The 57671-nt window shown below is 71.4% G+C and carries 44 protein-coding genes and 1 pseudogene (1 of these 45 only partly in view); 17 read left to right on the forward strand and 28 right to left on the reverse strand.

The annotated features are described in order from the left end of the window. The 3 genes from ACIRQ9_RS17985 to ACIRQ9_RS17995 all read left to right on the forward strand — a co-directional run. A partial coding sequence (locus ACIRQ9_RS17985; protein WP_404173877.1) for an RICIN domain-containing protein occupies positions 1 to 123 on the forward strand: 123 nt, incomplete at its 5' end. Between the two features lie 71 nt (positions 124 to 194). Beyond that, a complete protein-coding gene (locus ACIRQ9_RS17990) occupies positions 195 to 1925 on the forward strand; it encodes a ricin-type beta-trefoil lectin domain protein (RefSeq protein WP_404173670.1) in 1731 nt (576 codons plus the stop codon). A 583-nt stretch (positions 1926 to 2508) separates the two neighbouring features. Continuing rightward, entirely contained in the window at positions 2509 to 4581 is a 2073-nt protein-coding gene (locus ACIRQ9_RS17995) for a glycosyl hydrolase family 28-related protein (protein WP_404173673.1), read from the forward strand. Positions 4582 to 4675: 94 nt separating this feature from the next. Here ACIRQ9_RS17995 and ACIRQ9_RS18000 read toward each other — a convergent pair whose 3' ends face one another. The 4 genes from ACIRQ9_RS18000 to ACIRQ9_RS18015 all read right to left on the reverse strand — a co-directional run bounded on the left by ACIRQ9_RS18000 (position 4676) and on the right by ACIRQ9_RS18015 (position 10180). Continuing rightward, the gene (locus ACIRQ9_RS18000; protein WP_404173676.1) at positions 4676 to 6481 is read right to left on the reverse strand and encodes a RecQ family ATP-dependent DNA helicase; all 1806 of its coding nucleotides are present in this window, start codon (positions 6479 to 6481) and stop codon (positions 4676 to 4678) included. A gap of 417 nt (positions 6482 to 6898) precedes the next feature. After that, a complete protein-coding gene (locus ACIRQ9_RS18005; protein WP_404173679.1) occupies positions 6899 to 7999 on the reverse strand; it encodes a hypothetical protein in 1101 nt (366 codons plus the stop codon). Positions 8000 to 8070: 71 nt separating this feature from the next. Then, the gene (locus ACIRQ9_RS18010; protein WP_404173682.1) at positions 8071 to 9771 is read right to left on the reverse strand and encodes an SWIM zinc finger domain-containing protein; all 1701 of its coding nucleotides are present in this window, start codon (positions 9769 to 9771) and stop codon (positions 8071 to 8073) included. Beyond that, positions 9734 to 10180, reverse strand: coding sequence for a histidine kinase dimerization/phospho-acceptor domain-containing protein (locus tag ACIRQ9_RS18015; RefSeq protein WP_404173685.1), 447 nt, complete (start codon positions 10178 to 10180; stop codon positions 9734 to 9736). The genes ACIRQ9_RS18010 and ACIRQ9_RS18015 overlap by 38 nt, the downstream gene beginning before the upstream one ends. On the opposite strand from ACIRQ9_RS18015, the gene ACIRQ9_RS18020 reads away from it, so the two are divergent. Then, positions 10145 to 10570 (forward strand): ankyrin repeat domain-containing protein, encoded by a 426-nt coding sequence (locus ACIRQ9_RS18020; protein WP_404173689.1) that lies wholly within the window; start codon positions 10145 to 10147, stop codon positions 10568 to 10570. The two genes, ACIRQ9_RS18015 and ACIRQ9_RS18020, sit on opposite strands and share 36 nt — an antisense overlap. A gap of 78 nt (positions 10571 to 10648) precedes the next feature. Here the strand turns inward: ACIRQ9_RS18020 and ACIRQ9_RS18025 are convergent, their stop codons facing one another. Next, positions 10649 to 11491 carry a hypothetical protein gene (locus ACIRQ9_RS18025; protein ID WP_404173692.1) on the reverse strand — a complete coding sequence of 281 codons (843 nt, stop codon included), beginning with the start codon at positions 11489 to 11491 and terminating at the stop codon, positions 10649 to 10651. Positions 11492 to 11608: 117 nt separating this feature from the next. Continuing rightward, on the reverse strand, positions 11609 to 12010 hold the full coding sequence (locus ACIRQ9_RS18030; protein ID WP_404173695.1) for a hypothetical protein: 402 nt from the start codon (positions 12008 to 12010) through the stop codon (positions 11609 to 11611). Positions 12011 to 12162: 152 nt separating this feature from the next. Here ACIRQ9_RS18030 and ACIRQ9_RS18035 point away from each other — a divergent pair, with 152 nt between their 5' ends. Beyond that, positions 12163 to 15096: a BTAD domain-containing putative transcriptional regulator gene (locus tag ACIRQ9_RS18035; RefSeq protein ID WP_404173698.1), complete on the forward strand. Its 2934-nt coding sequence runs from the start codon at positions 12163 to 12165 to the stop codon at positions 15094 to 15096. A 75-nt stretch (positions 15097 to 15171) separates the two neighbouring features. Here the strand turns inward: ACIRQ9_RS18035 and ACIRQ9_RS18040 are convergent, their stop codons facing one another. Both ACIRQ9_RS18040 and ACIRQ9_RS18045 read right to left on the reverse strand, forming a co-directional pair. After that, entirely contained in the window at positions 15172 to 17130 is a 1959-nt protein-coding gene (locus ACIRQ9_RS18040; RefSeq protein WP_404173701.1) for an Ig-like domain repeat protein, read from the reverse strand. A gap of 259 nt (positions 17131 to 17389) precedes the next feature. Next, positions 17390 to 19507, reverse strand: coding sequence for a SpoIIE family protein phosphatase (locus tag ACIRQ9_RS18045; RefSeq protein WP_404173704.1), 2118 nt, complete (start codon positions 19505 to 19507; stop codon positions 17390 to 17392). 170 nt (positions 19508 to 19677) lie between these two features. On the opposite strand from ACIRQ9_RS18045, the gene ACIRQ9_RS18050 reads away from it, so the two are divergent. Beyond that, positions 19678 to 19965, forward strand: a complete 288-nt coding sequence (locus ACIRQ9_RS18050; RefSeq protein WP_404173707.1) for a hypothetical protein — start codon at positions 19678 to 19680, stop codon at positions 19963 to 19965. Positions 19966 to 19972: 7 nt separating this feature from the next. Here ACIRQ9_RS18050 and ACIRQ9_RS18055 read toward each other — a convergent pair whose 3' ends face one another. The 3 genes from ACIRQ9_RS18055 to ACIRQ9_RS18065 form a co-directional block, all read right to left on the reverse strand. Continuing rightward, the gene (locus ACIRQ9_RS18055) at positions 19973 to 20752 is read right to left on the reverse strand and encodes a copper homeostasis protein CutC (RefSeq protein ID WP_404173710.1); all 780 of its coding nucleotides are present in this window, start codon (positions 20750 to 20752) and stop codon (positions 19973 to 19975) included. Further along, on the reverse strand, positions 20749 to 22272 hold the full coding sequence (locus ACIRQ9_RS18060; protein ID WP_404173713.1) for a M81 family metallopeptidase: 1524 nt from the start codon (positions 22270 to 22272) through the stop codon (positions 20749 to 20751). Before ACIRQ9_RS18060 ends, ACIRQ9_RS18055 begins: the two co-directional genes overlap by 4 nt. Positions 22273 to 22350: 78 nt before the next feature. Next, on the reverse strand, positions 22351 to 23592 hold the full coding sequence (locus tag ACIRQ9_RS18065; RefSeq protein WP_404173716.1) for an ROK family protein: 1242 nt from the start codon (positions 23590 to 23592) through the stop codon (positions 22351 to 22353). A 318-nt stretch (positions 23593 to 23910) separates the two neighbouring features. On the opposite strand from ACIRQ9_RS18065, the gene ACIRQ9_RS18070 reads away from it, so the two are divergent. The 6 genes from ACIRQ9_RS18070 (at position 23911) to ACIRQ9_RS18095 (ending at position 31134) form a co-directional block, all read left to right on the forward strand. Next, positions 23911 to 25725, forward strand: a complete 1815-nt coding sequence (locus ACIRQ9_RS18070; protein WP_404173719.1) for a peptide ABC transporter substrate-binding protein — start codon at positions 23911 to 23913, stop codon at positions 25723 to 25725. Between the two features lie 168 nt (positions 25726 to 25893). Then, on the forward strand, positions 25894 to 26853 hold the full coding sequence (locus ACIRQ9_RS18075) for an ABC transporter permease (RefSeq protein ID WP_404173722.1): 960 nt from the start codon (positions 25894 to 25896) through the stop codon (positions 26851 to 26853). Continuing rightward, a complete protein-coding gene (locus ACIRQ9_RS18080; protein WP_404173725.1) occupies positions 26850 to 27749 on the forward strand; it encodes an ABC transporter permease in 900 nt (299 codons plus the stop codon). The genes ACIRQ9_RS18075 and ACIRQ9_RS18080 overlap by 4 nt, the downstream gene beginning before the upstream one ends. Next, the gene (locus ACIRQ9_RS18085; RefSeq protein WP_404173728.1) at positions 27746 to 29512 is read left to right on the forward strand and encodes a dipeptide ABC transporter ATP-binding protein; all 1767 of its coding nucleotides are present in this window, start codon (positions 27746 to 27748) and stop codon (positions 29510 to 29512) included. The genes ACIRQ9_RS18080 and ACIRQ9_RS18085 overlap by 4 nt, the downstream gene beginning before the upstream one ends. 41 nt (positions 29513 to 29553) lie before the next feature. Further along, positions 29554 to 30492, forward strand: a complete 939-nt coding sequence (locus ACIRQ9_RS18090; protein ID WP_404173880.1) for an ROK family protein — start codon at positions 29554 to 29556, stop codon at positions 30490 to 30492. A gap of 291 nt (positions 30493 to 30783) precedes the next feature. Continuing rightward, positions 30784 to 31134 (forward strand): WhiB family transcriptional regulator, encoded by a 351-nt coding sequence (locus tag ACIRQ9_RS18095; RefSeq protein WP_404173731.1) that lies wholly within the window; start codon positions 30784 to 30786, stop codon positions 31132 to 31134. A gap of 209 nt (positions 31135 to 31343) precedes the next feature. Here the strand turns inward: ACIRQ9_RS18095 and ACIRQ9_RS18100 are convergent, their stop codons facing one another. After that, positions 31344 to 31664: a hypothetical protein gene (locus ACIRQ9_RS18100; protein ID WP_404173734.1), complete on the reverse strand. Its 321-nt coding sequence runs from the start codon at positions 31662 to 31664 to the stop codon at positions 31344 to 31346. Positions 31665 to 32367: 703 nt separating this feature from the next. Here ACIRQ9_RS18100 and ACIRQ9_RS18105 point away from each other — a divergent pair. Beyond that, entirely contained in the window at positions 32368 to 33162 is a 795-nt protein-coding gene (locus tag ACIRQ9_RS18105) for an SDR family NAD(P)-dependent oxidoreductase (protein ID WP_404173737.1), read from the forward strand. 225 nt (positions 33163 to 33387) lie between these two features. Continuing rightward, on the forward strand, positions 33388 to 34242 hold the full coding sequence (locus ACIRQ9_RS18110; protein ID WP_404173740.1) for a hypothetical protein: 855 nt from the start codon (positions 33388 to 33390) through the stop codon (positions 34240 to 34242). A 31-nt stretch (positions 34243 to 34273) separates the two neighbouring features. On the opposite strand, the gene ACIRQ9_RS18115 is transcribed toward ACIRQ9_RS18110, so the two are convergent. Then, positions 34274 to 34918, reverse strand: coding sequence for a response regulator (locus tag ACIRQ9_RS18115; RefSeq protein WP_404173883.1), 645 nt, complete (start codon positions 34916 to 34918; stop codon positions 34274 to 34276). Positions 34919 to 34995: 77 nt separating this feature from the next. Beyond that, on the reverse strand, positions 34996 to 36354 hold the full coding sequence (locus ACIRQ9_RS18120; RefSeq protein ID WP_404173743.1) for a sensor histidine kinase: 1359 nt from the start codon (positions 36352 to 36354) through the stop codon (positions 34996 to 34998). A 170-nt stretch (positions 36355 to 36524) separates the two neighbouring features. Here ACIRQ9_RS18120 and ACIRQ9_RS18125 point away from each other — a divergent pair, with 170 nt between their 5' ends. Further along, positions 36525 to 37634, forward strand: coding sequence for a PP2C family protein-serine/threonine phosphatase (locus ACIRQ9_RS18125; RefSeq protein ID WP_404173746.1), 1110 nt, complete (start codon positions 36525 to 36527; stop codon positions 37632 to 37634). Between the two features lie 190 nt (positions 37635 to 37824). Here the strand turns inward: ACIRQ9_RS18125 and ACIRQ9_RS18130 are convergent, their stop codons facing one another. The 6 genes and pseudogenes from ACIRQ9_RS18130 to ACIRQ9_RS18155 form a co-directional block, all read right to left on the reverse strand. Beyond that, positions 37825 to 39972: a SpoIIE family protein phosphatase gene (locus tag ACIRQ9_RS18130; protein WP_404173749.1), complete on the reverse strand. Its 2148-nt coding sequence runs from the start codon at positions 39970 to 39972 to the stop codon at positions 37825 to 37827. A 281-nt stretch (positions 39973 to 40253) separates the two neighbouring features. After that, positions 40254 to 40750: pseudogene (locus ACIRQ9_RS18135) on the reverse strand (helix-turn-helix domain-containing protein); the annotation flags it as partial. A gap of 185 nt (positions 40751 to 40935) precedes the next feature. Next, positions 40936 to 43305: a beta-glucosidase gene (locus ACIRQ9_RS18140; RefSeq protein ID WP_404173753.1), complete on the reverse strand. Its 2370-nt coding sequence runs from the start codon at positions 43303 to 43305 to the stop codon at positions 40936 to 40938. A gap of 7 nt (positions 43306 to 43312) precedes the next feature. Further along, positions 43313 to 44131, reverse strand: a complete 819-nt coding sequence (locus tag ACIRQ9_RS18145; RefSeq protein ID WP_404173756.1) for a carbohydrate ABC transporter permease — start codon at positions 44129 to 44131, stop codon at positions 43313 to 43315. Next, positions 44128 to 45084 (reverse strand): carbohydrate ABC transporter permease, encoded by a 957-nt coding sequence (locus ACIRQ9_RS18150; protein WP_404173759.1) that lies wholly within the window; start codon positions 45082 to 45084, stop codon positions 44128 to 44130. The genes ACIRQ9_RS18145 and ACIRQ9_RS18150 overlap by 4 nt, the downstream gene beginning before the upstream one ends. Before the next feature lie 7 nt (positions 45085 to 45091). After that, positions 45092 to 46393, reverse strand: coding sequence for an ABC transporter substrate-binding protein (locus ACIRQ9_RS18155; RefSeq protein WP_404173762.1), 1302 nt, complete (start codon positions 46391 to 46393; stop codon positions 45092 to 45094). A 141-nt stretch (positions 46394 to 46534) separates the two neighbouring features. Here ACIRQ9_RS18155 and ACIRQ9_RS18160 point away from each other — a divergent pair, with 141 nt between their 5' ends. Next, positions 46535 to 47554 carry a LacI family DNA-binding transcriptional regulator gene (locus tag ACIRQ9_RS18160; RefSeq protein ID WP_404173765.1) on the forward strand — a complete coding sequence of 340 codons (1020 nt, stop codon included), beginning with the start codon at positions 46535 to 46537 and terminating at the stop codon, positions 47552 to 47554. Between the two features lie 364 nt (positions 47555 to 47918). On the opposite strand, the gene ACIRQ9_RS18165 is transcribed toward ACIRQ9_RS18160, so the two are convergent. The 5 genes from ACIRQ9_RS18165 to ACIRQ9_RS18185 form a co-directional block, all read right to left on the reverse strand. Further along, complete coding sequence (locus ACIRQ9_RS18165; RefSeq protein ID WP_404173768.1) at positions 47919 to 49229, reverse strand: alpha-glucosidase/alpha-galactosidase; 1311 nt, start codon at positions 49227 to 49229, stop codon at positions 47919 to 47921. 165 nt (positions 49230 to 49394) lie between these two features. After that, a complete protein-coding gene (locus ACIRQ9_RS18170; RefSeq protein ID WP_404173771.1) occupies positions 49395 to 50285 on the reverse strand; it encodes a carbohydrate ABC transporter permease in 891 nt (296 codons plus the stop codon). Beyond that, entirely contained in the window at positions 50282 to 51220 is a 939-nt protein-coding gene (locus ACIRQ9_RS18175; protein WP_404173774.1) for a carbohydrate ABC transporter permease, read from the reverse strand. The genes ACIRQ9_RS18170 and ACIRQ9_RS18175 overlap by 4 nt, the downstream gene beginning before the upstream one ends. Before the next feature lie 11 nt (positions 51221 to 51231). Beyond that, on the reverse strand, positions 51232 to 52560 hold the full coding sequence (locus tag ACIRQ9_RS18180) for an ABC transporter substrate-binding protein (protein ID WP_404173777.1): 1329 nt from the start codon (positions 52558 to 52560) through the stop codon (positions 51232 to 51234). Between the two features lie 624 nt (positions 52561 to 53184). Next, positions 53185 to 53991, reverse strand: a complete 807-nt coding sequence (locus ACIRQ9_RS18185; RefSeq protein ID WP_404173780.1) for an endo alpha-1,4 polygalactosaminidase — start codon at positions 53989 to 53991, stop codon at positions 53185 to 53187. Between the two features lie 517 nt (positions 53992 to 54508). On the opposite strand from ACIRQ9_RS18185, the gene ACIRQ9_RS18190 reads away from it, so the two are divergent. Continuing rightward, positions 54509 to 55768: a Gfo/Idh/MocA family protein gene (locus ACIRQ9_RS18190; RefSeq protein WP_404173783.1), complete on the forward strand. Its 1260-nt coding sequence runs from the start codon at positions 54509 to 54511 to the stop codon at positions 55766 to 55768. Here the strand turns inward: ACIRQ9_RS18190 and ACIRQ9_RS18195 are convergent. From ACIRQ9_RS18195 to ACIRQ9_RS18205, 3 genes are all read right to left on the reverse strand, one after another. Beyond that, the gene (locus ACIRQ9_RS18195; RefSeq protein ID WP_404173786.1) at positions 55762 to 56610 is read right to left on the reverse strand and encodes a ketose-bisphosphate aldolase; all 849 of its coding nucleotides are present in this window, start codon (positions 56608 to 56610) and stop codon (positions 55762 to 55764) included. The two genes, ACIRQ9_RS18190 and ACIRQ9_RS18195, sit on opposite strands and share 7 nt — an antisense overlap. A gap of 114 nt (positions 56611 to 56724) precedes the next feature. Next, entirely contained in the window at positions 56725 to 57648 is a 924-nt protein-coding gene (locus ACIRQ9_RS18200) for a DMT family transporter (protein ID WP_404173789.1), read from the reverse strand. Continuing rightward, on the reverse strand, positions 57641 to 57671 hold the 3' portion of the coding sequence (locus ACIRQ9_RS18205; RefSeq protein WP_404173792.1) for an N-acetylglucosamine kinase. The gene runs 974 nt beyond the window's last position; only the last 31 of its 1005 coding nucleotides appear in the window; the start codon falls outside the window, past its right edge; it ends in the stop codon at positions 57641 to 57643. Before ACIRQ9_RS18205 ends, ACIRQ9_RS18200 begins: the two co-directional genes overlap by 8 nt.

Consider the following 57671-nt stretch of genomic DNA (forward strand, 5'->3'; position numbering starts at 1 on the left):
CGGATTCGCAACCAGAACTCGCAGAAGGTCCTCGGCGTCGACCTGATGTCGACGGCGAACAGTGCGCACGTCGTCCAGTACGACGACAACGGCACCGCCGACCATCTCTGGCAGTTCGTCTAGGCCCACGCAGAGCCCGGCCGGGCAGGCACCCCGCTCGCCGTCGTCATTCGTCCCACTCGGAGGTCACACACATGCGATCGAACTCGGCAAGACCCCTGCGCGACCGGTGGAGAAGAACGCTCGGACTCGTCCCCGTCGTCGCGCTCATAGCGGCGGCGGCCACCGCCACCACGACGGTCGACGCGCACGCGGCCGTGCCGCCGACACCGTCCGGCTTCTCGCTCACCTGGAGCGACGACTTCAACGGCGCGTCCGGCACGGGCATCGACCAGAGCCTGTGGAAGTACGACACCGGGCCGGGCAGCAACTTCGGCACCGGCGAGATCGAGACCATGACCAACAGCACCTCGAACGTGTACTACGACGGCCAGGGCCATCTGGTGCTCCAGGCCCTGCACTCCGGTTCAGACGCGCGCAGCGGATGGACCTCGGGGCGTGTGGAGACCCAGTCGGCGTCCTTCGGCGCCCCGGCCGGCGGAGTCGTCCGCATCGAGTCCGTCCTGCAGCAGCCGAACGTCAACACCTCCAACGGGGCCGGCTACTGGCCGGCGTTCTGGATGCTCGGCGCGCCCCTTCGCGACGGTGTGGTGTGGCCGAAGTCCGGCGAGGTCGACATCATGGAGGACATCAACGGCCGCAGCTCCGTCTTCAGCACCCTGCACTGCGGCGTGAACCCGGGCGGACCGTGCAACGAGTCGACCGGCATCGGCTCCGGTGAACGAGCCTGTTCCGGCTGCCAGACCGGCTTCCACGACTACGCGGCGGAGATCGACCGCTCCGTGTCACCGGAGCAGATCAGGTTCTACCTCGACGGGAACAACTTCTTCACCGTCAACGCCAACCAGGTGGACGCCACGACCTGGGCCGACGCGGTCGACCACCCCTTCTTCATCATCTACGACCTGGCCATCGGCGGCGGCTTCCCGGACGCCTTCGGCGGAGGCCCCAACGCGGCGACCGTCTCCGGCGGCAAGCTGGTCGTCGACTCGGTGGCCGTCTACAACAAGGGCCCGGGCTCCGGCGGCGGCGGCGGTTCGGTGAGCGGCCAGACGATCACCGGTCCCGGCGGCAAGTGTGTGGACGTGTCGGGTGACGACACCGGTGGCGACGGCACCGCGGTCCAGCTGTGGGACTGCCAGTCGGCGGCCAAGGACCAGCACTGGACGTGGAGCGGCCAGACCCTGCAGACCCTCGGCAAGTGCCTGGACATCGCGGGCGGCAACAGTGCCGCCGGGACCAAGCTGCAGCTCGCCACATGCAACAGCGGCGGGTACCAGTCGTGGGTGCGGCAGAGCGACGGCTCGCTGCGGAATCCGACCAGCGGCCGGTGCATCGACTCGCCGTCGGGCGCCACCGCGAACGGCACGCGCCTGCAGATCTGGGACTGCAACGGCTCCGGCGCCCAGAACTTCGCCATCGGAACCCCGATCTACGGTCCCGGCGGCAAGTGTGTGGACGTGGCCGGTGACGACACCGGTGGCGACGGCACCGCGGTCCAGCTCTGGGACTGCCAGCAGGCCACCTCGCTCGACCAGAAGTGGACCTGGAACGGCCAGACCCTGCGCACGCTGGGCAAATGCCTGGACATCGCGGGCGGTGTCAGCACGGCCGGAACCAAGCTGCAGCTGGCCACCTGCAACGGCGGGGGCTACCAGAACTGGGTCGTCAACTCGGACGGCTCGATGACGAACCCGACCAGCGGCCGGTGCATCGACTCGCCGTCGGGCGCCACGGCCAACGGCACACGCTTGCAGATCTGGGACTGCAACGGCTCCGGCGCCCAGAAGTTCTCCCTGGCCTGAGCGAACCACTGGCGTCGCCCCGACGCCGAGCCAGGCTGGCGGAAGGGTCTCGCCCCAACCGGCGAGACCCTTCCCCTCGCCCACGGACTGCTGCTCCGTCCGTCGAGCGTGGTTCATACAGCCCTGGACGATGTCGCCACGGCGCGGTCGCACCGCATTCGCACTGCCCAGCGCTACCGGAACGGCTCACGGCGCCGTCCTCGCCGTAGAAGCGGCCACGCTCGCACAAGGCGTCGATCTCGGCGTTGCCGTCCTCGCTCAACTGTGTGTCCAGCGCCGTACCGATCAGCTGCCCGACCCGAGCCAGTCGCCGGGTGACGTCCCAGTCCGCGACGAACGTGCGTCGTCACCGTCAACCGGCGCGATGAACCCGACGCCTGGTGTCGGCGATGTCCATCTACGCAAGAAATCAACAATCACTTGCAGGTTGCGAACGATGGGATGGAAGTTCGTGTCTGACGTCTTGTCGGGTCGTGCCGTCGGGTCCTAATGTCCCGGGTGCGCCGTGGTACGGCCCTTCCCCCGTGCCGGCGTGCACCGGGGTGCCCTCGGTGACCTCCGCTCCGAGAGAAACGGGTATCCGATGGGGCGTAATGACACTGGCCTGGCCGCGGATGGGTGGAGAGGGCGGGCGCGAAGACCGGCTCGGACCTTGACGGTGCTGACCGCGGCCGCCACCGGACTCGTGCTCGGGCTGAGCGCGCCGGCGCCGGCCGCGCCCGGTCACGGTGACCGCGCGGGCGCGCCGGCGGTGACCCGGGCCGGGCTCGATCCCGCCCTGGTCGCCGGACGAGGCGCCGCGGTGGACTTCGTCGAACAGGAGGCGGAGAACGCGCCGACGAACGGCACCGTCATCGGCCCCGACCGCACCGCCTACACGCTCCCTTCGGAGGCGTCCGGCCGCACGGCGGTGCGCCTGAAGCCGGGCCAGTACGTGGAGTTCACCCTCCCGCGCGCCGCCAACGCCCTCACCGTGCGCTACAGCATTCCCGACGCCCCGCGCGGCGGCGGCATCACCGCGCCCCTCGACGTCTCCGTGGACGGCCGGCACCGCACCACGATGACCCTCACCTCCCAGTACTCCTGGCTCTACAACCAGTACCCGTTCAGCAACGACCCCCAGGGCGACCTGCTGCACCCCGACTGGTGGATCACCGAGTGCTCCTGCGTCCCCGCCTCCACCACGCCGACGCCCGTCATCGACAAGCCGTTCCGGCCCAGCCACTTCTACGACGAGCAGCGACTGCTCCTCGGGAAGCGCTACGCGGCCGGTGACACCGTCCGTCTCACCGCGCCCAGGAACAGCACCGCGGCCTGGACCGTGATCGACCTGCTCGACACCCAACTCGTCGGCGCCCCGCACATCGAGACGCACGCGGCGAACGTCATCGCCTTCGGAGCCGATCCCACCGGGCGACGGGACGCGGGCGACGCCTTCGACCGGGCCATCGCCTACGCCAAGAAGCGGCACCTCAAGGTGTACGTGCCGCCGGGCACCTACCAGGTGAACCGCCACATCGTCGTGGACGACGTGACGATCGTCGGGGCCGGCAGCTGGTACACGATCGTCAAGGGCCACCAGGTCACCCTCGACACCCCCGCTCCCGACGGCTCCGTCCACACCGGGGTGGGTTTCTACGGCAAGGACGCGGCGGCCGGCGGGAGTCGCAACGTCCACCTCTCCGGCTTCACCGTCGAGGGCGACGTACGTGAACGCATCGACACCGACCAGGTCAACGCCGTCGGCGGAGCGCTGAGCGACTCGACGATCGACGGACTCTACCTCCACCACACCAAGGTCGGCATGTGGTTCGACGGGCCGATGAGCGGCCTGCGCGTCACCCGTACGGTGATCGCCGACCAGATCGCCGACGGCCTCAACTTCCATACCGGCGTGTCCGATTCGAGTGTCACGAACAGCTTCGTCCGCAACACGGGCGACGACGGTCTCGCCATGTGGTCGGAGAAGACGGCCGATGCCCGCAACGTCTTCGCCCACAACACCGTGCAGTCCCCGGTCCTCGCCAACGGCATCGCCCTGTACGGCGGCACCGACAACACCGTCACCGGCAACCTCGTCGCCGACCCCGTCAGGGAGGGCAGCGCCATCCAGGTCGGCTCCCGCTTCGGCGCGGAGCCCTTCGCCGGGAAGCTGACGATCTCCGACAACACCACCGTGCGCTCGGGGCCGTTCGAACTGAACTGGAAGATCGGTCTGGGAGCCATCTGGTTCTACGCCCTGGAGCGGGACATCGACGCCGACATCCAGGTCACCGGAGACCACTTCCTCGACACCACCTACAACGCGATCATGCTGGTCTCCGACTTCCCCGTGAAGGACAAGTACGCGATCCGAGGCGTCCACTTCAAGGACATCCGCGTCGACGGCACCGGCACCTCCGTGCTCAGCGCCCGTTCCGCCGGATCCGCGTCCTTCGAGAACGTGGACGCCCGCAACGTGGGAGCGGTCGGCATCAACAACTGCGGATCCTTCAACTTCCCCGCGACCGGCTCTGAGTTCGCCGTGAACGACCTAGGTGGCAATGACGGAGGTGGCACGACCGGCCCCTGGCTGGCCTCATGGGAGCTGCCGAACACCATCACCTGCGACGACCGTCCCCCGGTGGTCGTGCCTCCGGCGCCAACAGCCTGGTGAGAAACGGCGGAGGCCGTGCGCCGGAAGCCTCATGAGGGTCGAGGTCCGGCGCGCGGCCTCCGCTGAACCAGTCCCGCCGGCTACGAGAGCGTCGTCAGCCCGTGGATTCGGGCAGCGTGGCGAGCAACTGCTTGTCCGTCACCACGGCCAGCGACAGAGTGCGGTATCCGACCGTCTCGAACAGCACCGTGATCTTGCCGTCGTCCTCGCTCATCACCTCGCCCGGACCCCACTGGTCATGGTTCACGCGGACCCCCGGCAGGTAGGCGTGGTCGTCCGTCGCCGTGTGTACGGTGGCCTCCGCGGCTCGGACAGCACCCGTGGAGGAGTTCGAGCGCCTACCGGGCCGGGTCCAACGGCGCTGCCGCACGGCCGACTTGTACGGCCGTCCGGCATCCATGGCCGGCTCGCGCCTCAGCCGTTCAGCGGGCTCGGCCACCGCGCCGGTGCAGTTGTCGCAGGCCCCGCACGGGACGTGGACCGACTCGCCGAAGTATCCGAGCAGGAAACGCCGTCGGCAACCGGTGGTCTCCGCGTACCCGCGCATCATGTCGACCCGCGACTGTTCGAGCTTGCGGTGCGTGGCATGGACGGCGAGTGCGCTCTGCACCGCGGCCTCGACGTCGTCGGCCGCCGAGGCGTCACCCGACTCGGCCGCGCCGACGAAGCGGTTGCCCTCCCGTCCGCTGCGGACGGCCCCGGCCTCCTCCAGCAGGTTCAGTACGGCGGACAGAGCCGTCGGGCCGAGTTCGCAGTCGGCTCGGAGCCGCGCTGTGGCCACGGAGCCCTTCTCGCCGCGCAGGCGTTCGGCGACGCGACGGAGGGCGTCGGCGTCCGGCGCCCCGGCGGCGAAGAAGCGTTGCATGCCGAGGTCCTGCGGGCGGTACGCGAGGACCGCTCTGGCCGGTGCCCCGTCGCGGCCGGCCCGGCCGATCTCCTGGTAGTAGGCATCCAGCGAGCCGGGGACGGAGGCGTGGAGCACGAACCGTACGTTCGCCTTGTCGATTCCCATCCCGAACGCCGAGGTCGCCACGACCACGTCGAGTTCACCCGAGGTGAACCGGTCCTGAGTGTCGCCGCGTTCGGCGGCGGACCGGCCGGCGTGGTAGCTCGCGGCGCGGAGTCCGAGGCCGTTCAACCGCTCGGCGTAGTTGTCCGCGGCCCGCCGGGTCCCCGCGTACACGATGCCGGGCTTCTCCTGGGCAGCCGTCCGCTCCAGGACGAAGCGCTCCTGGGCCGTCGCGTCCTGGAAGGTCGCCACGTCCAGGTGGATGTTGGGGCGGTCGAAGCCGGCCACGATCTCCACCGGGTCGTCCATGCCGAGACGTTCGGCTATGTCCCGTCGGACCGGGGCCGCCGCGTTCGCGGTCAGGGCGAGCACCGGCGGGTTTCCGAGCCGCTCGCGCGCGTGGCGCAGCCGCAGGTAGTCCGGCCGGAAGTCGTGCCCCCACGACGACACGCAGTGGGCCTCGTCCACGACCAGCAGCCGAGGCCGTACCGCGGCGAGCCGGTCGGTGACGTCCGGCTTGGCGAGCTGCTCGGGAGCGAGGAAGACCACGTCGACGGACGAGGCGCTGATGCGGTCCCACGCCGTCTCGTTGTCACTGCGGCGCTGCGCGGAGTTGATGGCCGCGGCGCGCAGCGCTCCCGATTCGAGGAGGCCGCGCATCTGGTCCCGCTGGAGCGCGATCAGCGGCGAGACGACCACGACCGGACCACCGAGCAGAGCCGCGGGGACCTGGTAGACGGCGGACTTGCCGGATCCCGTCGGCATGACGGCGAGTACGTCACGTCCCTTCATCACGGCCTTCATCGCGTCGAGTTGGGCCGGACGCAGCTGCTGCCAGCCGAAGACCCGACGGGCCGTTGCGCGAAGACGGCGGGACGTGAGTGCGAACATGGCTCTCCTTGAAGGGTGGGCGGCCAACCGCCGTGTGCCTGCCGGTTACCCAGGTTCGCCGGGATATCGCCTCGGACGACACGGGGACCTTCGCACAAGCGAGCGAGGAGGCGTGTCGAGTCCCCTCGGGAACGAGCCAGGTGTGCGCCTGGGACGGCCTGTAGCTGGTCATCGCCCAGGCGCGACGACGACGTGCCGCACCCCGAACGCCCCCACCTCGGCGCGACCCACAAGCACGCCGGGTCGGCTCAGGAGACGGCAGGCGTTCTCGACCGGGCCGGCAGCGTGGCGGCTGGTGAACCCATCACGGCTTGCGAAACAGAACTCGAAGTGGGGCCGACCGCACCGGAGTTCACGAGCGCTGCGATCCGGGCCGCGGGGCATGCTGACGCCGTCGCCGGTTGGCTTCAGGCCCGGTCACAGGACCCGCAGACGGACCATGTCGTCAGCGAGCTGCGCGAACTGTCGGGCATCTGGGTGGTAGTGCGTGGGGGAGAAGCCGGGCACCGTGCCGAGAAGCTTTCCCTCGGTGGGATCCCATATCGACAGATCGGAACCGTCTCCACTGAACAGCTGGGTGCCATCGCTGAAGAAGAGTCCCGCGGGCCCCTCGAAGGAAAGGACCTCCGCGGCCACGGACACACGCCGGGTTCCACTCCGCCCGGTTCGGCTCGTGTCGAAGATCCGTGCCCCTGGCCGCATCGCCTCGTCGTCGTCGCCGAGTCCCTCGACGGCGACCAGGGTCGAGTCGATCCAGGTCATGCCGTGATCCCAGTAGTACTCCCGGACGCAGACGTCGATCCGGCTCGGACCGTCCTCGGACTCCCAGACGTTTCCGTCGATCCATGGGGCGAGGTCCCACACCGCCGGGATTCCCACGGGATGCCATACCCAGCCGTCGTCCAGGATCCGCCTCCCGTCCGGGCTCACGTACAGGGAGCCGTGGAAGTAGTCGAGATGGTGCTCCGGAACGGCCTCCGTGGCCGTGTGCGCGGGAAGAGACCGATCAGTCAGCAGCACACCCGTTTGCGCGTCCGACACGTCCAGCCGGTTCCAGGCCGTCCGGTGCACCACCACGCAACGTCCTCGACTGCGTGCGAACGCGAGCGAGAACGGCACCGTCTCCTCATGGTCACCCTGGTTGTCCAGCGCCAGAGTCACCTCACCGGTCCGGAGGTCGATCACCTCGCCGAAGCGGCCGTAGTCGTTGACGACCGCGGCGAACCCGCCGTCGTGAGAGGCATGCAGACGCCGCCGGAGGTGACGGTCGTTCCATGGCTCGCGATCGGGTTCCGCCTCGACGGTCGTGGTCCCGACGGTCTCGTGCGTGCCGGCGTCCATGTCCCACCGGCTGATCGTGCCGTCCTCGCTCAGCGCCAGCCACACGGGCCGACGCTGATCACGCAGCGGCGCGAGATCGACGACGGGCCCCGAACCCGGCGGCACTGAGATCCCCTGCACGGCGTCGCCGCCACCGACCATCGCTGCCCCCAGTTCCCGAACCCGGACCGACACCATATCCGGCCTGACTCCGGAGGGTGTCCGGCCGACCTGGGGGGAGTCCGGCGACGCGCCTGCCGGGGGCGGAGTCAGAGATCGTTCGAGTCGAGCAGTTGGATCAGCTTTCGCTTGCGTTTGAGTTCGGTGCGTAGTGCCGTCATGTGGCGGGAGAACTCGTCCGGAGTGCCGAGGCGTTGGTGGCATGCGCGGATGCTGCGCAGCAGCCGGACGATCTCCTGATAGGCCTCGTCCTTGGTCGACTGCTTCAGCGGCCCGAGCAGGCGCAGGTACACGCCGAGGGCGTCGGCTGGGCGGTGGTCTCTCATCCGGTCGGCCAGCGTGCGCAGTTGGCGTTCGTCGGCATGTCCCGCGGCCGCTTCCCAGGCGGCGTCGACCTCGCCCTCGTCGAGCAGGACGTCCACCAGCAGGCGGGGGGAACGGCCGAGGCCACCGCGGGTACCGTTGTCACGCAACAGCTCCAGTGCGGCAGCGCGCTCCTCCTCCCAGCGGCCGCAGGCCCGTGCCGCCGTCCGCAGTGAGCGGTAGGAGGCCAGGGAGCCGTGCGAACGGAAGCGGGTGCGGCGTACGGCGAGGGCCTCGTCGAGTCGTCCGGCCCGCACGTAGCGGACGCAGGCCCACTCCACCAGTTGCTGGTCGACGTCGCGCCGCTCCCCAGCGGTCCGCAAGCCCTGTTCGGCCCACTCCAGGGCCTCCCGGGCGCGGCCGGCCTGGTCCAGTTCCCGCGCGATCCGCAGGTGTGTGGCACCGTCCGGCGCGAGATCGTCGGCGTAGGCGGCGACCAGCGCGTCGACGTCGCCCTGCGCCTTCAGCAGCCGCTCTCTGAGATGTACCGCCTTGTCGGTGGGATCGTTCCGCCATGCTTCGGTGGCCAGGTCCAGTGCGCGGGTCAGTCCCGTCGGGCCGAGGACGCCGCGGTAGTCGACCGGGTCGACCGGCGTCACCTTGCCGACCGGTCCCAGCAGGTGCCCGACGAGCCAGCGAGCCGTCGGCTCCGGGTCCGGGTGTGCCGCCTCGCACGCGCGCAGGTGTACCGCCACGAGATCGTTCAAGGGGGTGAAGAGTTCGTCGGCGTCGTCCGCCGACTCGTAGACCTCGGCCAGGCGCCAGAGCGCCCACCGGGCCCCGTCCACTGCCTCCGCCACCCGGCCCGCGGCGATCAGGGCGCGCAGGACCGTCGCCGCCTGGGCCACGTCCTGGACGTAGAGGGCACGTTCGGCGTGCCCGTCGTCGGCGAACGTCCCCGGCGCGAGCAGTCCTTTGACCAGGTCACGGACCTCGGCGCGGTCTGCTTGCGCGACTCTGGCCCGCAGCAGCAGCCGGTCCCCCAGGGCTGAATCGGATGCCGACTCCTCGATCAGCAGTGCGAGCAGAGCGTCCCGATCCAGGGATTCGAGCCAGGGCGTCACCGGGTCCTGCGCGGGGAGGGACGGGGGCGGCGATACCGGCGTCGGATCGTCGGCCGACCGCGCCGAGAGCGGGGCGGTCTGCCGCAAGGCTGCCAGGCCCACCGCGACGCAATGCTTGCAGAAGTGACCGTCGGCTCCGTACGGGCAGTCGCAGGAGCCCGTCAGCCCTGTCCGGTGCGTGACGACGAGTTCGACCCGGTACGTTTCCCGTCCCGGCACGGTGGCGCGGATCGCGGTGCCGTCGATGTCGAGGCCGTGCACCGCGCCCGCGTAGTCCTCACCGCGGCTGAAGGATGTCTGCCCCGCCGCCCTCCGCAAGTCGGCCTCAGTGAAGTCCAGTTGGATGCTCGTTGTCCGCGCCACCCGCCCATTCAAGCCGATTCCGGCACCGCGGCGAAGCGGTCAGTGCGCGACGGCGTCTCCGGCGCCGCGGCGCAGCGAGCGACAGGGAGTGCGGCGGCACCGTGGCCGCCGCACTCCGGAGTCGGGACCGGTACAGGTCCTCCACCAGCCCGCTCGGCCGCGTGGTGCCCCCGCTGACGGACCGCAGTGCGTCGCCCGGCTCCCGGTCGTGGTGCGGCGCGTTCTCGTCGAGTACGTCGGTGAGCGCCGCCATCGCCGTGAGGGGGGTCCGCAGTTCGTGGGAGACGTCGGCCGGTCCGCACGTGCCCTGAAGCGGCGGACCGGCCGACGTGAGCGGTGACGGAGCCGTCCGGAATCGGTAGCCTCGCCGACCATGAACCGACGCCGGCGAAAGCAGCTCTCCCGTCATCTTTTCGAGGCGGCCTCGGCGGCCGATCCCGCCCGTGTGAAGGCCCTTCTGCGGGCGGGCGCGCACCCGGAGGGAGCGGACCGCGACGGCACCACTCCTCTCTATCTGGCGTCCGTCCAGGGAGCGGCGGAGATCGCGCGTCTGCTCCTGCAGGCCGGGGCCCGCGCGGACACCGAGAGCGCGGGAGTGGGCTCGGAGGGCACACCGCTCTGCGCGGCCGCGTGCTGGGGACACACCGGGACGGTGCGCGAACTGCTGGCGCACGGCGCCGACCCGAACCTGCGGGAGGACCACGGCACGGGCTGGACTCCCCTGGAGTGGGCGAACAGCGGACCCCATCCCGAGACCGCCGAACTCCTCATCGCGGCGGGAGCCAACGCCAGGGATTAGGGGGCCTTGGACCGGTCACGCCCCGGACCGGTCCGGGTCCTTGGCGGCTCGGGGGCGGTGCTTCCCGTGCGAGCGAGGTCAGTTGTCCCGGTCCAGGTAGCGCAGGAACAGGGACACGTAGGTCCGGTCGGTGGTCTGCGAGCAGGGAAACGTCGCCACGGCGGCATCGAGTTCCGATCGGTGGAACGCGCGCCACGCCGGGCTCTTGGCCGCCAGCGCCGCCAGTTCGTCCTGGGGCAGGACGTGGTCCCCGTCCTGGATGCCGGCCATGACGGCCGTGTACCGCTTGCGCAGGGCTGTGATGAGGGCCAGGCGGGACCGCGCCGGATGACCGGCCGCCGCCGCGCAGGAGCGCCACGTCCCGAGTGCCGAGCGGTACCGTCCGTCGTGTTGCACCTCGCCGTCCACCCGGGCCCACTCGGAGTTCGCCTCCGGGATTCCGTACTCCTTCTCGGTCGTGCGCTGCGAACTGTCGACGCAGCCGGGAAGCGCCGCGTCGTAGGCCTTGAGGGAAGCGGCCGAAAGGTTCTTCAGGTAGCTCTCGGCCGCCGCGGTCTCGGGCGCGAAGTGCGGGAACACCGATATGCCGAAGCCGTGCTCCCGCGCGTAGCCGAGACTCGAGAAGTCCGAGGCGTCCTCGACGTCCACCACGCTGTGCGGGTCCCTGGGCAGGTACCGGATGCCGTGCGACCTCATGCACCGGGATGTCAGGGACTCCGTGCGGGCGGCGACCTCGAGGTCGAACTTCCCGGACTCCGACGGGCCGGAGGCACCCGCGAGGATCAGCACGAAGCGGCGGGTGTTGGCCGTAGCCCGTGCCGTCGGGCCGCCGTCGGACGGGTGGAGCGCGAAGCCTGCCGCGGCCGTCGCGGCCACCACCACGGTCAGCACGACCGTGCGGATCCGGTGTCTGCCCAGCATCGTCCGGGCCTCCTCCTTCGACTGTCGTGCCCTGGGGGGCACTGATGGCACTGATGGGCCCTGGTGCTCGCCGAGGCCGGCGCGCACCAGGGTCTGCGCTGTGTGCTCAGGCACCCGTCACCAGTTGCTCAGATCGACGCCCACCTGGTCGAAGCCCTGGTTGTACGTACCGTTGTTGGTGCAGTCGTAGTGCGAGGAGTTCGTGCCGTTGCGGGCGATGATCGAGGACTCGTACCAGTTGGCGCCGCCGTTGCCGCGGAGGCAGTGAGCCATGTCCTTGCCGCCGTCCTGCCCGGACACCCAGACGAGCGACTGCTGGTAACGCTGGTAGCGGCTGTCCCAGTTGTTCGCCACGAACTGGTAGTTGCCGGTCCTGCCGGAGTCGTTGTACGAGCCGGCTTGCGTGACGTTGCCGGTCTTCACCTGCGTCTGCGCCTCGGCGGTGCCGGTGGTGAGGCCGATCGCGGCGCAGCAACCCGCGACCGCGAGTACGCCGAAGGTCTTCCAGTTACGAGCCATGGCTGACGGATGCTCCTTGTGTCGGTGGCCGAACGGGAGTGGTGCGGCGGTGCGGAAGAGACGCTATGGACACAGATCCGTCGGTCGTCCTAGATTCGTCCTAGTGCGAGGTCGGCCGGGGGACGCGTTCATCGACACGTACCAGGGGGAGCATGGAGTTCGGCTTACTGGGGCCGTTGCACGCCCAGATCGCCGGAGAGACGGTTCCGTTGAACGGGCCGCGGCAGGCCAAGATGCTGGCCGCACTGCTGGTCGACGCCAACCACGTCGTGACCACGGAACGGCTCGTCGCCGTCATGTGGGACGCGAACCCGCCCGCCACCGCGGTCCGTCAGGTCCAGGACGCCGTCTCCGGGCTGCGCCGCAACCTCGCCACCAGCGGAGCACCCGGCACCCTGATCAGCACGCGGCGCGGCGGCTACGAGATCCATCTGGCCCAAGACCAGCTGGACCTGCTGGAGTTCGACCACCGCCGACTCCTCGCCGAACAGTCCACGAGCCCGGCCGAAACTGCGGCCGCGCTGCGGCACGCGCTCGCCTGCTGGCGCGGCCGCGCCCTGCTCGACCTGCGCAGCCAGGCCCTGGAGATCGACGCGGCACGGCTCGACGAGTTACGCGCGGCCCTCCACAAACGGTGTCTGGCCGTCGAACTGGAGCTGGGCCGGCATCGGGAGGCCGTCGGTGAACTGACCGCTCTGCGCCGCGAGCATCCCTACGACGAGCAGGTCGCCGAGCACCTGATGGTCGCGCTCTACCGCTGCCGCCGACAAGGCGAGGCGCTGCGGGTGTACGAGGGGCTGCGCAGGACACTGGCCGACGAGCTCGGCGTCGACCCCTCCCCGCCGTTGCGGGCGCTGCACCAGCGCATCCTCACCGCGGATCCCGAACTGGCCGCCACGCCCGTCGCGCACAGCCCCTCGGTGACGGGGCCGGAGAGCCCCGCCCCCGCGCTCTCCGGGCTCGCGATGGCGATGCCGGTACGGCAACTCCCGCTCGACGTACCCGATTTCGTGGGCCGGGCCGACGCGCTGGCGGAGATCGCCGGACTGCTCGACATGTCGGGACCGCACCGCGCTCCGGTGGCCTCCGTCGTGGGCGGTCCGGGTGTCGGCAAGTCCTGTCTGGTGACGCACGCGGCGCGGCTGGCGAGCCGGCACTTCCCCGACGGGCAGCTCTACCTCGACCTCGCTGCGACCTCCGACGAGCCGCGGGACCCCGCGCTGATGCTGGCCGAGGCGCTGCGCGCCCTGTCGATCGTCGGCAGCGCCATCCCGAAAGGCCTGTCCGAACGGGCCGCGCTCTACCGGTCGTTGCTGGCCGACCGCCGCATGCTGGTGGTCCTGGACGACGCCGGTCACGCCGACCAGGTGCTGCCGCTGCTGCCCGCGGCCGACGGCTGCGCCGTGCTGATCACCAGCCGGACCCTGCTCACGCACCTTCCCGGCGCCCGCCACATCGACCTGGACGTGCTGAGCCCGACGGAGGCGCGCGAGCTGTTCACCGGCATCGTCGGACGGGAGCGGGTCGAACGGGAGCCGGCGGAGGCCGACGCGATCCTCGACTGCTGCGGCAACCTGCCGCTGGCGATCCGGATCGCCAGCGCCAGACTCGCCGGCCGCCCGGCCTGGTCGCTGCGAGTGCTGCGGGAGCGGATCGAGGACGAGTCCCGACGCCTCGCCGAGCTGCGGATCGGGGATCTGAGCGTGCGGGCCAGCGTCGATCTGAGCCTGCGACTGCTTCCGGCCGACGCGGTGCGGGCGCTGAGTCTGCTGGGCCTGCTCGGTGCCGCCTCCCTGCCCGGCTGGGTGGTCGGACCGTTGCTGGACCGCTCAGACGCCGAGGAGGTGCTGGACACCCTGGTCGACGCCAGCCTGGTGCGGCTGACCGCCACCGACGCCCTCGGTGAGCCGCGCTACCGGCTGCACGACCTGATCAGGACCTGCGCCGTGGAGATCGCCGCCCAGCTGCCGACGGCGGACCGGCGGGACGCGATCGTTCGAGTGCTGTCCGTCTGGCTCGATCTGGTCGGGCGCGGCACCGACCGGCTGCCGGGCGGCCTGTTGGCGGCGGCGCCCGGTTCGGCGCCGCGCCGGTCCCTTCCGGACGGGGTCGTCGACCGGCTCATGGCCGATCCCTTCGGCTGGTTCGACACGGAACGCGACAACCTGCTCGGGGCCGTGCAACTGGCCGTGGACTGGGGCCTGGACGAGACGGCCTGGGAGCTGGCGGCCGGTACGGCGACGTACTACGACCACCGGTGCCTGTACCAGGACTGGCAGCACGGGCACCGGCTCGCCCTGGACGCGGCCGAGGCCGCGGGCAACGCGCGCGGGGCGTCGGTACTGCTCCGCGGCCTCGGCCAGCTGCACATCTACCAGGACGAGTTCGACCGGGCGACCCATGCCCTGGAGTCCTCCATCGAGCTGTGCCGGGACGGCGCCGACAAGCTCGGCGAGGCGCTGTCGGTGGCGACCCTCAGTACGGTCAGCCGGGTGCAGGGCCGTGACGACGAGGCGCTCGAACGGGTCGAGCAGGCGCTGGCCATCGCGGTCGGCGAGGGCGACCGGCACATCGAGGCCCAACTGTCCTGCTCCATCGGCGTGATGCGCCTCATGCAGGGACGGCTGGAGGCGGCGGAGTCCTGGTTCACCGGAGCCCTCCGCCTGGCCGAAGAACTCGACGACGAGCACCGCGTGGCCGTCGTCCTGCGCAGGCTCAGCCGGTTGCACGACCGGCGAGGCCACCAGGACGAGGCGCTGCGCTGCCTGGGGCGGGCGCTGACCACTTTCGAGATGCTGTCCGACGAGCGGTGCGCCGCGTACACGCTGCTGGAGATCGGCCGCGTGCACGCGGGACAGGACGACCGGGGCCTGGCGGGCCCGGCGCTGGAGCGCGCGGCGGCCCTGTTCCACCGGCACGGCGACCGTCAGGACGAAGCCACCTGCTGGCAGCTGATCGGCGACCTGGAGGCCGCCGCCGGCCTGCACGACCTGGCCCGAAGGCACCGCGGCAGGGCACAGGTGCTGTGGGAGGCCATCGGCGAGATGAACCGGACGCGCGCTCCCGCACGACCCTCGTCGCCGTGAACCGCGTCCGCGTCGGGCACGCGGGAGGGCGGCGGGGTCTGCCGCCCCGTCGCCCTCACCTCGTCTCCGGGCCGGTCAGCTGCTGAAGTAGAAGTAGTTCCAGGAGCCGTAGGTGGTGGTGTTCACGTTGTCGCCCGAGGTCGGGTCGATGTACGAGGTGCGCACCCTGGCGCGTACGCCCGAGGTTCCGGGGTGTCCGAGATTGACGACGGACTTGCCGTTCGTGCCGAGGGAGAAGTAGTCCGAGTACGTCGTGTACCACCTGCCGCCGGAGTAGACCTGGAGGTCCAGGCGCTCCTTGCGGCCCTTGTAGTAGGTCATCGTGGTGGTCAGGACGGCGTCGGTGTTCTTGTGGTAGTAGCGGTAGCGGGTCGAGCCGATCGTGCCGGTCCGGTAGTACTTGGACAGTGAACTCGCGGTCTTCACGTGCGCGTAGGCGGTGGACTTGACGGTCCGGCCGGCGTAGCGGGCGTCACCCTTGAAGACGACGGTCACCGCGGTGTCGCGGGACATGGTGACGGTGGCGGACAGATTGCCGTGCGCGTCGGTTCTGCCGGTCTTCAGGAGCTTGTTCGGCTTGTCGGGGCCGTAGGGGTCGGCCCAGATCTCAGCCGTGCGGTTGCTGTAGGTGGTGCCGAGGTGGGCGGTGAAGACGACGTTCTTGCCGTAGGCGTACGTCTTCTTGTTGTTGGTGAGCGTGAGGGCGGGCGTGGCGCGGGGGACGGTGACGGTGTCCGAGGAGGAGGCCGCCGTGTGCGCGGCATCCCCGGCGTAGGTCACCGTGTACCGCACCTTGCTGCCCGCGGGAGGCGCGTCGGTGAAGGAGAACGTACCGTTCGCGCCCAGCGCCTTCACGCCGAGCGGCTTGCCCGCGGGGGAGAGCAGGTCGGTGCGCACGACGTTCAGCGGGGTGCCGGCGGGCAGCTTCAGGCCGGTGGTGAGCGTGCCCTTGACGGTGAGCGTCTTGCCGCGCGTGCCGGTGGCGGGAGCGTCGACGGTCAGTGACGTGACGTACTTGCGCGGTTCGGTGACGGTCTGCAGCTGCATGGAGCCTGTGCTGCCGGTCAGCACGAAGAGTCTGCCGCCGTCCGCCGACCAGGCCGTCGAGTGCCCGCCCCACGGCATCCACGAGCCCGACAGGTTGCGGATGCTGGCGGGCGCGTCGGCGCCGCCGGGGAAGACGTAGGTGTCGCCGGTGTTCTCGGTGTCGAGCGCGGTGGCCGCGACGGTGCCGTCGGGGGCGACGCTGACGGTCTCCGGCTCGTCCTTGACCGGGTACTGGTGGACCATCTGGAGGTCGGAGAGCCGGAATTCGGTGACCGCCCGGTTGCCGGGACCGGCCACGACGATCGACTGTGCGTCCGGGGTGAGCGCGCCGTCCCGGTAGAAGCCGCCCTCGTCCGCCGCGACGCGGATGACCGGGGTGCCGGTGGAGATGTCGTAGACGATGATCGGCCCGCTGCTGATCCCCGGGTCGAGGGCGACCAGGGTGGTGGGGTTCGCCGGGTCGGCGAACAGCCGCGGCGTGGTGGCGAAGTCGTGGTCGCCCGCGAGGTCGAGGGTCACGGCGGCGGGGTCGGTGCTCAGGTCGACCCTGCCGAGTCCGGACTCCCACTGGTCGCCGTAGCCGAACCAGATCCGGCCCTCGGTGAGGGCGATCCAGCGCGGTGCCGTCCCGGTGCCGGTCGGGTACGCGGCGGTCTGCGTGAGCGTCGCCGTGTCGAACGCGACGATCTTGTCCGCGCCGGTGACCGCGGCGTACAGGGTGCTGCCGTCCGGGCTCAGCTGGAGGTCGGACACCTGGGGCAGGCCGGTGAGCCTGCTGAGTACTTTGCCGTTGTAGCCGACGACGGAGATCGTGCTGTCGCCGCTGAGGAAGAGGTGCTGGTGAGCGCCGTCGACGACGGTGTCGTTCACGTCGCCGACGCTGATCGGCACGCTGGTGTCGGCGGTCGCCGGGCCGGCCGTCGTCAGTACGACGGAGCTGAAGAGTGCTGCCGTCGCGACGGCAGCCGGAAGTGTGCGGATACGCACGGTGATTCGCCCCCCAGGGATGTATGGCCGTGGTGTGCGGCCTGCGCCGGTCCTGTAGCCGGTGAGCGAAGGTTAGGCCAAGGCTCTGACACCCCACACGGCACCCCGGCTCAGCGTGGGGACCCGGCGGTGACCTCGGGCCACCGCGACTGCTCGGGCGTGTTCGGGCCGGGAGCGCCGTTGCCCTGCGGCGGGGTGGTGCCGGGCCCGGCCGATGCCGGGGCGTCCAGGGGCGGCCGCCGCATCGGCATCTCCCGCGTCAGCCGGTGAAGTGGACGAGCAGGACGGCGATGTCGTCGGCGCGCGCCGCGCACGACAGGTCTCCGAGGAGCCCGTCCGTGAGGGCTTCGACGTCGTCGGCGGGGGAGCGCGCGAACCGGCTCGCGAGGTCCGTGACGGCGTCGCCGATGTCGATGCCGGGCACCTCGACGAGACCGTCGGTGTACAGGGCCATCGTGGTGCCCGGCGTCAACGGCAGTTCCACGCAGGGGTAGTCGGCGTCGGGCACGATGCCGAGCAGCGGTCCCGGTGGGAGCGCGAGGGCTTCGGACCGGCCGTCCGGAAGGCGCAGCAGGGGCGGCAGATGGCCTGCGGTGGCAAGCAGGACGCGGCGCCGGGCGCGGTCGAACTGGACGCAGAGGCAGCTGGCGAACAGGCCCGGGTCGAAGTCGCACATGACCTCGTTGGTGCGCGCCAGGAGGTCGTCCGGCTCCATGCCCGCGATCGCGTGTGTGTGCACGGCGGTGCGCAGTTGGCCCATCACGGCCGCGGCCCGCACGTTGTGGCCCTGGACGTCACCGATGACCGCGGTCGCGGTGGTCGTTCCGCAGCGGATCAGATCGTAGAAGTCGCCTCCGACGTCCATGCCGTGGCGCGCGGGCAGGTAGCGGGCGGCGGCGTCCAGACCGGGGATCTCGGGCAGCCGTTGGGGCAGCAGACCGGTCTGCAGGGTGCGGGCGAGGTTGTCCTTGGCCTCGTGCAGGCAGGCCCGGTCCAGGGCCTGGGCGACCAACCCGGCCAGGGAGACCATGAGATGACGCTCCGCGGAGGGGAAGTCCCGGGTGCGGTCGAAGGACAGGACGAGGATCCCCACCGGCCGGCCGCGGATGACCAGCGGCAGGAACGCCCAGGCGTTCCTGCGGCCGTACTGCACGGCGTCCGGGTAGGTCCGCTTGAACTCGGCGAAGCTGCCGAAGAACAGCGGGGTGTGACCGGTGAGTGCCTTCGCGGGCGGGTTGTCGGATCCCAGGGAGTGGCCGTCGAAGACGGCCAGGAAGGCCGTGGTGTAGCCGCGTTGGCCGACCACCTGCAGCCGTCCCTCGGACGCCGCCATCAGGATCAGGCCCGCGGCGCCGAAGGAGGGCAGGAGCTGATTGGCGATGGTCTCCGCCACGTCCTTCACCCGCACGGTCTCGGTGAGCGCGGCCGCGAGGTGCATCAGCTGGTGGTAGGGCCTGACGTCGGTGTCCTCCTCGCGGGAGACGGGCCGGGGCCCGGCGGTCGGCGCGGGGCGGGGGAGCGGGGTCATGTGGACGCTGACACCGCTCGCGCCGGGGAAGAGCTGGAAGAACACGCGGGTGCCAGGGGTGCGCTCGGCGGTGAAGCGGACGGGCCGCTGCCCGATGACCGCGGCACGGAACCGCTCCTCGAAGGCGCTGCCGGCGAGCCACGGTACGCGTTCCCAGGGCCGTCCGGCCGTCAGTTCCCCGGTCGGCAGCCCGAGCAGTGCGGCGGCCGGGTCGCCGACGAAGGTGATCCTGCCGTCCAGGTCGAGGGAGAGGGCTCCCGGCAGCCGGGCGGCGAAGTCGTGGGCCGCGAGCGCTTCGGCCGGAACGGGTGAGCAGGCGCGGTCGGGATCCACGATGAGCGGACGCTCCGCCGGCACCAGCGGCCGGCCGCCGCGGACGGCGCGCTCCAGCAGCCGGCCCGCCTCCTGGCAGTAGGCGTCGATCGCCGTCGTCTCCCGAGGGCTGAGGTCGACGGCGTGCGAGGGCGGCCACAGCAGGCAGACCGCTCCCCGCACGGTGTCTCCGGCGATCAGCGGCGCCGCCGCCACCGTGTGCTCGGGCACCATGAGCGCGAGCCGTGGATAGTGCAGGGCCAGCGTCTCGGGGGAGCCGACCCAGACCAGCCGTCTGTCCCGGGTCGCCTCGGCCGCCGGGACGGCCTCCTCCACATGGATCCGCGCCCAGGGCGAGGCCACGGTCCAGGACGTCCCGTACAGCATCGACAGGCGCAGAACCGGTTCGCCGGGGGCGAGGAGGAAGACCATGGCGCTGGACGCCGAGGTGTCCCCGACCAGGCGCCGCAGCAGCCCGGCCAGGTCCGCCCAGTTTTGGGCGGAGCCCGAGGCGGCAGCCCACACCACGGCCCTCACCGCCCTTCCTGAACACCGGCCCGTTCAGGCGTCACACCTGGCTCACCGAGACGAAAAGATGACGTACAAGGACGATAGCCCCATACCGTCCGCTGATCGCGCGGACTCCGCGAGGTCCCCGTGCCGCCCCGCGCGGACGTCGCCGGGGCCCCGCGTGGGAGCATCGGGCCATGAGCGGCGACCTGGACGTGAGTGCCCTGGCGATCAACGTCACGATCCCGGAGGGACTCCGCTGGACGGACACCCGCCGCGGTGAGGCGTTCACGCTGACCACGCTCAACGTGCGCCTCCTCCCCGACGGCCGGCTCGCCGCGAAGGCCTACGGCCGTCCGGTCGCCGGCGGCCGGGGCGCCTACGTCTCGTTCCCCGTCCCGGACCGGCCCGAACTGGCGGCCCTGATCGCCGAGGCCGCCACCCGTGCCGGAGCGCTGTGGGCCGCCCACCGCGGTCTCGGCTGAGCGGGACTCACCGGGGCACCGGGACGGCCGTCCGGGTCGCCAGCATCCGGCTCGCCTCGGCGACCACCGCCGGGTCGGTGACGAAATGCGTGTCCTGGTCGGCGGAGGCGCCGGCCACGCCGAGCGGGACCCACGCGGCCCCGCGGCGGGGCTCCGCGCGGCGCTTCGCCGACAGGTGCACGGCCGCCACCCCGGCGGCCGTCAGCGCCGGGATGTCGGACGGCCGCACCCCGCCGCCCGCCATCACCTGCACGCCGGGCGCGGCCTCGACCATCGCGGCGAGGCGTTCCAGCCCCTGCCCCGCGGCCGGGGCACCGCCCGAGGTGAGCACGCGGGTGAGGCCGAGGGCGGGCAGCAGCGCCGCGGTGGCGACGGGATCGGCGGACAGGTCGACCGCGCGGTGCAGCGTCACCTCGACGGGCCGGTCCGCCTCCCGGGCCGCGGCGGCGAGGCGCTTGACGGCATCGGTGTCGAGGGTGCCGTCGGCCGCCAGCGCGCCCACGACCACACCGGAGGCACCGGAGGCGATCACGGACCGCACCTCGGCAGCCATCAGGGCGATCTCGTCGGCGTCGTGCACGAAGTCGCCCGGACGGCAGCGGACCAGGACCTGGACCGGCAGGCCCACGGCGGCGACCGCACCGACCAGGGCGGCCGACGGGGTCAGACCGCCCAGTTCCAGACCGGTGCACAGCTCGACGCGGTCGGCCCCGTGGTCCCGGGCGACACGGGCGCCGGCCGGTGAGGTGACGGCGATCTCCAGTGCGGGCACGGCGGGCCCGCTCACTCGTCGTCCCCGGTGAGCGGCTGGTCGGAGGCCGGGATGATCCGGGCCGTCAGGTCGGGGGCGGCCATGTCGCGGTCGAAGGGGAACATCGGGCGGCGGATGCGGCGGTGGCCGAGGCGCACCAGGTCCTGGTCGACACCGCCGGGGGTGAGGGCCATCTTCCAGCCGACCGACATGTCGAACAGCTCCGGCTCCAGATAGCCGATCTTCACGATCACGAGGTCGGCGGAGCGCGGATCCAGATCGAGGTCGGTGAAGTCGTGCTCGTGGTGGTACGGCTTGCGGAGCCTGGTGAGGATCGCGTGCACGCTGCCGACACGGACGACGACCTCGGTCTCGGCGTCCCGGTCGCCGTGCCGTATCGCGTGCACCACGCCGGTCAGGGTCACGGGTCCCGCGTGCCGGTCGTCGACGTCCGCGCCGGCCGTGACGGTGACCGTGGCGCCGACGCCGGCCGCGACGGCGGTCTCGATCGCGGCGGGACCGGGCACCGAGGCGTAGATGACGGTCGGCCCGTCCTCCTTCTGGAACTCGGGCCGCTCCAGCAGCCGGGTCAGCCCCCAGGTGACGTCACCGGCGCCGCCCGCGGTCGGGTTGTCGCCGGTGTCGCTGATGAAGTACGGCCGCCGGTCGGAGGCCAGGGCCTCGTCGAGCAGTTCGTCGTACGGGCCGGTCGGGGCGACGAAGTCGAAGTCGTCGCGGGCGTCCCAGAAACCGCGGGCGAGGCGTTCCGCGCCGGCCGAGACCGCGGCCGTGTCGTCGCCGGTGACGACCACCACCGCGCGGTTGCGGGGCTCGTCCGCCCACGCGTAGCCCACCCAGATCGCCGCGTCCGTCACGCCCGCGGTGGCCTCGACCTCGTCGACCGCCGCGTACACGCTCTTGGCGGGCTCGATCCGGGTGGAGGTCTGCTCGCCGGCCAGCAGCACGGGGACCGGCACCCAGGCCTTGACCGGCCGGGGGCCGCCGGAGACCAGGAGGTCGACCAGGTTGCGCACGGCGCGCTCCTTGGTCTCCATGTGGTCCTCGTGCGGGGCCGTCCGGTAGCAGGTGATCAGGTCGCTGCGGTGGGCGAGTTCGCGCGAGACGTTGCCGTGCAGGTCCATCGAGGTGGAGACGATCACGTCCGGGCCGACGGTGGCGCGGATGCGCTCCAGCAGCACGGCCTCGGCGTCGTCGACCCCTTCCACGGTCATGGCGCCGTGGATGTCGTACCAGAGGCCGTCCGGCCGGGGCAGCGCGGCGAGGCGTTCGATCAGTTCGTCGGTGAGCGCGGCCCAGGCCGCCGCGGTGACGGTGCCGCCCGGCAGTGACTTGCCGACCAGCGCGCCGTGCCAGTCGGCGGCCTCGTGCAGTTCCTCGCCCGGGGCGAGGAACGGGTAGCGGTCCAACACCTCGGTGCCGCGCGAGGGATGGAAGGCGGGTGCCTCGGTGCGGGCGGGGGAGAAGGTGGAGGACTCGATGCCGAGGCCGGCTATGGCGATGACGGGGCGGGCGACGGCGGTGCGGGTGTGCGTCATGGCTCCTCGTGCGGGGTGGTGCGGAGTGGGTGGTGCTGCGGGGCGTACGTCTCCGGACACGGCGGTCTCCGCGGGGGGTCAGCCCCTCCTCGGGGCCGCGACGGTGTGGAACCGGTCCGGGCCGTCGCCGGCGGTGTCCCCCAGGGCGCGGGCCAGGGCGCGCTGGAGGGCGAAGAGCCCGGCGCCGGCGAGTCCCGCGTCGGCGCCCAGGATGGCGCGCTCGATGGTCAGGTGCTCGGTGGCCAGCGGGTGGCAGCTCTCGTAGAGCTGGCTGCGGACCGCGGCGACGAACGGCTCCAGGGTGGAGAGGATGCCGCCGAGGTAGACGGCGTCCGGGTTGAAGAAGTTGACGTTGGCGGCGAGCACCCGGCCGAGGTGGTCGCCGGCCCGGCGGACGGCGCGGGTGGCCTCCGGGTCCGCGTCGGTGGCGAGCTGGACCACGTCCTCGGTGCTGGCCACGTCCACCCCGCGTTCGTGCAGGATCCGGACGAGCGCGGCGCCGGACGCCACGGTCTCCAGGCAGCCGGTGTTGCCGCAGGAGCAGGGGATGTCCGCGCCGCTCTCGATGCGGATGTGGGTGATGTCGCCGGCCGCTCCGGTCGCGCCCCGGTAGAGGTTCCCGTCGATGATGACACCGGCGCCGATCGCCGTACCGATCTTGACCGTGATCGTGCGGCGGTGCTCGGCGGGCCGGACGCTCTGCTCGCCGACGGCCATGCAGTTGGCGTCGTTGTCGACGACGGCCGGTACGCCGAAGCGCTCATCCAGCCAGGCGGCCACCGGGAAGCGGTTCCAGCCGGGCATCCGGGACGGCAGGACGACGGCGCCGGCGGCCACGTCCACCGGTCCGGGCAGCGAGAGCCCGACGCCCCGGAGCCGGTCGCGCCCGCGCTGCTGGGCGAGGGACTCCAGGTGCTCGGCGAGTCTCGGCAGCGCCGCCTCGGGGCCGTCCGCGACCTCGAAGGGCACGTTGGCGACGTCGCGGACTCCGCTGCCCGGCAGCACCACACCGATCCGGGCGTGCCGGCCGCCGAGGTCCGCGGCCACGGCGTACTCGTCGGTGCTGCCGGCCCTGAGCACCCTGCGGGGGCGCCCCCCGGTCGAGGACTGCGTGCCCTCCTCGGCGAGGAGCCCGCGCTCGACCAACTCGGCCACCGTGAGCGAGATGGTGGAAGGGGCCGTGCCGAGGAGCTGGGCGAGTTCGGCGCGGGACGACGCCTGTCCCGACGCGACGAGTTCGAGGACGCGCGTGGCGAGGGCCGCGCCCTTCGGGTTCACGCCCTTGGTGCTCTTGCGGTCCCGTGCACTTATTTCAGTCATGTACGAAGTAACTTCCGCGGTGATGGGTGTGCCGGAGACAGTACGCCCGATCCGGCACGTGGGGAACGGTTCCGTGGAGAGATCCGCGAACGCTGACGCACAGCCAACTGGCGCAAATTGTCATAAAGGCGGCGTCGTATGCGCTCTCTATCGGCGCTTCTGGCTTTTTTCGAAATCGCAGTAACTTATTTGTTATTCGTTCTTGTTTGTTTGTTCGGTGCGTCCGTCGTTGACTGTCGCCATACGCAGCGCCGACCCCGCGGCGCCGGTTTGGGTCCTCCCATGACGTTTGCGGGTCCTTTCACTCTGAGGAGAGTCATGTTCCTTGCTCCCACGGCCGCCGGCCGCCGCTGGGCCCTCGTCGCGGGTGCCGCCGTCATCACCGGCGCGCTGGTCACCGGTTGCTCCGGCGGCGGCACCTCGTCCTCCGGCCCGGCGTCGTCGGACACGATCAACTACGCGCTCCCGGCGAACTTCACGCCGAACTGGATCCTCCCGATCGGCACCGCCGCGCACCTCAACACCAACAACGCCTCCATCTCCCAGGCCGTCTGGGAGCCGCTGATCGCGTACGACGGCTCCACCGGCAAGGTCGGCTGGAACAAGGACAACTCGCTGGCCAGCGACGCCAAGTTCGCCGCGGACGGCAAGAGCGTGAGGATCACCCTCGCTCAGCGCCACTGGAGCGACGGCAAGCCGATCACCTCCCGCGACGTCGAGTTCTGGTTCAACCTCGTCAAGGCCAACAGGGCCGACTGGGCCAGCTACAGCCCGGGCAAGGCGCCGGACAACTGGACGTCCTTCAAGACGGTCGACGACACGCACTTCACGATCACCTTCGACAAGGCCTACAACCAGCAGTGGATGCTCGCCAACGAGCTGAGCATGATCCGCACCATCCCGCAGCACGCCTGGGACAAGACCGGCGACTCGGGTGCCGTCTCCGACCTGGACCGCACCGCCGCCGGCGCCAAGCAGGTCTGGACGTACCTCAACAACGCCGCCAAGAAGATATCCGGCTACGCGACCGACCCGCTCTGGAAGACGGTCAGCGGCCCCTACACCATCAAGTCGTTCTCCACCGCGGGCCGGGTCGAACTCACCGCCAACGCCAAGTACGACGGTGGCGGCAGGGCCAACATCAAGAACGTCAACCTGCTGCCGTTCACGACCACCGAGGCCGAGGAGAACGCCCTCCGCGCCGGCACCGTCGACTACGGCTACATCAACGCCTCCGACCTGGGCCAGGAGGCGTCCTTCAAGGCCAAGGGCTACTCGGTGAGACCGTGGAGCGGCTGGGCCATCACCTACATGCCGTACAACTTCAACAACCCGTCCATGGGACCGGTGTTCAAGCAGCTGTACGCCCGTCAGGCCATCCAGATGTCGGTGGACCAGGCCACCCTCTCCAAGGTGGTCTTCAACGGCAGCGCCGTCTCCACCTACGGGCCGATCCCGCAGGGCCAGGAGTCGTCGTTCGTCTCGGCCGACCAGAAGAACAACCCGTACCCGTTCGACACCGCCAAGGCGAAGAAGCTGCTCACCGACCACGGCTGGACCGAGCAGGGCGGCACCATGGTGTGCAACGCGCCCGGCACCGGCGCGAACCAGTGCGGCGCGGGCGTCGACAAGGGCACCAAGTTCGAGATGCAGGTGCTGTCCCAGTCCGGCTCCACCGTGACCGACAACATGATGAGCGCGCTCCAGTCGTCGTTCGCGAAGACCGGCATCAAGTTCGGCATCAAGACCGCCCCGGTCAACTCCGTGCTCTCGCAGGCCGGTCAGTGCAAGTCCGGCGAGTCGGGCTGCTCCTGGCAGCTGTCCTTCTTCGGCACCGCGGGCAGCTGGTACTTCCCCGCCTACCCGAGCGGTGACTCGCTCTTCGCCACCGGCGGCGGCTCCAACTTCGGCAGCTACTCCAACCCCGCCGTCGACAAGCTGATCACCGAGACCACCACGTCCGGCTCGGACGAGGTGGTGCAGAACTACAGCGCCGCACTCGCCAAGGACCTCCCCGTGATCTGGCTGCCGGAGCCCGACTACCAGATCTCCGTGGTCCGCAACGGCCTCGGCGGCTTCGCCCAGGACTCGCTCGCCAACTTCCACCCCGCCATGTGGAAGTGGACCAAGTAGGCCCGGTCGGTGCCCGCGTGGGCCGACGGCGCCCGGCCCCGCGGCCGGCCGTCCGCGGCCCGCGCACGCCCCTCGCGCACCCGCGCCGCACCGACGTCCGCGTCGTGGTGACGCCCCTGTCCAGGTGACGCCCGAGCGCGTCACGGAGACGAAGCGACCGGAAAACACATGAGCACTCCCTCGTACCTGATCAGACGCGTCCTCCAGGCCGTCGCGGTGATCGTCATCGTGACCGTCGTCGTCTTCGGCCTGCTGCACGCGCTCCCCGGAGGCCCCGCCCGCGGGATCCTCGGCCCCCAGGCCACCGCGCAGCAGATCGCGAGCTTCAACCACGAACAGGGCCTCGACAAGTCCCTGCCCGTGCAGTACTTCCACTACCTCGGCCGGCTCCTGCACGGCGACCTCGGGACCTCGTACACCCTCAACGAGCCGGTCTCCCAGCTCATCGGCGAGCGGCTGCCGAAGACCCTGGTCCTCACCCTGCTGTCGGCCGTCGTCGGCCTCGTGCTCGCGATCCCGCTGGGCATGTGGCAGGCCGTGCGCCGCAACAAGGCCACGGACTACGTCATCACCACGCTCAGCTTCATCGCCTACTCCACGCCCGTGTACTTCCTCGGACTGATCCTGGTGCTGGTCTTCAGCCAGGAACTGGCGTGGTTCCCCTCGCAGGCACCGCAGGGGGAGACCGTGGGGCAGGTGTTCTCCGACCCGCAGGGCCTGGTGCTGCCGGTGTTCGCGGGCGCGGCCTCCATGATCGCCGTGTTCAGCCGGTACATGCGCGCCGCCACCCTGGAGAACCTCTCCGAGGACTACGTCCGCACGGCCAGGGCGGGCGGCTCCCGCTCCCGCGCCATCCTCGCGCGGCATGTGTTCCGCAACTCGCTGACCCCCGTGGTGGCCATGCTCGGCTACTACATCCCCGTCCTCTTCGGCGGCGCGCTCGTCGTCGAGCAGCTCTTCAACTACCCCGGCATGGGGCTGCTGTTCTGGACGGCGGCACAGTCCTCCGACTACCCGGTCCTGCTGGGCTGCGTCCTGGTGATCGCCGTCGCCACCGTCACCGGCACGCTGCTCGCCGACATCGTCCAGCGGATCATCGACCCCCGAGTGAAGGCAGGCCGGGCATGAGCGCCGTCATCCAGCCGGACGCGGTCCCGACGAAGACCGCCGAACCGCGCGAGGCCACCGGCACCCGCCTGGCCGTCCGCCGCTTCCTGCGCAACAGGCTCGCCGTCGTCGGCCTCGCCGTCGTGGTCCTCTTCTTCCTGTTCTGCTTCGTGGGTCCGCTGGTGTACTCCACCGACCAGACCCACACCCTGCTCGAACAGGTCAACCTCGCGCCGAGCGGCGCCCACTGGCTCGGCACCGACGCCGTCGGCCACGACGAGCTGGGCCGGCTCATGTACGGCGGCAAGGTCTCGCTGATCGTCGGCCTCGCCGCGGGCGTCCTCGCCACCTGCATCGGCACGCTGTGGGGCGCCGCCGCCGGTTACGCGGGCGGCTGGATCGACGCCCTGATGATGCGCGTCGTCGACGCCGGCATCGCGATCCCCGCCCTGTTCATCCTGCTGGTGGTCTCCGCCATCACCACACCGGGCCTCGGCGGCCTCGTCCTCATCCTCGGCCTGGTGTCCTGGCTGGTGCCGTCCCGGCTGGTCCGCGCCGAGACCCTGACGCTGAAGAACCGGGACTACGTGCTGACCCTGCGCGCCATCGGCGGCACGCACGCCCGCGCGATCCTGCGGCACATCCTGCCGAACTCGGTCTCCACCGTCATCGTCGCCGCCACCTTCCAGGTCGCCGACGCCATCCTGCTGGTCGCCTACGTCTCCTACCTGGGCATGGGAGTACGGCCGCCGCAGACCGACTGGGGCGGCATGCTCTCCGCCGGTCTCACCGCCGCCTACTCCGGCTACTGGTGGCTGATCCTGCCGCCCGGCCTGGCCATCATCCTGGTGGTGTGGGCGTTCAACGCGATCGGGGACGGACTCCGCGACGCATTCGATGTGAGGGGACGCGGATGACCGCCACCACCGACGGCTCCGCCGCCCGCACCACGGCGGCCGAACCGATCCTCGAACTCGACGGCCTCGGCGTCGTCTTCACCACCGAGACCGGCGAAGTGCCCGCGGTCAAGGGCGTGTCCCTCCAGGTCCGGCCCGGCGAGACGCTCGCCCTCGTCGGCGAGTCCGGCTCCGGCAAGTCGACCATCGCGCTCGCCGCGATGGGCCTGCTCACCGGGAACGCCCGCGCCACCGGCAGCGCCGTCATCGCCGGCACCCAGATCGTCGGCGCCTCCGAGAACGGCCTGGCGGCACTGCGCGGCAGGACCGCCTCCATGGTGTTCCAGGAGCCGGCCACCGCGCTCGACCCGCTCACCCGCGTCGGGAAGCAGATCGCCGAGGTGATCCGCAACCACCGCGAGGTGAACGCCAAGGACGCGGCCGCCGAGGCCGTCGACCTGCTGCGCCGGGTCGGCATCCCCGAGCCCGAGCGGCGGGCCCGCGCCTACCCGTTCCAGCTCTCCGGCGGACAGCGCCAGCGCGTCGTCATCGCCATGGCCATCGCCAACGAGCCCCGACTGCTCATCGCCGACGAGCCCACCACCGCCCTCGACGTGACCGTGCAGGCGGAGATCCTCGACCTGCTGCGCCGGCTCGCCGCCGAGACCGGCACCGGCGTGCTCCTCGTCACCCACAACATGGGCGTCGTCGCGGACTTCGCGGACCGCGTCGCCGTCATGTACCAGGGCGAGATCGTGGAGACCGGGGCGGTCGAGGACGTCCTGCTGCGGCCCACCCACGACTACACCCGGCGCCTGCTGGCCGCCGTACCGCGCCTGTCGGTCGCGGAACCGGCCACCGACGCGGACTCCACGGCGAAGACCGGGCCGGCCGCCGTGCGCGACACGGCGGCCGAACCGGCCGACGCCTCCGCCGAGTCAGGCGAACCCGTCGTCGAACTGCGCGACATCAGCGTGGTGTTCGGCCGCGGAAAGACCGCCGTGCACGCCCTCGACGGAGTCTCCTTCCAGGTCGGTCCGGGACAGACCCTCGGCCTGGTCGGCGAGTCCGGCTCCGGCAAGTCGACCGCCGCCCGGGTCGCGCTCGGCCTGGTCCAGCCCACCTCCGGCACCGTCTCCCTGTTCGGCGCCGACCTCGGCCGCACCCGTGCCCGGGCCCGCCGGGCGCTGCGGGCCGGCATCGGTGTCGTCCTCCAGGACCCCGTGGCCTCCCTCGACGCCCGCATGACCGTCGGCGAGTGCATCGCCGAACCGCTGCGGATCCACCGCCGCGACCTCACCGCCAAGGACCGCCACGCCAGGATCGCCGACGTCCTCGACCGGGTACGGCTGCCCCGCGAGGTCGCCCGCCGAGCACCCCGCGAACTCTCCGGCGGACAGCGCCAGCGGGTCAGCCTGGCCCGCGCCCTCGTGCTCGACCCCCGGCTGCTGGTCGCGGACGAACCCACCAGCGCGCTCGACGTGAGCGTGCAGGAAGCGGTCCTCGAGGTGATCACCGAACTCCAGGGCGACCTGGGCTTCGCCTGCCTCTTCGTCTCCCACGACCTCGCCGTCGTACAGCACTTCGCCCAGCACGTCGTCGTGATGCGCGCCGGCCGGATCGAGGAGCAGGGCTCCACCGGGACGACCCTGCTCCATCCCGAGACCGACTACACCCGCCGGCTGCTGGCCGCCGTACCGGTGCCCGACCCGGTCGTGCAGCGGGGCCGCAGAGCCGAGCGCCTTGCCGCCCTCGCGGCCGGCCGTACGGAGGCCCAGGCGTGACCCGACCCCACCTCTCCCCCCACACCCCGCAGGACCACGCGATGCACACCTCCCTCCGGCCGCTGTTCACCGGTATCGACATCGGCGGCACCACCACCCAGGTGGTGGTCTGCTCGGAAGACCTGACGGTCCTCGACCGGGCGGAGACGGCCACCCCGGCACGCGAGGGCGGTGAGGCCATGATCGGCGCCGCGCTCGACGCCCTCGCCCCGCTGCTGGCCCGCACACCGGGCCACCTGGTCGGCGCCGGGATCGGCGCCGCCGGGGTGGTCGACTCCGCGAGCGGCCGCATCCTGGTCGCCAGCGACTCCTTCCACGGCTGGGCCGGCTTCGCCGTCACCGCCGCCGTCCAGGACGCCCTCGGTGTCCCCGCCTACCTGGACAACGACGTCAACGCCTTCCTCTACGGGGAGGTGAACGGCGGCGCGGTGCGCGACGAGACCGACGTCCTCGGCATGACCCTGGGTACCGGCGTCGGCGGCGCGCTGTGGACCAACGGCGCCCTGTACGCGGGCCCGCACGGCGCGGCCGGCGAGATCGGGCACATTCCCGGCTTCGGCGACCTGCCCTGCTCCTGCGGCGGCCGAGGCCACCTGGAGACACTGGCCTCCGGCCGCTCCATCGCCGCGCGTTACACCGAGCGCACCGGCCTGGAGCGCACCGCCCGCGAGGTCGCCGCCGCGGCGGCCGACGGCGACGAGAACGCCCGCGCGGTCTACCGCGCCGCGGGAGCGGGCATCGCCCGCGCGATCGTGATCACGGCCGGCGTCGCCGACATCACGACGGTCGTCGTCGGCGGCGGGGTCTCGGGGGCCTGGCCCCTGCTGGAACCGTTCATCCAGTCCGCCCTGGCCGCGGACCCGCCGGTCAGCGGCCACCCCGTACGGCTGGTACGCGCCGCGCTCTCCGCCGACGCCGTACCGGTCGGCGCCGTCGCCCGCGTACGGGGTGAACTGGGCACGATGTCAGGAACGAGGTGACGAACAGGCCGCCGTCCGGAGCCACGCGTCCCGGCCGCGCCGGCGCCCGGACGGTGGCCTCGTCCACCCGCCGTCGACTGGCCCAGCCGCGACCGCGCTGTTCCGGGTCGCGACCACTTCGGTGCGTTCCGATACCAGACCCGGTCGGGTCGTCGTCAAGTCCGCGTTCCCCCGTAGGGGTTGCTGCCGGGCCGGGATGTGCCGTGATCCCTCGGCCTGCCGTAGCGTTCACGGCACTGCGCCTGCCCTGGGGAGTGCGGCGGGCCGTGACGGGGAGAGGACGGCGTCGAGGTGGTCGGGGATCATGAGGAGTGGGCCGCGCGGGCGGCCTGCCGGACGGCTGATCCGGACGAACTGTTCGTCGAGGGAGCAGCCCAGAACGCGGCGAAGGCCGTGTGCAACGGCTGTCCTGTACGCACCGAGTGTCTGGCGTTCGCTCTCGACCGCCGTATCGAGTACGGCATTTGGGGCGGCGCGACCGAGCGGGAACGGCGCGCACTCCTGCGCCGCCGCCCGACCGTGACCTCGTGGCGCCTGCTGCTGGAGACCGCGCGAGCAGAGCACGGCCGACAGGGTGCGGAGCACCGGGAGCCGGCGCACCGGGAGCCGGAGCCGGGGGAGAGCTCGCTGCGGACAGGTTGAAAGGCCGTTGCACAGGTGCCGTCGCCGAACGTGATGCCGAGCGCCACCGGGGAACCGACACCGCCTACGACCGTGTCCTGCCCGCGAGTTCGGTCAGAGTGATCGGCGCAGGGCCCGTCCGGGATCTGTCGTGCGTCGGCCGCGGGCCGCTGCACGCGCCCGTGCCAGTCCGGAGGGCCCCGGGTCTGTGTGTTCGCCTCGGCGGGGCGTCAGTTGAAGTGCACGTGCAGTTGGCGCATGAGTTCGGCCACGACCGCGAAGGCGATCAGCGGAGGCGCCGCTGCGAAGAGCATCTGCACCATCGCGTCGTCGCGTGTCGCCCACAGGCACCACGCCACCGCCGCGGCGGTGCCGATCGCGATCAGGATCCAGGAAGCCGCTGTGCTCCGGCGGTCGACGATGGCCGCGGCCACGCCCAGACCACCGCCCACCATCAGCCCCATGACGAGTACGGCGTGGGCCCATTCCGGGGCCGACACGACGTTCGCCAGGGGTGTTTCGACCCTCAGCTGCCGATAGGTCACCGCCATGCCCCCCAGATACACCGCGATCAGTGTGGCAAGGCTGAGGACTCTTACGACCTGCCCCAGAGTGCCCCGTTCTCCAGCCATGAATCCCCCGATGTCGTACCGTCCTATATTTCGGTGCCTGTGGTGTGCCCGTGTCTACAGCGGGGCAAACTACGCACCGGCCCGGCCTTCCCGGCGGCGGATTCCAGCCACGGGAGCGACGCAGGACGAGGCTCGTGCACCCGTTCCGGTGGCGAGTCCGAGAGCGGCCGTCAGCCAGGTCGGGGCGGCTCGCGGGGCATGATGGGTGACCGCCGGAGCGGTGGCGGAGTTCAGCCATCCGGTGCCCGCTCCGGCGCCGGCGAGCGCCACGGCGTCGGCCCGTCCGCCCGTCCGCCCGTCCGCCGAACGAGCCGAGCAGGGCCGCTTCGGAGCGGGGAGGCGCCAGGGCGGGCAGCACGCGCGCGAAGCAGGCGAGAGAGATACGCGAAAGGCTCGCCGCCCAGGGCGCGTCCTCGGTCGACCCGGGCCTGCTTTCCCGGGCGCCGTACATCCACCTCGGCCCCTGAGCCCGCGCCGCACGAAGAGTGACCGGGCGATGCGTTGCCGTAGCCGGTCAGGTCCGTCCCGCGTGGACGTCGCGCGGTGCCGCACATCCTCGCGGAGACTGAAGGCGACGACATGGACTGCCGCCGCCGATCCAGCCGGGTGTGGAGGAGTGGACATGCGTATCGACCTTGCAGGACGCACCGCCCTGGTCACGGGCTCGACCCAGGGCATCGGAGCCGCGATCGCCGCGGGGCTCGCCGAGGCCGGAGCCGCGGTGGCGGTGAACGGCCGGGACTCCGATCGGGTGGAGCAGGCCGTCGAGGAACTGCGGCGCAAGGTGCCGGCCGGTGACGTCAGCGCGGTGCCCGCGGACGTCGCGACCGAAGAAGGCGCGCTCCAGGCCTTCGAGCAGGTCCCGGACGTCGACATCCTCGTCAACAACGTGGGCATCTTCGGTTCGAAGGACGTGCTGGAGATCGATGACGCGGAGTGGCGGCACTACTTCGACGTGAACGTCTTCAGCGCGGTCCGCCTCACCCGGCTGTACATGCCGCGGATGCTCAAGCAGAACTGGGGCCGAGTCCTGTGCATAGCCAGCGAGTCCAGCGTGGCTATCCCCGCGGAGATGGTGCACTACGGCACCACCAAGACGGCGATGCTCGCTCTGGGCCGGGGCTTCGCCAAGAGAGCGGCCGGAACACGCGTGACGGTGAACTCGGTTCTCGCCGGGCCGACTCACACCGAGGGCGTCGAGGACTTCGTGTACAACCTCGTCGGCAGAGAGCTGCCGTGGCACGAGGCCGAGGCCGCCTTCATGCGGCAGTTCCGTCCGCAGTCCCTGCTGCAGCGGCTCATCGAGCCCGCGGAGATCGCGAACATGGTCGTGTACCTCAGCTCGGACAAGGCGTCGGCGACGACCGGCGGAGCCATCCGCGTCGAGGGAGGGATCGTCGACTCGATCGTGCCGTGAACGACGGACGACGGGACGCGGTGGTTCGGAGTACCGGAGGCACCCCGGGCGCGGGGCGCGCCGCCCGTCGCGAGGCCCGGGGGTGTGGCGGGCCATACCCGGGTCGGGTGGCGTACCGCAGTGATCGGTGTGCCGCTGTTCGGCATCGTGATCGGCATGACCATGGGCGGGCTCACCGGTTGGGTCGGGCGGCGCTCCCACGCTGATCGGGTTGAGGGATTCTCCATGCGTACTGAACATGTTCCGTCGCGACGGGCCGTGGTGTCCGGCCGGGCGTCGGGCGTCCTCGTCGTCCTCGCCGTGGTGCTGGGCGCCGCGTTCGTGCTCGCGCCGGCCAGGCTGGCCGGGATCGGGACGCGGAGCGGGCCGTATGCGCGGCGCGCTCTCGTCGACGGTCTGATTCCGGCGTTCGTCTCCTACTGGGAGTCCGGGGACCGGCGGGTGCCCGCGGATCTGCAACGCCTGGTCGACTACTGGTGCCGCTTCCACGTGGTCAAAGGCGTGCTCTCCGCCGCTCTGCTGATCGTCCTCGTCGCGCTGGCCGTCCGGTGGTGGAGGGCGTTCCTGAGGCCGGGCCGCCGGGCAGGCGGGGGAGTGGCGGTGGCCGCGGCGTTCGTCAGCGTGCTCGCCCTCGTGTCGCTGGCGGCTCTGATGGCCAATGTCCAGGGCGCGACGGCCCCTTTCTCGTCGCTGACGTCGGTGCTTCCGCTCGGTGAGCCTCATGGCCGGCTGGCGGACGCGGTCGGGCAGATCGAGCAGGGCCTCGCGCACCATCCGGGTGCGGGCGGCCGGAACGCGGTCGTACTGGACGCGATGGTGGACGACTTCGGTCGGTACCACGCGGTGCTCGCCGTGCTCGCGTCGGTCGTGGCGGTCGCCCTGGCGGTCCTGGGCGTGGCGGCGTGGCGGAGGTTCGCCGCGGCGGACCGGTCCGAGGTCCGGATGCGGCGCACGATGGGGTGGTTCGGTGTCCTGTCCGTGCTGCTCGCGCTGATGGTGGCGGTCGTCGCGGTGGCCAACGCGGGCACCGCGGCGGACCCGGCGCCCGCTCTCCTGGGCTTCTACCAGGGCGGCATGTGACGCCTCGTCAGGCCGGGCGGGGAGGGCCCGGTCAGGAGCGGAGGTAGGCGAGGACGGCGAGGACCCTGCGGTGCTGGGCGTTGTCGGGTGGCAGGCCGAGTTTGGCGAAGACGTTGCCGATGTGCTTCTCCACCGCGCTGCTGGAGAGCGTCAGGTGCCGGGCGATGGCCGAGTTGGAGTGGCCTTCGGCCATCAGGCCGAGGAGTTGCCGCTCCCGTGGCGTCAGCGTTTCCAGCGGGGCGCTGCGCCGTTGCCCGGCCAGCAGTTGGGAGACGACCTGCGGGTCGAGGACGGTGGCCCCGTGGGCGACGCGGTCCAGGGCGTCCAGGAACTCCTCGACGCGGGCGACCCGGTCCTTGAGCAGGTAGCCGACCGCGCCGGAGGCGTCGGCGAGGAGTTCGGCGGCGTACGACGCCTCGACGTACTGGCTGAGCACCAGGACGGGAGTGCCGGGCAGGTGGGTGCGGGCGGTGAGCGCGGCGCGCAGGCCCTCGTCCGTGTGGGTCGGCGGCATGCGTACGTCGACGACCGACACGTCCGGGCGATGGGTGAGGACGGCCCGCACCAGCGCCGGGCCGTCGCCGACCGCGGCGACCACCTGGTGGCCGTCGTCGGTGAGCAGGCGGACCAGGCCCTCGCGCAGCAGCACCGCGTCGTCGGCCAGGACGATCCGCAGCGGCCGGCGGCCCGCGGGGCACGGCGCTGTCCCGGCGCCCTCTCCGGGAGCCGGTTCGGCCGGTGTAGGGGACGGGGTCAGGGGCATGGGAGTTCTCCGGTGATCGTGGTCGGGCCGCCGTCGGGACTGGCCGTCCGCAGGCGGCCGCCGAGGGCGCGGAGTCTGTCGTCCAGGCCCCGCAGGCCGTGTCCCTTGGCCATGGCCGCGCCGCCCAGGCCGTCGTCGGTCACCCAGATCCGCAGGGTTCCCTCGGCGTGGCGCAGGCCGATCGTGCAGTGCCGGGCGCGGCTGTGCTTGGCGACGTTGGTCAGGGCCTCGGCGACCACGAAGTAGGCGGCCGTCTCGACCGCGGGTTCCGGTCTCGGCCCGAGGGGACCGAGGTCGAGACCGGCGGGTACGACACTGCGGGCGGCCAGCGCGGTGAGTGCGGCCGGCAGGCCGCGGTCGGCCAGGACCGGCGGGGCGATGCCGCGGGAGAGGGCCCGCAGTTCCTCCAGCGTCTCCTGCGCCTGGACGAGCGCGTCGGCGAGCGCCTCCCGCGCGGTGTCCGGCCTGTCGTCGAAGTGGTGCTGGGCGCGGCCCAGTTCCATCGCGAGGCGGACCAGCCGCTGCTGGGGGCCGTCGTGGATGTCCCGTTCGAGGCGGCGCAGGGCCGCCGCCTCGGCCGTCACCGTGGCGAGCGTCTGCGCGCGGGCGGTGTCGCGTTCCGCCTCCAGCCCGCTGATCCTGCGGTGCAGTGCCGACAGGTCGGACAGCAGCGTCCCGCCGAGGCCGGCCTGGACGGCGACGCAGGCGCGGGTCACCGGCGGCAGGGTGGCGAGCGTCAGGAGGCCGAGCGCGACGGCGAACGCGATCCGCTGACCGGGAGAGGCCAGCCCCAGACTCAGGGCGATGTGGGACCGGGAACCGCCCGCGTACAGGTTCATCGGCCGCAGCGCGCCGGACGCCGGGTACGGGTTGCGCAGCGGGGCCGTGACGGCGGCCAGGCCGACGAACCACCACAGCGCCGTCACCACGGACGTGACCGCGACGACCGGAAGGACCAGCACCGTGTGCGCCACGTCCGGCCACAGCCCCGCGTCGGACCCGTCGGGCACCCGCCCCGGCCGGCGGCGCACGTCCGGCGCCTCGTCGCCCCTGGACCGCACCCGGGCGATCCGCCATCGCTCCACGTCGGCCGGCCATCGCGCCAGGTCCGCGGCGGCGGCCCGAGCCCGCGCCCGGCCCGGCGACAGCAGCCCGACGGCGCCGAGACACCCGGCGCCGAGCACCATCAGCAGGCCGAACACGGCACTCAGCGGCCCGGTCAGCAGGTACGCCGAGTCCAGCAGCGTACGACGTCCCAGACGCGCCAGGGACCGGCCGCCCGACCGCCACCGGCCCGCGGCCACTCCCGCGACCACGCCCGTGACCACGGAAGACGACGGTTCAGCCATGCGCCCAGCGTAATCGCGAGCCGAACGGGCACGGCTCGATCCCGGGCGCTCCGGGCCCCTCGGCTCCCGCCGCCCCGGGCCGGAGGGTCATCGCGCGAGCTCCTGATGCGGGTCACGACCGCCTGCTCGTATCGTGAAGGGACAGAGAGCGGCGTGGTGAGCGGGACATCATGGCAGAGCCGACGGTCGACTACGCGGCGGTTTTCCAGGCCCTTCCCGGGGCCGTCGCGCTGGTGACTCCGCAGCTGATCTTCGCGGACGCCAACCCGGAGTTCGTGCGGCTGCGACGCCTGCCCCGCGAGGAGATCATCGGGCGTTTCCTGCCCGAGGACCAACTCGCGAACACCTCCGCCGAGCCGCTCCTGCTCAGAGTGCTGGCCTCACTGCGTCGGGCGGTGGAGACCGGTGAGCAGAGTTCCGTCGAGCTGCAGCGCTTGTGCGCGGAGGACCGCGAACAGCCCGGGGTGTGGCACGAGCGGTACTTCAACGTGACCAACATCCCCGTGCTCGGAGCCGACGGCCGGGTGACGTTGCTGCTGCACCGGCTGGAGGACGTCACCGAACTGATCCGTGCCCGCGAAGTCGCGCTGACCCTCCAGGAAGCCATGCTGCCCGCTCCCCGGCCGATCGGCCGGCACCCGGCGGCCGTCCGCTACCGGCCCGCCGCCGAAGCCCTGAACGTGGCCGGCGACTGGTACGACCTGGTCGAACTGCCCGGCGACCGGATCGCTGTCGCCGTCGGCGACGTCGTCGGCCACGGTCTTGCCGCGGCCGGCGTCATGGGACAGCTCCGCAGCGCCCTCACCGCCGCCTCGCTCGTCCCCGAGGGCCCCGCCCGGGCCCTGGAGGTCCTCGGGCAGTACGCGCGCACGGTGGACGGCGCCGAGAACACCACCGTGGCCACGGCGTTCGTCGACTGGGAGAACGACACCATCACCTACAGCAGCGCCGGCCACCCGCCACCGGCCCTCCTGTGGCCGGACGGCACGGTCGAATTCCTCGACCAGGCCACCGACCCGCCGCTGGCCGCACGTCCGCAGCACGGCCCCAGGACCCAGGCCGTCGCCTCGTTCCGTGCGGACGCCGTCCTCGTGCTCTACACCGACGGGCTGATCGAACGCCGCGGCGAGGACATCGACGTGGGACTCGCACGGCTCGCCGACTCCCTGGCCCGCCACCGGACCGACGCGTGCGAAGCCCTCGCCGACGCCGTGCTCGGGGACCTCCTCCCCTCCGGCGACGCCGCCGACGACACGGCGCTGGTCGTCGTACGCCTCTGAACCGGCAGCGGGAGCAGACCGCTTGGGGACGCACCGCGGAGTCACGGTTCTCCACGGCTGGTTCGCACGACAGTCGACGAGGCCGCCGCCGGGTGCGAGGCCGGCCCTTCGGGTTCGCCTTGAGGGCGGCGACGAGGTCTTCCGGCGCTTCCGCCAGGCCGTGCAGGTCCGTACCGGGTGCGGTCGCCGGTCACGGCTGTCCGGCGACGTCGGTGAGGGACTGTTCCGCCCAGATGGTCTTGCCGGTGGGGTGGTACCGCGTGCCCCAGCGTCGCGAGCACTGGGCGACGAGGAAGAGCCCGCGTCCGCCCTCGTCGGTGCCGGCGGCTCTGCGGATGTGCGGGGACGTACTGCCGGCGTCGCTGACGGCGATGATCAGCATGCGGTCGCGGATGAGCCGGAGACGGACCGGCGGGGTGCCGTAGCGGATGGCGTTGGTGACCAGTTCGCTGATGATCAGCTCCGTGCTGAACGCCAGGTCCCGCAGACCCCACTGGTCGAGCCGCCGCAGGGCGAGGGCTCGGGTCCTGGCGACGGCGGCGGGGTCGCACGGCAGGTCCCAGGTGGCGACGTCCGCGGCGTCGAGCGAGCGGGTGCGTGCGACGAGCAGCGCCAGGTCGTCCTCGGCCGCCAGATGAGGGGTGACCGTGCCGACGACGGCCCGGCAGAGGGCATCCGGCGAGCGGGGTGCCCGGGCGACGATGGCGCGCAGGCGCTTCTCCACCGTCGGGTCGGCGCTGACGGCGTCGAGGAGGCTTCGGGTGTACAGCGCGAGGACGCTGCCCTTGGCGAGTTCCAGGTCGTGGGGTTCGAAGACGGGGTCGTCCTGCCCCAGTGGCTGGTTGGAGGGGAGTTCGGCGAAGCGGACCGCTCCGTCCGGGTCGAGGATGACGGGCGGGGGGTGCCCGGCGCTCGCCATCACGCAGTGGCGGGAGACCGGGTCGTAGACCGCGTACAGGCAGGTCGCGCCGATCAGCTTCTCCAGGATGGGCGCGGAACCAGTGGAGTGCTCGCGTTCGACCAGGCGCGGAACCATGTCGTCGAGGCGGGCCAGGACCTCGTCGGGGGCGAGGTCGAGCTGTGCGAGAGTACGCACCGCCGAGCAGATCTGCCCCATGCAGGCGGCCGCTTCGATCCCGGTGCCGGGGATGTCGCCGACGGCGAGCGCCACGCGGGCGCCGGACAGCGGGATCACGTCGAACCAGCAGCCGCTCACTCCGGCCTGCGCGCGTGCCGGCCGGTAGTGGTGCGCGACCTCGACGGCGCTCTGGTCCGCGACGCTGCGGGGAAGCATGCTCTGCTGGAGAGTGACGGCGGCGGCGCGCTCGCCCGTGTACCTGCGGGCGTTGTCCACGCAGACCGCGGCACGGGTCGCCAGCTCCTGCACGAAGATCAGGTCGTCCGGTGCGAAGGGTTCCGGCCGGGTTCCGGCACGGTACAGGTGGGCCACCCCCAGGACGGTGTCCCGGGCGCGCAGCGGCACCACCATCATGGAGTGGGTCCCGCGCGCCAGCAGGGTCCGGGTCCGGGGGTCGGGGGAGTTCCGGATCCAGTCGGCGCCGGTGTCGATGACGGGCAGCAACTGGGGATGCCCGGTGGCGAGGGTCTGGGCGTGGGGCGAGCTCACGGGGAACTCCTGGACCTCTCCGAGCCGCCGGAGCCCGTCGGTGATCTCCGGACGGGCCGCCTTGCGCGCGGTGAGACGGAGCGCGACCGGCCAGGCCCGCAGGGGCGGGGGCTCCTCGCCCTCCGCCACGCCGACCAGCAGGTCGATCGTCGCGAGATCGGCGACGCGCGGCACGAGGACGTCGGCGAGTTCCTGGGCCGTGCGTCTGACGTCGAGCGTGGTCCCGATACGGGTGGCCGCGTCGTCGAGCAGGGTCAGGTGCTCGCGGGACCGGTGGCGCTCGGTGATGTCGGTGATCATGTCGGTGACGCCGGACGTGTTGCCGTCCGGGTCGGTCAGCGCGAACGACGACGTCATCCAGACGTGGTCCCTGCCGGGGTCGGCGGGCGTACGTCCGCGGATCTCCGTGCCGATGACAGGCAGGCCCGTCTCCAGGACCTTCGTGAGCCGGTTCTCGATCTCCTCGGTGTCTATGCCGGTCAGGAACTCGCCGATCCGGTGGCCGAGCAGCTGGTCGTTGGGGATTCCGTGAATACGTTCCAGCGCGGGGTTCGCCCGTACGAGGCGCAGCCGGGTGTCGAACACGGCCACGCCCATCGGGGACTGGTTGAACAACGCGTCCAGGATGGCGCGGTCCTCGTCGAGCAGCAGCTGCCCCGTGCTTCGGCGTGACGCGCTCCTGTCCTCGGATGCCTCGTCCGGTGTCCCCATGGCATTGGCCCCGTCGTTCGGCACTCAGCTGGTTCGGTGGTCTGCCGCTGGAGCACCTCCTGTCACCGGAGCGCGCCGCAGGACGTCACGCCCATCGGCACAGCCGCCGTCGGTCAGGCCGGACCGCGTCCGGACCCCCGTGCTCCGCGTTCGCCCTCGCGCGGGTCACGAGCCGCCGGATCGGGCACCGGCGGCACCTGGACCAGCCTAGCCAGATCAGCACGGTCCCTGCTCGGTGGGACGAGGGGACCCGGGCGGCGGTGACGAGTGACCAGCGCCTGCGCCTGCCAGGCACCCGGACGCGTGCCGGTCGCCTGCCGGAAGAAGACCGAGAAGGCGGACGGGTCGGGGAAGCCGAGCACGGCGGCGCAGCGGGCCGCGGGCCGCGGTCGTGCGCGAGGAGCCGCTTCGCCTCCGGGACGATCCGGGCGACCAGGTACGCCTTGGCCGCGCGGCCGGTGGCCTGGTACACCGCCCGGGACAGGGTGCGGGGCGCGTATCCCAGCGCATGGGCGCAGTGGCGGGCGTCGTGGTGCTCGCGGAGGTGCGCTTCGACGCCGGAGCGGAACGGCAGGAAGAGCGGGGGAAGCGACCCTGCGTCGCAGAGGGGTGGCCGCAGCCGGGCGATCAGCACGGAGAGCAGGATCCGCGGCAGCTCCGCCGAGAAGTTCCCGGGTGGAGCGGACGTCTCCGCGAGGAGATGGTCGCGTGCCACGGCGACGAACGGCCGGTCCTCGTCGCGCACGCTCCAGTGCGCGACGACTTCCGGGGAGGCGACGTAGAAGCCCCGGACGCCCCCGCCGACGCCCTCACGGCCTTCGCGCCGCCGAATTGACCGTCCCCACGACCCGACCGCGGGCTGTGCCGCCCGGCGGCCGCGGAGCCGGACGGCCTCCCGTGCGCACCGCTCGGCCGGACGAATCCGGCCGAGCGATCGCCGGCCCCGGCCTCGCGGCCTTCGAACTACTGCCCAGGGAGCGCCTGTTGGGCGAAGGTGGCGTGGAACCGGCGGGTCTCGTCCACCGCGCGGACAGGGCCGGTGAGCGTGACCGTCGCCGTCAGGTGCGCGGCCGTGCTCGACGAGGCCAGGCGGAGTTCCAGGTCGCCCGGCTCCACGATGCGCCGGCCGTCCCGACCGGTGAAGGACGCGACGTCGGCGGGCACGGTGATGTCGATACGACGGGTCTCGCCCGGCGCGAGGGACACCCTGTCGTAGCCGACGAGGCGTTGGACCGGCTGGACGACGGACGCCGTCGGGTCGTGGAGGTAGAGCTGGACGACCTCGGTCCCGGTCCGTTCGCCGGAGTTGCCGAGGGTGAAGGCGATGGCGAACTCGCCCTCGGTCGTGGCCTGCCGGCTCCGGACCCTGAGATCGCTCCAGGTGAAGGTCGTATAGCCGAGGCCGTGACCGAAGCCGAACGCCGGGGTCGGGTCGATGTTGGAGACGTCGCTGGCCTGGGCCAGGCGGGCGCCGAGATAGGTGGTCGGCTGGGCCCCCGGGCCGCGGGGCACGCTGACGGGCAGCCGCCCGGAGGGGTTGGTCCGGCCGCTGAGCACGCCGGCGATCGCCCGGGTGCCCTCGACGCCCGGGAAGAACGACTGGACGATCGCCGCGGACTCGCCCACCGCGCGGCCCAGGGCGTAGGGCCGGCCCGCGAGGAGGACGGTGACGACGGGACGCCCGGAGTCGAGCAGCGCGTCCAGGAGTTGCTGCTGGGCGCCGGGCAGGGTGAGCGATTCCGCGTCGCAGCCCTCGCCGCTGGTGCCACGCCCGAACAGGCCCGCGCGGTCGCCCAGGACGGCGATGACCAGGTCCGCGTTCCGCGCCGCGTCCACCGCCGCACCGATCCCGGACAGATCGCCGTCGTCGACGCCGGTGCCGCGGGCGACGGTGACGACCGCGTCGGGGAACTCGGCGGTCAGGGTGTCGTGGAGGGTGGGCAGGTCGATGCCGACGGGAACGTCCGGATGCTGGACCCCGACATGCATGGGGAAGGAGTAGCAGCCCAACACGGCCGTGGCCTCGGTCGCGTTGGGACCGACCAGGGCGATCCGGCGCGGCGCGGCAAGCGGCAGCACACCGTCGTTGCTGAGCAGGACCACCGCCTTCTCGGCCAGCTCACGTGCCAGTTCGCGGTTGGCGGGGGAGTCCAGGTCGACCTTGCCGCGCAGGGCGTCCGGGGCGTCGGGATCAGTGCCGCGCAGGGCGGCGGGCACCGGATCCCAGTCGGGGTCCAACATGCCGAGCTGGGCCTTCTGACGCAGCACCCGGCTGAGGGCGCCGTCGACGAGGGACTCCGGGATCCGGCCGTCCTTGACGGCCCGCACCAGGGGCGCACCGAACGTCTTGACGCTGGGCAGTTCGACGTCGACGCCCGCCGCGAGGGCGGCGTTCGCCGCGTCGGCCCAGTCCGCCGCCACCCCGTGCAGGGTCTTGAGGAAGGCGATGCCGAAGTAGTCGGCCACGACCGTTCCCTCGAAGCCCCAGGTGTCACGGAGCAGGCCGGTCAGCAACTGCCGGTCGGCGGCGGCGGGTACGCCGTCGTTGTCGTTGTAGGCGTGCATGACGGCGCGCGCCCCGCCCTCGCGCACGGCCATCTCGAACGGAGGCAGCAGGACGTCGGCGCGTTCGCGGGGGCCGATCGCGGCGGGAGCGAGGTTGCGTCCCGCGCGGGACGCGGAGTAGCCGACGAAGTGCTTGAGGGTCGCGATGATCCCCGCCGACTCCAGGCCCCGCACGTAGGCCGTCCCGATGGTGGCCACGAGGTACGGGTCCTCGCCGATCGTCTCCTCCACGCGCCCCCAGCGGGCGTCGCGCACCACGTCGAGGACCGGCGCGAGCCCCTGATGGATGCCGACGGAACGCATGTCACGGCCGATGGCCGCTGCCATGCGGCGCACCGTGTCGGGGTCGAACGTGGCGCCCCAGGACAGCGGGACGGGGTACGCGGTGGCACCCCACGCCGCGAAGCCGGCGAGGCACTCCTCGTGCGCGAGAGCGGGGATCCCGAAGCGGTTCGCCGAGACGATCCGGGCCTGGGTGCGTTGCAGGGAGAGAGCCCCGAGGGCGGGGTCGACGGGAGCGGTGCCGAACGGCCGGGTCAGCTGGCCCAGTCCGGTGGGCATCAACGCCTCCAGGTCGACCGCTTCCTCCATGTCGTGCTGGTGCGGCGCCACCTCGTCGCCCTGGGCGGAGGCGCCGACCCACACGCCGTACAGCTGGGCCGTCTTCTCCTCCAGGGTCATGGCCTCGATCAGGGCCGCCACTCTGGTGGCGAGGGGGCGGGACGGGTCGTTCCACACGGGGGCCGGGTGGGAGGTCTCTACAGCCACGTGGCGGTCACTTTCCTCCGACGCCCATCAGGCCCTGGACCAGGGCGCGACGGGCGAACAGGTAGACGAGCAGGACGGGCACCATGGACAGCATCACGGCCCCGAGAAGGCCGGGGATGTCGATGCCGTGTTCGGTCTGGAAGTTGTACAGACCCAGCGTGATCACCTTGGTCGAGTCGGACTGGGTCAGCACCAGCGGGAAGAGGAACCCGTTCCATGCCTGGAGCGCCGAGAACACGATGATCGTGGACAGGCCGCCGCGCGAGAGCGGTACGACCAGCTGGAAGAACATGCGGCGGGGAGTCGCTCCGTCCACCGCCATGGCCTCGAAGAGTTCGGGAGAGATGTCCCGCATGGTGCCGCTGAGGATCAGCGCCGACATCGGCAGGCAGAACGCCGCGGTCGGCAGGATGACGCCGAGCAGGTTGTCGTACAGCCCCGCCTGGCTGATGAGGTAGAACATCGGCACGATGACGGCCTGCGCCGGAATGGCGAGTCCCAGCAGGAACAGCCGGAAGACGAGCGAGGTCACCTTGGAGCGGCTGCGGACGATGGCGTACGCGAGCGGCGGCACCAGGACCAGCACCAGGCCGGCCACGGCCGCCGTGACGGCGATCGTGTTGAGGAAGTACCGGCCGAATCCGGTGTCGAACGCGTTGAGGTAGTTGTCGAGGGTGAAGGTCTCGGGCACCGACACCGGGCCGTTCGCCGCGTAGTCGCCGCGCGTGCGCAGCGTCGCGGCGATCATCACGTACAGCGGCAGTCCGACCAGGAACAGCCAGACGGCGGAGCCGGCCCCGGCCACGTAGTTGGGACGCCGCCTCATGACACGCCCTCCATGGTGCTGCGCATCTTGTCGTAGCCCGACACGCGGACGACGACGAGCGAGATGACGGTGGAGGCCACGACCAGCGTGAGGGCGATGGCGGCACCGGCGCCGAAGTCGAAGCTCTTGAAGGCTTTCTCGTACATGTAGTAGGCACTGATGGTGGTGTCGGTGCCGGGTCCGCCCTGCGTGAGGATGAGGACGGTCTCGAAGGTGGTCAGACCGCCGACGGTCATCAGGATCATCGAGGTGATCATCGAGTTGCGCAGCTGCGGCAGCGTGATGTGGAAGAACTGCCGGTAGCGGCCCGCCCCGTCGATCTCCGCGGCCTGGTAGAGCACCTGCGGGACGGCCCGTGCCGCGCCCTGGTAGATCAGGGTGTGGAAGGGGGTGAACTGCCAGGTGCTCACGAAGGCCAGGACCCCGATGGCCGTGGCCTGCCTGCCGAACAGGTTCCCGTCACCGAACAGCCAGCCGGCGTCGGCGGGGATGCCGAAGTTCGGGTCGAGCAGAGCCCGCCACAGGACGGAGACGGCGGTGCCGGACAGCAGCAGCGGGATGAAGTAGATGACGGACAGCACGGCGCGGTTGCGCTGGTACCCGGCGGCCCAGACGCCCAGGAGCACGCTGAGCGGTGTCTGGATGAGGATGCCGAGGGCGGTCAGGAGCAGGGTCACCCAGATGCTCTTGAGCATCACGGGGTCGTCCACGAGACGGGACCAGTTGTCCATGCCGACGAACTGAGGCGATCCGAGCCCGTTCCAGGTCATGAAGGACAGGACCGCGACCATGATCAGCGGAACGATCGCGAAGACGGAGAAGAACAGGGCGGCGGGCAGGGCCCAGCCGAAGCCGGGCCGCGCCATGTTGGCCGTTGACGAGCCGCCCGCCCGCCGGCGGCCCACCTTGAGGGACCTGGTGGCGGGCGGGGTGCTCGTGATCTGTGTGGTCATGAGCCGTTCATTCACCCGGAAGTGCCTGCATGGCCTTGATGAAGCCGTCCGCGTCGATCTGGCCGTCGAAGAACTGCTGCACGGCCTGCTGGATGGGGGTTCCCGCGGCCGGCGGGTACGCCTGGTCCCACGACAGCTGGAACGCCGGAGCCTTGGCGACCAGGTTGTACTGGAAGCGCGAGTAGTCCGGGTTGGCCGAGGAGTCGAGGAAGGACTCGGTGTTCGTGGTCGTGGGCAGGTTGCCGATGGCCAGCTGCGCCTTCACGAACTCGTCCGAGTACATCAGCTTGAGGAACTTGGCGGCTGCGTCGGGGTACTTGGTCTTGCGCAGCACCGAGTAGAAGTTGTTCGTGTTCCCGACGACGTCGGCGGCGTCGCCCTTGCCGCCGGGAACGGTCGGGAACGCCGTGTAGCCGAGGTCCTTCTCGGCGAAGCTCTTGGCGTCGGTCTGCTGCTGGGCGTAGTACCACGAACCCATCAGCTCGAAGCCGGCCTTGCCGGAGGCGACGAGTGCAGGTGAGGCGCCGTTGGTGTACTTCACCGAGTCGTAGTTCTTGCCGAAGGCGCCGGAGTCCACCAGGTCCTTGAGCATGCTCAGCGCCTTCTTGCTGTCGGCGCTCTCCCACGCCGACTTGTCGCCGTCGAGCGCCTTCTGGAACAGGCCCGGTCCGGCGATGCGGTCGTAGAGGTACTCGAACCACATCAGGGTCGGCCACCTGTCGCCGCCGCCCAGGGCGATCGGGGTGACTCCCTTGGCCTTGAGCTTCTCCACCGCGCCGAGGAGTTCGTCCCAGGTCTGGGGCGGCGTGACCCCGGCGTCCTTGAGGACCTTCTTGTTGTGGAACAGCAGGACGGGCTGGGTACCGCGCATCGGGACGCCGTACGGCTTGCCGCCGACCACCGCGCTGTTGAACACCGCGGGCAGGAACTTGGACTTCAGATCCGGGTTCTTCGCGATGAAGCCGTCCAGCGGGAGCAGCAGATCGGCCTTGACGAACGGCTGGATGCTGCCGCCGCCCCAGTTGAAGAAGATGTCCGGGGCCTGCGGGGTGTTGATGATCGTCTGGAGCTTCTGCTGGTAGTCGGCGCCGGGGATGGTGTCGAGGACGGCCTTGACGTCGGACGTCTTGTTGAACGTGCTGACGATCTGCTTCTCGACCTTGTTGCTGGCGTCCCCGTAGACCAGAACGTGGATCTTGCCGTCGCTCGACGACTGGCCGTTGCCGTTGCCGCAGGCGGCCAGGGGGAGCGCCAGGGCGAGCGTCGCACCGCAGGCGATCAGTCTGGGCAAGCGCGCGCGTGTCTTCATCGTTGGAGCCCTTCGAAAGTTTCGGCCTCATTACCGAAAGTCAATGCGCTGGGGACACTAGGACAGGCCTGAGGCTCGGTCAACAGTCATGCACGCACTCGCTCAAACCGTTACGGCATCGCGCCGCTATATCCTGCGCACATGGGCGAGGACGGCAAGATCAGCGGCAAGGTGACCCTGGCCGAGGTGGCGAGAGTTGCGGGTGTTTCGCTGCCGACAGTTTCGAAGGTGGTCAACGGTCGTTCGGACGTGTCCCGGGTGACAAGAGCCAAGGTCGAGCGAGCACTGGAGGCCCACGGCTACCGTCGCCGCCCCCGGAATCCGGCCCGGCCCGCACTGCTCGAGCTGGTGTTCCACGAGTTGGAGAGCATCTGGGCCATGGAGCTGATCAAGGGCGTGGAACAGGTCGCGCGGGACAACCACGCGACCGTCGTGCTCACCGTGAGCGGCACACGGCACGCGCCTGGCCCCGAGTGGCTCGAAGGAGTCCTGAAACGAAGGCCGTTGGGCGTCGTCCTGGTCTTCTCCACGCTTCCGGGCGACGTCCGGGGGCGCCTCAGGTCGGCGTCCGTCCCCTTCGTCGTCGTCGATCCGGCGGGCGATCCCGACCCCGACGTGCCGTCGGTGGGCTCGGCCAACTGGGCCGGCGGGCTCGCGGCCACCCGGCATCTGACGGCACTGCGCCACCGGCGGATCGCGATCATCACGGGACCGGAGGACATGCTGTGCTCACGGGCGCGCCTCGACGGCTACCGCTCCGCCATGGCGATGGCGTCCCTGGAGGTGGACCCGCGGCTGGTGCGGTTCGGCGACTTCCACGTGCAGGGCGGCTTCGACCACGCGATGAGCCTGCTGGACGGGCCTGACCGGCCGACGGCCATCTTCGCGGGCAGCGATCTCCAGGCGCTCGGCGTGCTGGAGGCGGCACGGATCAGGGGACTGCGTGTACCGGAGGACCTGTCCGTGGTCGGGTACGACGACGTGCCTCTCGCCCAGTGGTCGAGCCCGCCGCTCACCACGGTGCACCAGCCTCTGCGGCGCATGGCAGAGGAGGCGTCACGCATGCTGTTCGGCCCCGAGGAAGCGGGCAAGGCCGCCCAACGGATCGAGCTGGCGACGCATTTGGTGGAGCGGCAGAGCACCGCCGGTCCGGTCACATGAGGTGACCGAAAAATTCGGCAGCGGCCCGGTCGCTCCGTTCCGTGCCCCGGGCTTCCCCGCGGCCCTCGACCGTCGTGCCACGGCGCGCGCGGACGCGGTCCCGGGGGAGCGTCGCTGAACTCCCTCCTGTACATCCCCGACTCAGGAAGGAAAGACATGACCCACGCACCTGCTCAGACCGCCGGGAGCGCCCCTCCCCGGCTCACAGCACCGGTTGACCTGGCGCGGCCCGCGATGACGGGCAGGCCCGCCGTAGCGGGCCTGCCCGTACCCGCGTGGAGTGGCGAGGACACCGAACCGGCCGTCGGCGCCGGGGACGGGCGGTGGGCCGGGGACGCCGTCCGGGCCCACCGTCCGCGGTCGCTCACGAGCCCAGGAGGGCCCGCAGTCCGGGCTGGAGGAGGTCGCCGTGGGCGGTGACCATGTCGTCGCACAGCCGCCAGATGTCCTCGACCGGCAGGGCCGCGGCCGTGGCCGGGTCCGTCATGGCCGCGTGCCGGATGTGCCGCGGGTCGTCCTCGATCGCCGCCCGCACCACCAGGTCGTTCGCGCTCAGATAGGTGCGGTTGAGCGCGGCGAGCTGCGGCGGGAGGGAACCGACGCGGGTCGGCTGGACGCCCAGCGCGTCCACCAGGCACGGCACCTCGACGGTCCCGTGCGCGGGCAGGTTGTCGATCAGGCCCCGGTTGGGGACGTTGCCGTAGACCGTGCGGGGCGTGCCGGTGACCATGCTGTGGATGATCTGCGGCGCGTACTCCATCGTCCCCTCGACGTCGACCGGCGCCCCGGCGGCCAGCGCGTCGCGGGTCCTCTCGTACGTGGCGACGTTCTCGTCGACGATCTTGAGGTACTCGCCGATCGGCAGCCGCAGCCGCTCGATCTCGCTGTCGTGGTGCAGGTACCAGGGCACGTACTCCGAGGAGTGCTCGCTGGTCTCCGTGGGGTAGTGGCCGAGCCTGCGGTACATGTCGACCCGGACCCTGCGGCGCAACTGGTCGTCGGAGGCGATCAGTTCGTCCAGCTTCGGGTAGAGGCTCCGGCCCTGGTGCTCGAAGCGCAGCACCCACGCCTGGTGGTTGACACCCGCCGCGTGGTAACTGATCTCCTCGTAGGGCACCTTGACCAGGTCCGCGAGGTCCCGCATCGTCCAGTACACCGAGTGGCACAGGCCCACCACGCGGGTCAGGCCGGTGGCCTGCGTCAGGTACTGCACGTTCATGGCCATGGGGTTGGTGTAGTTCAGCAGCCAGGCCTGGGGGCAGACCTCGGCGATGTCCCGCCCCAGTTCCTTCAGGAACGGGAACGTGCGCAGGGCGCGGAAGATGCCTCCGATGCCGAGGGTGTCGCCGATGGTCTGCCGTACGCCGTGGCGCGCGGGCACCTCGAAGTCGGTCCGCGTCGCCTCGCCCATGCCGATCTGCACGATGTTGATGACGAAGTCGGCGTCCGCCAGGGCTTCGCGGCGGTCGGTGTGGGCGGTGACGTGCGGGCGGGCGCCGAGCGTGTCGGCGATGCGGGCGGCGGCCGCCTGCGCGGTGGCCAGGCGTTCGGTGTCGATGTCGTGCAACGCGACGTGCGCGGACTTCAGTTCGGGGAACGCGAGGAGGTCGGCGAGCAGTCCCTGGGTGAAGACGACGCTGCCTGCGCCGATGAAGGCGATCTTGGGGGTGGTCATACCGGGCTTTCCTCGGTCTCGGAAGGGCGGGAGAGGACGTCGTCCCGCGTGGGCTGTGCGGTCGTACCGCCGTGGGCACGGATGGACGGGGGTTCGCGGGTGTCGGTGGGGTGCCGTGGCACGGAGGTGCTCCTGCCTGGGTGGTGTGGCGGGTGTCGGGCCGGATCAGCCCTTGAGGCCCGTGGAGGTGATCGACTGGATGAACGCCTTCTGCGCGCCGAGGAAGGCGAGCAGGACCGGCAGCACGGTGATGACGTTCCCGGCCATCACGGCGGACCACTGCGTGTGATGCTGTCCCTGGAAGGTCGTGAGGCCGAGCTGGAGCGTGTACTGGGTGTCGTGGTTGATGGCGATCAGCGGCCAGGTCAGGTCGTTCCAGGTGCTGAGGAATGTCAGGACGGCCACCGTGCTCAGGGCGGGCCGGGACAGCGGCAGCACGATCCGCCACAGCACGTGGAGCCGTGAACAGCCGTCGATCCAGGCGGCCTCCTCCAGTTCGCGGGGCAGCGAGAGGAAGAACTGCCGCAGGAGGAACACCGAGAACGGCGTGACGAGGGACGGCACGATCAGCGCGCCCAGCGTGTCGATCAGGCCGAGCTGCTTCATCACCAGGAACGTGGGGATCATCGTCAGCTGGAACGGGATCGCCATCGTCGCCAGCATCAGTCCGAGCAGCAGCCGGGAGCCGGCGAACCGCATCCGGGCGAACGCGTAGCCGCCCAGGGTGCCGAGCACGAGGTTCGCGGTGACCGTGACGAGGCTGACCAGGAAAGAGTTGGCGAACCAGCGCGGGAACATCGCGTTGCCGAGCACGTAGCGGTAGCCGCCCAGGTCCAGACGGGACGGCCACAGCGCCGGCGGGAAGCGGTTGATCTCCGCGTTGCTCATCACCGAGCTGAGCGCCAGCCAGATCAGCGGCACCGCGAACAGCAGCGCCATCGGCGCGAGCAGCAGGTGCCAGGGGCTGAACGGCAGCCGCGGGCGTCGCCGGCCAGAATCCCGCCGGGTGGCCGGGGCGGCCTGCGCGGCCTCGGGCGGAGCGGAGACGGCGGTCATGCGGCGGCTCCCTGGAGTCGGCGGCGGGCGATCTGGAAGACCAGGCCGATCAGGCCCAGGGCCGCAGCGAGTACATAGGCCGAGGCGGCGCCGTACCCCGCGGTGGCGTTCTTGAACGCCTGCTCCCAGATGAAGTAGACGATCACCGTGGTGGATCCGAGGGGTCCGCCCTTGGTGGTGACGTACACGAGGTCGAACGTCTGGAGCGCCTCGATGGTCTGCCACAGCAGCAGGAACACCGTGACGGGCCTGAGCGTGGGCAGCGTGACGTGCCGCAGGATCCGCAGCCGGCCGGCGCCGTCCAGCCGGGCCGCCTCGATCAGTGAGGCCGGCACGTCCTGCAGCGCCGCGAGGTAGATGACCATACAGAAGCCGGTGCCGCTCCACAGGCTGATCGCGACCAGCACCGGCAGTGCCTGGGACGGGTCGTTGAGGAAGCCCTGCGAGGGGATGCCGAGGTAGTGCAGTACCGCGTTGGCGGCACCGAACTGCGGGTCCAGGATGAACGAGAACAGCACGCCCTGCGCGGCGGAGGAGACCACGAACGGGACGAAGAACAGGGTGCGGTAGAGCCCGACGAACCGTATGCGCCGGTTCAGCGCGAGGGCGAGCAGCAGCCCCACCACCATGCTCGCCGGCACGTACAGCGCGGTGTAGAGCAGGGTGTTGTGCACCGCCTGGCTGAAGTGCGGGTCCTGGGCGAGGGCGCGGTAGTTGTCCAGGCCCACCCAACGGCTCGGTGTGACGAGGTCGTCGGCCTGGAAGGACAGCAGCAGCGACCAGATGATGGGCACCACGCTGAGACCGAGGATGATCAGCACCGCGGGCGACACGAACGTCCAGGCCATCGCGGACTCGGCGGCCCGCCTGCGGCGCAGGGCGCGCCGGTTGTCCGGGGGCCGGGACAGAGTGATCGGGGTGGGCCTTCGGGACACGGCGGATCTCCTCAGCGGGGTATGAGCAGTGCGGCGTTGGCGTCGGCGGCGCAGGAGCGCAGTGCCTGGGCGGGAGTGCTCCGGCCCAGCAGCACGGCGACGACGGCCTGTCCGAGGGCCTGCGAGATCTGCGGATAGGCGGCGTGCACGGGGCGTACGCGGGCCGAGTCCAGTGCCTTGGTGAACACGTCCAGGCCCTCGGTGGCGTCCTCCTGGTGCTGCCAGGCGGGCAGGTCGCGGGTGCGGTGGCTGAGCGGGAGGCTGCCCGCGTCGATGTCCCAGCGCACGTCCTGCGCGGGCTGCATCAGCCAGCTCACGAAGGTCTTGGCGGCCTTCGTGCGGGCGGCGCCGTTGTCGAACACCGTCCAGGTGTCGGGTCCGCTGATGGTCACCGGCCTGCCGGAGAAGGTGGGCAGCGGGACGACCTGATAGTCGATCTTCGCCTGCCGGATGTCGGGGAGCTGCCAGGGACCGGTGACGGCCATGCCCATCCGGTCGGACAGGAACACCTGGTACATCTGCTCGCTGCCCGGCTTCGGGTCGACGTAGACGCTCTTGTCCCGGGCGAGGGCGGCCACCACCTCCAGGGCGCGGGTCCCGGCGTCGGTGAACCCGATGTGCTTGCCGTCGTCGGCGACGACGTCCCCGCCGAGATCCCAGATCATGGGCCACAGGCGCCACACGGTGTCCTCGTCGCCGACGCCGGGCCAGCCGGTGCCGAACCGGCCGTGGCCGACGTCGGTGAGCGCCTTGGCGGTGGCGACGAAGTCGTCCCAGCGCCAGTCCGCTTCGGGCAGCGGCAGACCGGCCTCCTTGAAGAGCTTCCGGTTGCAGACCACCGCGAGTGAGTCCAGCAGCGCGGGCGCGGCGCGCACCTGGCCGTTGACGGTCACGGCCTGGCGGGCCGGTGTCCAGTAGTTCGTCCACGGCGTGCCGGATTGTCCGACCATGTCGGTGAGGTCGACGACCTGCGGACTGCGGGCGACGCTCGCCAGGTCGGAGCCGAAGATGTAGGCGATGTCCGGGTAGGAGCCGGCGGCGAGGGCGGCCGTCACCTTCTGGAGCATCGCGTCGGCGAGCACCCCGCCGCCCAGCTCCACCCGGATGCGGGGGTGGCTCCGCATGAAGGAGGCGACCAGGGATTCCATGGCCTTCTTGCCGGTGTCGGTCTGCCCGTGCCACATCTCGATCGTGACGGTGCCGTCGGCGCTCACGCCGTCGTCGCCGCCCGCCGCGCAGCCGGAGGCCCACAGGCCCGCGGCCGCCGTGGTGGCCAGGGCCGCGCCGGTACGCAGCACGGTGCGGCGTTCGGGCTGTGCGCTGCGGGGGAGCGCGGACATGGGTACCTCCCGTGCGGAGCTGTGGGACATGCGCGGCATGCGCGGTGTGCCGGGGATGGGTTCGGTATACGGCGTTCCGGCCACGGTGGCGGCGGGTGGTGCCGGCGGGTCCGGGGGGCCGGAACGCCGTGGGCCGGTGCTCAGGGCCGGGTGCGGAGCGGGACGGGAGGCCGGGTGCGGGGGCCGGACGGCCGGAGAGGGTGGTCCGCACGCGGGGCGTGTCCGGCCGTGGCCCTCGTGGCTCGCCGTCGGCGGGGAGTCGCATGGATTTGGATCATGTCCAGGCCCCAGAGCGTGGTGGGTACGTCCCCGCCTCGGACCCCGACGTGGTCCTGGCGACTCAGTCCGGACTCCTGGCGCGTGGTCAGCTACCGGCTGGGCGTACCTCTGCCGCCGAGTACGTCGACTACGGCGTTGACCAGGAGTTAAGCGAGGGTGCCAGGAAGCTGTCAAGAGGGAAGTGTTGATTGGACGTGCGTGAAACGCCGAGGAAACCTGCATGATTGAGCATCAGGCGATGTCGGCCTGTGACGGCTCACCGAGCCGTCACAGGCCGACACGTCGTTCAGGGCGCACCGTGGGCCGACCGGCGCGGGATGCGCCGCAGCGGGTCCCGCGGACGTCCTAACAGGTCTTGCGGACGTATCCGCTGCTGCCGGCCGGCGACACGTCCACGTCGCGCTGGACGATGCTCAGCGTGCCGCCCCACCCCTTGCACGCCTTCGACTTGCCGGAGTTGGTGTACTCGATCACGATCACGTTGTTGCCGAAGGCGCTGGTGTAGTCGCCGCACTCGTCGTACTGGCCGCACTCCTCGGCCACGGCGAAGTCGAGGCCGTTCGCGGTGCGGTTGCCGGCCAGCTCGGGTGTGTTCTTCTGGGCGATGGCCAGGCCGTCGCTGTGGGCGCGGGCGGAGAGCAGCTTGATGAACGCCTGCGCGTTGCTCGCCGTCAGACGGTTTCCCGAGCGGCTGTAACTGTCGTAGTTGTCGGGCTCGACGGCCTGGAAGCCCTTGTCCCGGCAGCCGTCGATCTGGGAGCCGATCTGGCCGGCGATCCGCTGGCGCTTGGCGTCCGTGCCGACGTCGAGCAGGGCCTCGCCCCAGTCCTTGTCGTAGACGACCTTGCCCGCGGAGTCGCGCAGCAGCAGGTCCGACGCCCACTCGCCCTCGGCGCCCGGCTGGGCCTGGAAGGCGTTGACGTAGCAGATGTTGTACAGGCCGGAGGCGGGGGAGGCGGTGTGGTCACGGGTGACGACCTTGACGCCGGCGGGCGGCGTGTAGGCGCCTCCGATCTGGTAGTCGAAGCCCGCGTGCGTGGGCGGCAGGGACACGGTCGCCGCCTGCGTCGAGGGCGCCGCGACGAACAGGGCGCCGGTCAGCGCGGCCGCGCCGACGACGGCTCCGGCGAGTTTGGTGTTGAGGTGGCTCATGCGTGAGCTCCAGGGGAAGCGGGCACGTCCCCGCCTCGGACGTGTGGGGTGTCCTGGCGACTTGGGCCGGGCTTGCGGCGCGGGGCCTGCATACCGGCTGGGCGTGCCTCTGAACGCGGAGCAGGGCTCCGGTGTAGTCCGAGAGTAAAGCGATCGCTTTCGACGATGTCAACGGTGTCGAAGTCCTGTGTTTTCGAGGGGAGTTGGGCGCTCTTGTGACAGGGTGTGACGGCCGGCGGCCTCGTCCGGGCGGGCAAAAAATGCTTGAAACTGCTTGATGCAAGCGTTGATTGAGCACCTTCGAGCATCTATGGTCGTCGGCGTGACGGTCGGACCCGGGCCGCGCCGACGGCCCGGGGCGATACGTGACGCATCGCTGCCACGCTCCCGCGCCGGCCGGGCTCATGACGGCGCCCCGGGACACCGCGAGGCCGCGCGCCACCGCGCACCGCGGCCGACCCTCCGACAGGCCCCAGGCGTCCGCCACGCCTTCCTGTCCGTGACGAAGGGATGTCCCATGACCCACCAGCCGACCGGGCCGGAACTGCGTGTCGGTGTCGTTGGCACGGGCCAGCGCGCCGGGCTGGCCGTCCTGGCCGGGCGGCCCGGATCGGCCCGCGTGGTCTCCTGCGCGGATCCGTCCGAACGCGGCCGCGCCGACGCCCGGACGCTCTTCGGGCCCGACGCCCGGATCCACGACCGTTACGAGGACATGCTCGCGGACGACCTCGACGCCGTCTTCGTCCTCACCCCGGACGACCTCCACACCGCTCCCGCCCTGTACTTCCTGGAAGCCGGTGTCGCCGTGTTCGTCGAGAAGCCACTGGCCGTGAGCCTCGACGACTGCGACCGGGTCCTGGCCGCCGCCTCCCGTACCGGCACCCGGCTGTACGTCGGGCACAACCTCCGCCACCTGCCGGTCCTGCGCACCATGCGCCGGCTCGTCGACGAAGGGGCGATCGGAACCGTACGGGCGGTGTGGTGCCGGCATTTCGTCGGCCACGGCGGCGACTACTACTTCAAGGACTGGCACGCCGAACGGGCCCGGACCACGGGCCTCTTGCTGCAGAAGGGCGCGCACGACCTGGACGTGATCCACTGGCTCGCGGGCGGCTACGCGCGCACGGTGACCGCCCTGGGCGACCTGTCCGTCTACGGAGCCGGGCCGCACCGCCGTACCCGGCCCCAGGGCTCGGAGCGGGTGCAGGACTGGTTCGACGAGGGTGTCTGGCCGCCGTCGGCGCTGCGTGATCTCAACCCCGTCATCGACGTGGAGGACATCAGCATGGTGCTGGCCCGCCTCGACAACGGCGTGCTCACCAGCTACCAGCAGTGCCATTTCACACCGGACTACTGGCGCAACTACACGGTCATCGGCGACGAGGGCCGTCTCGAGAACCTCGGGGACGGAGTCGAGGGCGACGCACCGTCGATCAAGGTGTGGAACCGGCGCCGTTCCGGCTACCGCCCCGAGGCCGATCTGACGCTCGCGCCCACCGAGCCGGCCGGCGCCCCGCACGGAGGCGCGGACCAGGCCCTCGTCGACGAGTTCCTGCGGTTCGTCGCGCACGGCGGTGCGACCGAGACGTCACCGGTCGCCGCGCGGGAAGCCGTCGCGACCGGCATCGCGGCCACCACGTCGCTGCGCTCGGGAGGCACGCCGGTCGAGGTTCCCGCCCTCGACCCGCGGCTCGTGGACTACTTCGACCGCCACCAGCCCGGTTCCCGCGGGCCGGCCACGACGCGGCGGGAGCGGCCGACCGGCGACGGTCAGTGAGCCAGCACGGTCAGCATGCTGTGCACGGTGCTCGCGACGGCGTCGCGCGCGGGCCCCAGGTACTTGCGCGGGTCGGTCAGCGCGGGCAGTGAGTCCAGCGTGTCGCGCACGACCCGGGTCAGGGATATGTTGAGCGCCGTCCCGATGTTGATCTTGACTATGCCGGCTCGGACGGCGGAACGGAGCTCGTCGTCGGGAACTCCCGAGGAGCCGTGCAGCACCAGGGGCACCGGAACGGCGTCGCGAAGCCGTTCGATGAGCCCCTGGTCCAGGGTCGCGGACCGTTCGGTCATGGCGTGACTGCTGCCCACCGCGACCGCGAGGGCGTCCACGCCGGTACGCGCCACGTAGTCGGCGGCCTCCGCCGGGTCGGTGCGCACGCCTGCGGCATGCGCGCTCGCGGGGGAGTCCGGTTTGCCTCCCACGTGTCCCAGCTCGGCTTCCAGCCAGAGGCCCGCGCCGTGCGCCCATCGTGCCGCGGCGGCGGTGGCGGAGACGTTCTCGGCGTAGGGCAGGGCCCCGGCGTCGAACATCACGGAGGAGAACCCGCAGTCGGCCGCCTGGTGCAGCAGCTCGACGTCGGTCACGTGGTCCAGGTGCAGTGCGACCTCGACCGCGCTGGACCGGGCCATCGAGGCCGCCGCCAGAGCGAGCGGCGGGAGCTGGCCCCTGTGGTACCGCACGGCGTTCTCGCTGATCTGCAGGATCACGGGCCGTTCGGCCGCCTCGGCGCCCGTGATGATGCCCTCGGCGTGCTCCAGGGTGATGACGTTGAAGGCGGTGACGCCACGGCGTTCGGCCGCGGCGTGGGCGACCAGTTCGCCGGTGGGGACCAGAGGCATGTGTGTGCTCCTCGCGCGGGGGCTGTCTGAACCTGCGATGTCCGGATGCGGCGGTTCGGACCGGGACGGCCCCGTGGCGGGCCGCCGGGATCCGAACCGCCGGGGAGCCGGGGCCTACGGGCCTGCCAGCGGTGCCGCGCGAACCTGAGGCTCGGGCGTCTCCTCGCGCTTCTCGTCCGCGTACACCATGAGCGTGGATCCGCCGAGCGCGAGGACGATGCCGATCGTGCCCCATGTCGTCGGCAGCGTCTGGTAGACGATCAGGGACAGCACGATGGTGAGCACCGGGGCCAGGGCGTTGGTGATCGGAGCGACGACACTGGCCTTGCCGCGGCTGAGCGCCATGACGAGGAACAACGCGCCCACGGCGTTGAGGACCTGGGTGCCCGCGGTGAGTGCCGGGGCCTGCCACGGCGCGTCGGGCAGCCCGCCCATCATGGCGACCGCCACGGGGACGAGCAGCAGACCGCTGATCGTCATCCACCCGAAGGTCGTGGCGTCGTTGACGTCGGCGAGGGCGGCCTTGCGCATGAAGAACGCCTGGGCGCCCCACGCCACGCAGATGAGGACGGACAGCAGCAGCCAGGACCCGGTGCCGGCCGAACCGTGGTCGCCCGCGGGGATGCTGATGAGCACGATGGCGACCAGGGCGGCGACCACACCGATGACGGCGAGTCGTCCGATCCGCTCCCTGAGCAGGACCACGGCCATCAGCACGGTGATCACCGGGGAGAGCGAGACCACCGGGAAGATGAGGTAGGCCGGGCCGTCGGACAGCGCCTGGAACAGCAGCAGCTGACCGCCGGCGCCGGTGAGTCCCGCCGCGAGACCGTAGAACGCGGCGACCGGCCGCCGGTCGAACCGCTGCCGGCGCAGTGCGACCGCCGCGGGCAGCAGCATGGTGAAGGCCCAGATGACGTAGATCATCTCGTTGGGATAGCCGTACCGCTCGGTGGGCTGGCTGGAGAACGCTCCCCAGACGCCCCAGAACAGCACCAGCAGGCCCGCGTACAGGATCCAGTTTCTTTGGTCACGCATGGTGGTTCTCCGTGGTGGTGATC

Source organism: Streptomyces sp. NPDC101237, from assembly GCF_044767465.1.
Lineage (GTDB): Bacteria > Actinomycetota > Actinomycetes > Streptomycetales > Streptomycetaceae > Streptomyces > Streptomyces gramineus.

What these genes read in the sequence shown, in the direction of transcription:
- ACIRQ9_RS18050 (WP_404173707.1), top strand. Translation starts at nt 19,678, where the DNA reads ATGAGCGGCGACCTGGACGTGAGTGCCCTGGCGATCAACGTCACGATC.
- ACIRQ9_RS18155 (WP_404173762.1), bottom strand. Translation starts at nt 46,393, where the DNA reads ATGAAGACACGCGCGCGCTTGCCCAGACTGATCGCCTGCGGTGCGACG.
- ACIRQ9_RS18075 (WP_404173722.1), top strand. Translation starts at nt 25,894, where the DNA reads ATGAGCACTCCCTCGTACCTGATCAGACGCGTCCTCCAGGCCGTCGCG.
- ACIRQ9_RS18005 (WP_404173679.1), bottom strand. Translation starts at nt 7,999, where the DNA reads ATGGTGTCGGTCCGGGTTCGGGAACTGGGGGCAGCGATGGTCGGTGGC.
- ACIRQ9_RS18160 (WP_404173765.1), top strand. Translation starts at nt 46,535, where the DNA reads ATGGGCGAGGACGGCAAGATCAGCGGCAAGGTGACCCTGGCCGAGGTG.
- ACIRQ9_RS18035 (WP_404173698.1), top strand. Translation starts at nt 12,163, where the DNA reads ATGGAGTTCGGCTTACTGGGGCCGTTGCACGCCCAGATCGCCGGAGAG.
- ACIRQ9_RS18015 (WP_404173685.1), bottom strand. Translation starts at nt 10,180, where the DNA reads ATGACGGGAGAGCTGCTTTCGCCGGCGTCGGTTCATGGTCGGCGAGGC.
- ACIRQ9_RS18080 (WP_404173725.1), top strand. Translation starts at nt 26,850, where the DNA reads ATGAGCGCCGTCATCCAGCCGGACGCGGTCCCGACGAAGACCGCCGAA.
- ACIRQ9_RS18165 (WP_404173768.1), bottom strand. Translation starts at nt 49,229, where the DNA reads ATGACCACCCCCAAGATCGCCTTCATCGGCGCAGGCAGCGTCGTCTTC.
- ACIRQ9_RS18030 (WP_404173695.1), bottom strand. Translation starts at nt 12,010, where the DNA reads ATGGCTCGTAACTGGAAGACCTTCGGCGTACTCGCGGTCGCGGGTTGC.
- ACIRQ9_RS18145 (WP_404173756.1), bottom strand. Translation starts at nt 44,131, where the DNA reads ATGAGGCGGCGTCCCAACTACGTGGCCGGGGCCGGCTCCGCCGTCTGG.
- ACIRQ9_RS18105 (WP_404173737.1), top strand. Translation starts at nt 32,368, where the DNA reads ATGCGTATCGACCTTGCAGGACGCACCGCCCTGGTCACGGGCTCGACC.
- ACIRQ9_RS18190 (WP_404173783.1), top strand. Translation starts at nt 54,509, where the DNA reads ATGACCCACCAGCCGACCGGGCCGGAACTGCGTGTCGGTGTCGTTGGC.
- ACIRQ9_RS18170 (WP_404173771.1), bottom strand. Translation starts at nt 50,285, where the DNA reads ATGACCGCCGTCTCCGCTCCGCCCGAGGCCGCGCAGGCCGCCCCGGCC.
- ACIRQ9_RS17990 (WP_404173670.1), top strand. Translation starts at nt 195, where the DNA reads ATGCGATCGAACTCGGCAAGACCCCTGCGCGACCGGTGGAGAAGAACG.
- ACIRQ9_RS18100 (WP_404173734.1), bottom strand. Translation starts at nt 31,664, where the DNA reads ATGGCGGTGACCTATCGGCAGCTGAGGGTCGAAACACCCCTGGCGAAC.
- ACIRQ9_RS18110 (WP_404173740.1), top strand. Translation starts at nt 33,388, where the DNA reads ATGCGTACTGAACATGTTCCGTCGCGACGGGCCGTGGTGTCCGGCCGG.
- ACIRQ9_RS17995 (WP_404173673.1), top strand. Translation starts at nt 2,509, where the DNA reads ATGGGGCGTAATGACACTGGCCTGGCCGCGGATGGGTGGAGAGGGCGG.
- ACIRQ9_RS18065 (WP_404173716.1), bottom strand. Translation starts at nt 23,592, where the DNA reads ATGACTGAAATAAGTGCACGGGACCGCAAGAGCACCAAGGGCGTGAAC.
- ACIRQ9_RS18120 (WP_404173743.1), bottom strand. Translation starts at nt 36,354, where the DNA reads ATGGCTGAACCGTCGTCTTCCGTGGTCACGGGCGTGGTCGCGGGAGTG.
- ACIRQ9_RS18000 (WP_404173676.1), bottom strand. Translation starts at nt 6,481, where the DNA reads ATGTTCGCACTCACGTCCCGCCGTCTTCGCGCAACGGCCCGTCGGGTC.
- ACIRQ9_RS18195 (WP_404173786.1), bottom strand. Translation starts at nt 56,610, where the DNA reads ATGCCTCTGGTCCCCACCGGCGAACTGGTCGCCCACGCCGCGGCCGAA.
- ACIRQ9_RS18180 (WP_404173777.1), bottom strand. Translation starts at nt 52,560, where the DNA reads ATGTCCGCGCTCCCCCGCAGCGCACAGCCCGAACGCCGCACCGTGCTG.
- ACIRQ9_RS18150 (WP_404173759.1), bottom strand. Translation starts at nt 45,084, where the DNA reads ATGACCACACAGATCACGAGCACCCCGCCCGCCACCAGGTCCCTCAAG.
- ACIRQ9_RS18185 (WP_404173780.1), bottom strand. Translation starts at nt 53,991, where the DNA reads ATGAGCCACCTCAACACCAAACTCGCCGGAGCCGTCGTCGGCGCGGCC.
- ACIRQ9_RS18020 (WP_404173689.1), top strand. Translation starts at nt 10,145, where the DNA reads ATGAACCGACGCCGGCGAAAGCAGCTCTCCCGTCATCTTTTCGAGGCG.
- ACIRQ9_RS18085 (WP_404173728.1), top strand. Translation starts at nt 27,746, where the DNA reads ATGACCGCCACCACCGACGGCTCCGCCGCCCGCACCACGGCGGCCGAA.
- ACIRQ9_RS18125 (WP_404173746.1), top strand. Translation starts at nt 36,525, where the DNA reads ATGGCAGAGCCGACGGTCGACTACGCGGCGGTTTTCCAGGCCCTTCCC.
- ACIRQ9_RS18090 (WP_404173880.1), top strand. Translation starts at nt 29,554, where the DNA reads ATGCACACCTCCCTCCGGCCGCTGTTCACCGGTATCGACATCGGCGGC.
- ACIRQ9_RS18200 (WP_404173789.1), bottom strand. Translation starts at nt 57,648, where the DNA reads ATGCGTGACCAAAGAAACTGGATCCTGTACGCGGGCCTGCTGGTGCTG.
- ACIRQ9_RS18025 (WP_404173692.1), bottom strand. Translation starts at nt 11,491, where the DNA reads ATGCTGGGCAGACACCGGATCCGCACGGTCGTGCTGACCGTGGTGGTG.
- ACIRQ9_RS18070 (WP_404173719.1), top strand. Translation starts at nt 23,911, where the DNA reads ATGTTCCTTGCTCCCACGGCCGCCGGCCGCCGCTGGGCCCTCGTCGCG.
- ACIRQ9_RS18060 (WP_404173713.1), bottom strand. Translation starts at nt 22,272, where the DNA reads ATGACGCACACCCGCACCGCCGTCGCCCGCCCCGTCATCGCCATAGCC.
- ACIRQ9_RS18130 (WP_404173749.1), bottom strand. Translation starts at nt 39,972, where the DNA reads ATGGGGACACCGGACGAGGCATCCGAGGACAGGAGCGCGTCACGCCGA.